The sequence below is a fragment of the Paenibacillus foliorum genome, assembly GCF_013141765.1.
In the GTDB taxonomy this organism is placed as follows: domain Bacteria; phylum Bacillota; class Bacilli; order Paenibacillales; family NBRC-103111; genus Paenibacillus_S; species Paenibacillus_S foliorum.
In genome coordinates, this window is record NZ_WHOD01000130.1 from 1 (window position 1) to 41,416 (window position 41,416).

Consider the following 41,416-nt stretch of genomic DNA (forward strand, 5'->3'; position numbering starts at 1 on the left):
TGTCTGTTTGACGTCCAAGTGATAATATGAGTTTAAATACATGTCATATGAGTTGGTGGATTTATGAAAGAGCTGGCAAGCACGAGGGTTTTGAACGAGCTAACAAAGCGGATAGAACAGGAGGATTGGAAGCCGGGACAGAAGCTGCCTTCATTAGCCGGGCTAGCCAAAGAATATGAAGTAGGGGTTTCTACGGTAAGGGAAGCGCTTCGAATTTTGGAAAACAGAGGCTACCTGATTATTGAGCATGGTCGTGGAATGTATGTGCGCAGCCGGAATTATTGGAGCCATGATTCGGCTGTCGAGCTGACAATGCTCCCAGTGGGTGATTTATTTTCACTATTGGAGTTTCGTGGAGTACTTGAGCCTGAGATGGCGGCTATGGCAGCTGAACGGGGGTCACCGGGTCAAATTAACGATATCAAAAGGGCAGCTGCTGTCATGATCGATGATTTGGAGAAAGGCAGTGATTATTTTTCAGCTGATATTGCTTTCCATGAGTATATTGCTGAGGCTTGTTCCAATGCAGTGATGGCAAAGGTTATGAAGGGCATTTCGGACCTGCTGCTGGAGAGCCGCAGACAAACTAGTCGAATCCCAGGCAGTGCAGAGAAAGCGTCCCATTTCCACATGCTTATTGCACTGGCGATTGAACAGCGGAACGCTTCGCTTGCCAAGGAGATGATGAAGGCTCATCTGGAAGATGTGAAGCAGGACAGTATGATGCTGAAGGAAACTTGAAGGAAGCTTGAAGGAAGCTTGAAGGAAGCTTGAAGGAAAACTTAAAGGAAGCGCTAAGGAAGAACTTAGGAAGTATTAGCTGGAGGGTAGTAGTGAAACCGAATGTCCAATGATTGTGCAGAGGAATGCAGCGGAATTATTCTGGACATACCGTATGGAGAGGGTGAGCTGACACTATGGCAACGATCAATAATCCAATCAATTCCTATCGTGGAAATGTGCAAGGCAAGGCGAATGAACCGATCACTGTTGCAGGCTTGCTGGACAGAGCATGGCGCGAGCTTGGCGGTCAGTATGAAGGAGGGGGCCCCGATTGGACCCTGGATCAGATCTATGACCGGCTGGAGCTTAACGCGCCCAGGATTGCTATTATTGGAGGTTCAACGGATCACCCTGCACATATTCTGGATCATGAAACGGTATTTAAAGCTGCGTTGAAAATTTGGCTGGAAGGCGGTGTACCGTTCTATTTCAGTACACCCGTGCTCTGTGATGGAACCGCCCAGAATAATATGGGCATGTCCTATTCCCTGCAGAGCCGCAATGCCATAGCGGAGATTGTTGTCAATCAAATGGAAGCGCATTCATATCATGGGGCATTCGTTATCCAGGGCTGTGACAAGCAGCCGCTTGGGGTGCTGAGCGGTCTGGCGCATCTTGACCGAGTTCGGAGATATCGCGGTGAGCATCCGGTGTTTGCGACCTTCAGTCCTTCCCATGTGCTTAAGGGCGGAACGATTCCTGATGATCTGAAGCAAGAGTTGATACTTTTGGCTAGTCAAGCCAGCACCCAAGGGCTCCATGATATTGCCGCAGATATTGAAGAGGCGGTCAGCTACATTCTGCAATGCTCCTCCAACACAGCGTTTCAAGGTGTGTTTCAGAGGGCGGTAGAATGCGGCTTGCTTAATGAGGAGCAGCATAAATATTTGGAGAAAAGGCTGGCAGTAAACACCTGTGACTCCAAAGGCGGAATATGTGCTTTTCATGGCACAGGGAACAGCTCGCGGGATGTAACAGCCGGATTTGGCGTTGTTTGCCCAGAGCTGGAGCTGCTTACGGAGCCTCCAACTCAGGAGCAGGTCAATAAGGCTATTGAAGGTTTGTTCGCTATTATATCTAGACCTGAATGCAGTGTTAGTGAGCTTGTTAGAGCTAATATCGCTAATACCATTCGAATTCACAGTGCGGGCGGCGGTTCTACCAATCTGATGATGCACATCGTCGGAGCTATGCTTTATGCAGGCTATGATTTTTCATTAGAGGATTTGGAGCAAATCGCAAACAAATATCCGATTCCTGATTTGTTTGATTACAGCCTGACAGAGGGCAGAGATATCTATGTGCTAGCGCAGCAGTGCTGTTCCGGGGACATACGCGGTATGGAAACATTAATGTATGAGCTGAATCGTAATGGAGTGCCGATGGATCTCGATGCGCCCACGGTGACAGGCCAGACTTGGAGGGAACGGTTGTCGGATACCAGAGGACTTAGCGCGGACGGTGTGAAAGACAATCCGATTATATTGAGCAAGCCGAGACGCAGCTTTAGTGGTGTGGATGTACTGAGGGGCAATTTTTTCAACAATGCGGTTGTCAAAATCAGCGGTATGCCAACCAAGCAGCTGGACCAGTTCGATGATAAGGTTGCATTCGTGCTTTATTACGAGAATGAAGAAGAAGCCAATCATCAGCTGTTGGATGTCGGCCTGTTGGAGGGCTTAAAGGCAAGAAAGCTATTTAAGCTGGAGCAGATGAAACAGATGGCTGTATATAACGCCTCCATATCCTTGGATGAGCTGGCAGGATTGAGCTATGAGGAGCTGTTCGACCGGATGATCTCGGAAGAATGGATAAGGCTGGCGTTAATTATTGCGGGGCAAGGGCCAGAATCGTTCGGGATGCCGGAGATGTTTACGCCGATGCAGCATATTAATGCTCACCGCCAGCTGAAACGTCTCACGACTCTAATAAGCGATGGCCGCTATTCAGGTGTGACCTATGGGGCGGCTGTGGGCCATGTGACGCCGGAAGCTTTTCACGAAGGAGGCCTCCTATATATTGAGGAAGGTGACCTGCTGCTTTTGCAGTTCCGCAATAAGCGCATCGATATACTGGACGCTGTGCAGTTCGAATCCGGCATAGTGCTTCCTTATGCCGGTGATCTTCGGGCGCAGCGCAGCGAGCTGGGCGCGCTTCGGCTGCAGAAGCTGCGCAATCGGCAAAGGCAGGTTGCCGCATCGAATCGGTTGCGCGATTGTACGGATGCTGCGCGAGGTGTTGTGCCAATGGCTGTCGCCTTGGAAGCAGACTTGCCATGGCGTATGCAGCGAGATCAGCAGGGGCAAGAGCAAGCGTCTGTTGAATGGTCCTAAGCTTGTCCAATGGGTTGTTTCCTGTAAGTTCGGCAGGAGACGATCCTTTAGTATACACAGTTGAGCATTGCATGGATTAACTATCAAAGTAATATTGGAAAAAGGAGCTGCAGCATGGATAAATCGAAAGCTTTGTTAAAATCATTAGGTTTCTTGGACAGGGAGGCCTATGATTTGCCGGATTCCCCAAAGCGGTTTCCGGATGGCGCACAGTATCGCTTGGAAATTCCAAGTGTGGAAGGACCAGGAGCGTTAAAAGCCGTATTTGAGGAAGCAGACAAATATGGACTTACTATTCATCGCGTTTCACAAGGCAGCGGCATCATGCTGCTGACCGATGAGGAGATAACAGAAATGGTAGAGCTCTGCGCAGCCCGCGGGGTTGAGCTGAGCTTATTTGTCGGGCCGCGAGGCACTTGGGACATCAGTGCCTTGCCGTTGACACCTGCTGGCAAGGTTGTCGCTTTGCGCCATGAGGGCATCGATCAGCTCGTTTATGCTATGGAGGATTTGCAGCGGGCCAACCGGCTTGGTGTCCGCGGAGCTCTGGTTGCGGATGAAGGGCTGCTGCTGTTGACCAAGGAAATGAAGAAGCAAGGATTGATTGCGCCTGAGTTTGTTATCAAAGTGTCTGTACAAATGATGGCGGCAAACCCGGTATCGATTAAGCTGATGGAGGATATTGGTGCGGATACGTATAATGTACCTACAGCATTAACGCTGCCTAAGCTTGCTTCGATCCGTCCGGCAATTGATATTCCGATTGATTTGTACGTGGAAGTACCTGACGGTCTCGGCGGATTTATCCGGCACTATGAAATTCCTGAATTTATTCGGATATTGTCTCCGGTATATATTAAGTTTGGCTTACGCAATCACCCGGATGTATATCCTAGCGGCATTCATCTGGAGCAGGTTAACATTAATTTGTGCCGGGAGCGTGTAAGAAGGGCCTATATGGGGATGCAGCTGCTGAAGCAATATGCTCCTGAGATGATAACCTCCGAGCTTGGAGCGCCGGGCTTAGGAGTTCCTGTACCGCAGAAATAGCCGGATTTCCGCTTTGATAGACTTCACCAACGCCCTTACTGCCTCAAGTATATCAGAGGAAGAAGGGCGTTGGTTTGTAATACGGATATATATTAGTTAACGCAGGTATCCGATAGAGTGAGCGTATTGGAAGCTGTACACGGCTCATGTTATAGTTTCTGAATATTCAAAAAAATTAATTTAGTAAGAAGGAATATCCAGTTTTTTCTAGAATAGTTATTTCACATATGAACTTAGTTTTTCGATTGGAAAAAGTAAGCAGTGAATGGGGTTTATCAAATTGTCGAGAAGAAAAGATGCCGCACGAACCGGAAGCCAACAGCTTATTAAAGAAATCAATCAGGTGCTGATCTTTAGGGCAATCCGCGAGAGAGGACCCATCTCCCGTTCTCAATTGGCGAAGGAGCTTAGATTAAGCCCCACTACCGTTACCGTGATTATAGATTATTTTATGGAAAATGGATTTCTGATTGAAACCGGCAAAGGGGACTCAAGCGGGGGAAGGAAGCCGATTTTGGTAAAGCTTGCCCCTAACGCAGGGGTTGTCATCGCTGTGGATCTGGAGCAAAACAGAGTAGCGGTATTGAATATGGAAGCCGATATTTTACAAGAGAAGAAGCTGGTGATATTTGATAATAAGGAATTGCTAACTTCGCTCATTGCGGTCATAAATGAGTTGATTGCTGAATACCGGGATCGCCACAAAATGCGCCCTCTCGGGATCGGCATAGCCGTTCCAGGTATTATCGATTTGCAGAAGGGTACGGTGTTCACAGCCTCCAAACTGAACTTTAATCATTTGTCGCTGAAGGAGGAACTGCAGGAACACTTTCAAGTACCGGTCCTACTTGAAAACGATGCGAATGCGGCCGCTTATGGGGAATTTCTTTATGGGCGTGCCCAGCAGGTACCGAACTTTCTCTATCTTCATATAGGCAGAGCGGTAGGAGCCGGATTTTTCCTGTCAGGAAACCTATTCACCGGTGGAGCCGGCGGGGCTGGGGAATTTGGCCATATTTCGGTGGATGAATCGGGCCCCCTGTGTCATTGCGGTAACATAGGGTGCCTCGAGAAGCTGATCAGCGAACATTCTCTATTGGAGAAATGGCGTGAGTGGGCTGGGGCTGAGGAAGCGACAGGGATTCCTGCCCTGGCGGAAATGGTTGAATTAAGTAACAATGGGGGGGGGACTGCCGGGCGGTTGATGGATTATGCTGGTGAGATGCTCGGAAAAGGAGTTGTCACATTAGTGCATTTATTCAATCCTACCTTAATTTTGTTAGGAGGTGAGCTGGCTCTAAACAACTTGCGCTTGCTGGATCAAGTAAAGAAGCAAGTCGACCGGAGAAGCATGCCGGTATTCTTGAAGCATGTGAAGATTGAAGAAAGCTTGACGAAGCTGAACGCTGGTATTATTGGGGCGGGATCGCTTGCCTTGCACCATTTTTTTGAAAACTTACATATTGATGCGGTAACCAACCGTTAGGAGGGCTTGAGATGTTTACGATTGGATTGATCGGCGCTGGAACCATGGGAAATACTCACAGCCGGTCGTACCGGCAAATAGCAGGTGCCCGGATTGTGGCGGTCTGCGACATCGACGGGGAAAAGGCGAATCAGCTTGCTTCCGCGTGGGGTGCGACTATATTCACATCAATGGAAGATATGCTTAAGAGTGAACAGTTCGATGCGGTGGATATTTGTTTGCCGACAGACTTGCACAGGCAAGCTGTGGAACTTGCAGCCTCCTATGGCAAACATGTTTTTTGCGAAAAACCGATTGCACTGACCGTTGAGGATTCTGAAGCTATGATCGAGGCCTGTAAAAAGGCGGGAGTGACTCTGATGGTGGGGCATGTTGTTCGATTCTTTCCGGAATATCGCGCAGCAAGGGAGCAATTGCTTTCCGGGAGATTGGGAGATCCGGCCGTTGTACGGACTATCCGGTCTGGAGCCTTTCCGTCATGGTCCGGCTGGTTTAAGGACGATAGCCGAAGCGGCGGCCCGCTGCTTGATTTGGCCATCCACGATTTCGACTATTTACGTTGGTGCTTTGGCCCGGTTCGGCGTGTATTCAGCCGCACCTTAACAACTAAACGGGAAGGAATGGAACATACGCTCACACTTCTAAGATTTGAAAGCGGTGTCATGGCTCACGTTGAGGCCAGTTGGGCTTATCCGCAGGGAGCGCCATTTCAGACCTCGCTTGAAATTACCGGAACCAAAGGGCTTGCCCTGTTTGAGAAAGACAAATCCAACTCGATCGTCAAATTCGGTGGGCCGCTGAATCAACAGGGAGTGCCGGACAGCCCTCTCTCTAAAAGCCCATACGCGTTGGAATTGGAACATTTTATCGAATGTGTTAAGCATAAGAAAGAGCCGATAACCTCGGGTGAAGAAGCTTTAGCTTCCCTGAAAATCGGCATCGCTGCTTTTCGGTCAGCTCAAACCAATCTGCCAGTTGAAATGGAGGGGATTCTGCAGTGAAACCGATACGAATCGGAATGATCAGCCTTGCCCATAAGTCGCATGCCTATAGCTATGCAAAAGGTTTGTCGGAGCTGCCCGGGGTCATCATTACCGGCATTTTTGATGAGGAAGAAGAGAGAGGGCGAACGGCTGCAGAACGGTTTCAAACTCAATTGTATGCCGACTTGAATCCACTATTGGACGATGTAGACGGCGTGGTCATCTCCTCGGATAACCAAAAGCATTTTCTGTATGCCAAGGCCGCCGCAGAAGCGAAGGTGCATATCCTGGTGGAAAAACCGATTACCACAGTAGGTGAAGAGGCCCGCGAGCTAATCGAGTTATGTGAAAGAAACCATGTAGTGCTTCAAACCGCTTTCCCAGTAAGATTTAATTCCTCTGTGCAAAAAGTCAAACAGCAGATCGATAATGGTGAAGTCGGCGAAATTATAGCCATCGCTGCTACAAATCACGGTAAAATGCCCGGAGGGTGGTTTATAGATCCTACATTATCAGGTGGAGGCGCCGTTCTGGATCACACTGTCCATGTGGTGGACATCATGAGATGGTTCTTAAACAGTGAAGTGAAGGAAGTGTATGCCGAAGTCGACACATTGCTGCATGACATAGAAGTGGATGATTGCGGCTTGCTGTCCATGCAGTTTGAAAATGGGGTTATTGCCACACTGGACACAAGCTGGTCAAGACCGCGCTCCTTCTCCACTTGGGGGGACGTTACACTCCGCATCGTGGGCACCGAAGGTGTAATTCATCTGGATGCCTTCGCGCAGGCCGGAAACTTGTGGGAGAACAACGCTGAACTTTCCCATCGGATGCTTCCTTGGGCGGATAACTCCAACGAAGCGCTGGTTGCGGAGTTTGTGGCTAGTATTCGGGAAGAACGCCCAAGCGCCATTACCGGATTGGACGGCTTGAGGGCTGCTGAAGCGGCTTGGGCTGCTTACGAGTCGGCAGCCCTGATTAAACCGATTCAAGTGAAGCATTACTAACATTCATTCGGTATACATTCATGCAACTTCAGAGAGGAGGTGAAAACCTTTGGAGCAAGTATCCGTTCAGAAACAAGCTAAAATGAAAATGTATGCTGTACGGCGCCGAAGTTTTTTGAAATCCTTCCTTAAAAACTGGGAGCTATACGTGATCATTTCCCCTGTTATTGCCTTCTATATTATTTTTGAGTACATTCCAATGTACGGTGTGCAGATTGCGTTTAAAAACTTCGTTGCTACAAAGGGCATCTGGGGAAGCTCATGGGTAGGTTTCGATCATTTTGAACGTTTCTTCAACAGTTATTTCTTCTGGCGGTTAATTAAAAATACGTTAGGTCTAAGCTTGCTGCAGTTGGCTTTTGGCTTCCCTATCCCGATTCTTCTAGCACTTATGATAAACGAGGTCAGGCTGAAGTTATTTAAAAGATTTGTGCAAACGGTTACATACGCGCCGCATTTTCTTTCCACTGTTGTGCTCGTAGGGATGATCGTGATTTTCGTTTCACCGCAAAGCGGTATTGTGAACCAGATCATCGTTCTCTTCGGAGGTGAACCGATCTCGTTTATGACACAGCCGGAATGGTTTAAATCGATGTATGTCGCCTCAGGTGTCTGGCAGCAAATGGGGTGGAGCTCCATCATTTACCTGGCGGCTCTTGCCGGAATCGACCCCCAATTGCATGAAGCGGCGAAAGTCGATGGCGCCAGCCGGTTGCAGCGCATCTGGAATGTCAACCTGCCCGGCATTATGCCGACGATTGTGATTCTACTGATTCTGAACATGGGATCTATAATGAGCATCGGCTTTGAGAAAGTTTATCTTATGCAGAATGACCTTAACATGGACAGCTCCGACGTCATTTCAACGTATGTATACCGTACCGGTATTATTCAAGCCCAGTACAGCTTCTCCGCAGCTGTAGGCCTGTTCAATTCGGTGATCAATATGATTCTGTTGGTAGTGGTTAACTTAATAGCCAAACGCTTAAACGAAACCAGTCTATGGTAAGGAGGGGGTTCCCAAGATGACCCGGAGTTTCGAGGATAAAATATTTGATTCTATCAACATGCTGCTGCTCGTTTTGATTACGATCATTGTCTTATATCCACTTGTGTTCGTAATTAGTGCTTCGGTTAGCGACCCCTCCATCGTAGTCAGGGGCGGTCTGTGGCTTTGGCCCAAAGGACTTAATTTTACAGCCTACGAGAGGGTTTTTGCGAACAAAGAGATCTTGAGCGGTTATGGCAATACGATTATGTATACAGTGGTTGGTACCGCAATTAATTTGGTTATGACCATTTGTGCCGCTTACCCGCTATCCCGGAAAGATTTCCGGGGAAGGCACATCATCACCGCGCTAATCGTGTTTACCCTATTTTTCAGTGGAGGGCTGATCCCTACTTATTTACTGGTGAAAAAACTGGGAATGCTCGGTACCATTTGGGCGCTTGTGATACCGAATGCTGTTGCTGTATGGAATATCATCATCATGCGAACTTTTTTTCAGAACAGCATCCCTTTCGAAATCCAGGAATCCGCTGCCATAGACGGGTGCAACAATTTCCGGATCTTGTATTCGATAATTCTCCCTTTATCCATGCCGATTGTCGCCGTTATGATACTGCTTTATGCGGTTGGACATTGGAATGCATTCTTTAACGCACTGATTTACTTGTCGGATCGGAGCCAATACCCGCTGCAGCTGATTTTGAGAGAAATCCTGATACAAGGTCAGATGCAGTCTATGTTGGATATGGCGGATGATTCGCTTGCCAAAAAACTGATGGAGGTGGAAGGAATCAAGTACGCGGTCGTGGTTATCGCGAATTTGCCGGTACTGATGCTTTATCCGTTCTTGCAGAAGTATTTCGTACAGGGAATCATGATTGGGGCTTTGAAAGGATAAAAGTGACAATCCAAGGGAGGTTCAACGAATGAATAATTCTAAGAAATGGGCATCCGTAATACTCACTGCAGCAATGACCACCACTATGATCGCAGGGTGCAGCGGCGGAGAGAAAGCCCCGGCAGCCGGAGGCAAGGAAAGCTCGAAAGGTGCGGAAGCTAAGGTGAATGCGACTGGCTTTCCGATCGTGAATGAACCCGTTAACTTGACCTTTTTAGCTGCAAAAGCACCCACAACCGCCAACAATTGGAATGAAACAATGATCTGGCAGGAATATGCCAAGATGACGAATATTAAAGTTAACTTTCAGCTGATTGGATTTGATGCATTTACGGAAAAACGTAACTTGGCACTGACGAGCGGCGACTACCCGGATGCCATCTATTTGGCTCGAATGTCCACTGATGATCTAATGAAATACGGGAGTCAGGGGGTGCTGATTAAGCTGAACGATCTGATTGATAAGCATGCTCCTAATTTCAAAAAGCTGATGGAGCAGTATCCCGAGGTCAAAAAGGCGATCACGATGGCGGACGGTAACATCTACAGCTTCCCGAATATGCTGTCTCCTGACTTCACCTCCGTCCGAATGGGAGGCAAGCTGTGGATCAAAAAGGAATGGCTTGAGGCTCTGAAGATGGAGGAACCTAAAACAACCGAGGATTTTTACAACTATTTGAAGGCCGTTAAATCTACGGACTTGAACAAGAATGGCAAAGCGGATGAAATTCCGCTTGGCGCCACCAAATTGAAGGATTTGGTCAGTCATTTCAAAGGCTTCTTTGGGCTTGGTACCCGCGGTTCGTCCCATCAGATGGTTGACATGGATCCTAACACAAACGGGCTTCGTTTCGTTCCGACTGACGAGCGATACAAAGAACTGCTCACGTATTTCAATAAGCTTTACTCCGAAGGGCTGATCGACAAGGATATCCTCCCTAACGAGAAAGACCAGAATAAGTTTTTTGCCAAAGGCGCCGAAGGGGTATATGGTGCGGTTAGAATGACCAGTCCCTTTACTCTTATGAAACAAACGGGCTTTATTGGTACCAATGCATTGCAAGGACCGAAAGGCGATAAGCTTTATTCCGAGTACCGTCCGGCCGTATCAGGTCCGGGTGCTTTCGTTATCACCAACAAGAACAAGAATCCGGAAGCGACCGTCCGTTGGATGGATTATTTCTTTAGTGAAGAAGGCAACAAGATGTTCTTTATGGGCTTCAAGGACAAGAGCTATGTCGAGAAGCCGGACGGCAACGTAGATTATACGGATGAGATTCTTAAAAACCCGCAAGGATTGACGATGGAGCAAGCTGTCGTTAAGTATGTCACCTGGCCGGGCGGAGGTTATCCGGGTATTGTAAGACAAAAATATTTCAAGGGCGCAGAGAGCATGCAGGAGTCACTTGACACGGCTAAGAAGGTCGAAGCGAACCTGCCGAAAGAAATTTGGCCGGCGTTCAGCTTTACGGAAAAGGAAAACGAAAGGTATCTCGCACTTAATAATGACTTCACGACCTATATGGATGAAATGACGGCCAAGTTCATTACCGGCGCAGCGCCGCTTTCTGATTGGGATAAATATGTTGCGACGATCAAGAAGATGGGTCTCGATGAGTACATGAAAATTTATCAAGCCGCCTACGAACGATATAAAAAGTAAATGTATCCGGGTATGGCGATTGGTTGATAATGCTACGATTTCAACCTTTAGATAATAAGACGGCGTTTTGGGATCGAATTTGAATATCAACGTGACTGACATGAATAGATTAGCCAAACATTAGGCCTCTCGAAAGTATGGGGGGCTTTTTGCCAATTTCACATGATAACAATAAAGCTAAAAAAGTCATATCAAAGTAATTTAGCGTAATGTCTGATCGATTGATATATTGTATGATGTATACAGTCTTACCTGAGAGGTGATGTTGTTGTACAAAGTATTAGTTGTAGATGATGAGAAAATTGAACGTGAGGGCATCAAATTTTTGATCCGTCATTACGCGTTTCCTATTGAAATATTCGAAGCAGAGAATGGCCTTAAAGCATTGGAGGTTTTGAAAACTCAGAAGGTCGATATTCTATTTACCGACATTCGAATGCCGTTCATGGATGGACTGCAGCTGATAGCGGAGGCAAGGCCTGTTCAGCCTGACTTGAGAACGATTATTTTAAGTGCTTATGGAGAGTTTGAATTTGCCAAAGAAGCGATTCGGCTTCAAGTTACTCATTACTTGCTTAAACCTGTTGAAACCGATGAGTTTCATACGGTGTTTTCCAGCGCCCTTGGTTTAAAAGGAACACCTGATGTGGAGCAGCTATTGGATGTGTTGCCTAACAGTAATAATGGAAGCGCTTCCCGCAGGGTGATCGAGGAAGTGCAGCAGCTGATACATAATCATTATCAGGGTTCTATTGGGTTGGACTGGATTGCAGAGCAGGTTTATTTAACCCCCAGTTATTTGAGCTATTTATTTAAGAAGGAGATGGGCGTTACTATAGTTAAATATATTGTTTCTTACCGGTTTGAGAAGGCGGCTAGTCTCCTTTGCGGAACTAATATGAAAATTATCGATATTTCAGTCGAGGTGGGTTACGAAAACTATCCCTATTTTTGCTCTCAATTCAAAAGTTATTTCGGAACAACGCCAGCGAAATACCGGGAAGGACAACGGAAATGAAGCCGTGGAAGCACTCTTTTAAAAATTTGCGATTTAGGCAAAAGCTCATCTTATCTTATATGGTGGTTGTGTTGGTTCCACTGCTGCTGCTTGGCCTTTACTCCTATTATCAATCTCTAGAGCTATTGCAGAAGCAGGCAATTCAGGGAGCTAGAGAAACGGCTGCCACTGTAGCGGGCGGAATTAATGACAATATGGTCCGTTATGAAAGGATCTTCGATTCCATTGTGTTAAACCCGGAGGTTCAGCGTTTTTTTGGGAGAAGCTATACCGATCTAACTGAGCTATCGAGTGATTTGAAAAAAAATGTGGATCCTTTTTTTACAATGGTTACCCATTTAAACAAAGACGTAAGTCAGGTTACCGTTTTCACTAAGAGTGGGATTCCGGAGTATGGGAATACGATCCAATCCTTCGATAAAGCGCTACAAGCCGTATGGTATGAGCAAGCAAGCAGGCAAAAGAAAACATTCTGGTATTATCGCCAGGGGGAATTTGCTGCGGTAAAAAAGTTTCCTAATATTTATGTTCATGAGGATACAGCTTTACTATATTTGAAATTAGATCCTTCGCATTTGCTGGATACGACAACCATAGGAAACGCGGAACATTATGGGTTCGTTCTGTCAGACCATAATCAAAACATGATATTGGAAAAAGCGATGCCAAACGCAGCCCAAAGTGGAATTACCCCTCAAGAATTGATTCGGCAAAAGGATGGTTTTTTTAGTAAAGACGGGGTTTCATACATTGTGCTCACGCAAAATATCCCCATTCCGGACTGGACTCTCCATTACTACATACCGGCGAAGCAGCTCTCCGTTGACGCTACAAGCATCATTAAGGCAACGATCGTAGTGGTGGCTGTCTGTACCTTTATTTTATTCGTGCTGATTTGGCTATTCTCTCGAACACTTCTTTATCGGATTCAATTATTACATAGATGGGCTAAGCAGGTGGAGCTCGGAGACCTTCGTGTCTCTGCAGTAAGTGATGACCATAGGGATGAAATTGGGGAATTGACTCGACGTTTTGGTAAAATGCTTCAGCGGATCAATGAACTCATCGATGAAACCTACAAAAGCAAAATTACTCAGAAGGAATTGCAGCTGAAAGCCTTGCAGTCTCAAATTAACCCGCATTTTTTATACAACTCTTTGTCCATTATCAATTGGAAATCTGTGGAAATCGGAGCGCGGGACATTAGCCATTTTGTAACTACGTTATCCAAATTTTATAGAACTGCACTGAATAGAGGAGAAAGTCTGACTTCAATCCGCGATGAAATCACGAATACACAATCCTATATACAGATTCAATCCGTTATGCATGACTATGAGTTCGATATTATTTATGAGATCGATGAAACCATACTGCCTTATTCTACGGTTAATTTAACGCTGCAGCCTCTTGTGGAGAATGCCATTATACATGGAATTGATATGAAGACGGAGGGAAAGGCAGAGCTTATCATCCGTGGGAAAAGGAACAATGGGGATATCGAATTTTCGGTCGAAGATAATGGGCCGGGAATTGATGAGGAGTTGCAGAAAGAGCTGTTATCAAGGCCTTCTAAAGGCTACGGCTTGAAAAATGTACATGAACGTATTCAAATTACATTCGGTGAGCAGTATGGAATACAAATATTTAGCGAGAAGGGTAGAGGAACCGTTATGAAGCTAGTTATTCCAATCAGAGCGTACGAATAGAGGAATCTTGAGGTTGTTCGCAAGACTGCCTTTCGATCACGAGGTCTGACAGGGAGCATATTGCATAAAAAAACGAAATATTTCCAAAAAAACTGAAGATTTAGTTTGAGTTAGGCTGTGCTATAGTGAATCTAATGAAATGAATGCGCATTCATTTTGGTTTCATAGAGGGAGGGTATGGGCTTTGAATACCTCGCTAGCTGGTAAAATAGCCACTTCAGCTAAGCTGCGGCTTAGAAGAAAAAAGTTTTATGAATACAAGGCATTATATTGGATGATGCTTCCGGGAATTTTGTATTTTATAGTTTTTCACTACATTCCGATGTACGGCGTAGTCTTGGCATTCAAAAATTTCTTTATATTGAAAGGAATAATGGCCAGCCCATGGGTCGGATTGGATCATTTCCGCAAAGCGTTTGCTGATCCCTATTTCTTTAATGTCTTAAAGAACACACTTGTTATCAGCTTCTACAAGCTGCTGTTCGGCTTTCCGATTCCCATTGTGTTTGCTTTACTCTTAAGTGAAGTCACTCACATGCGCTTTAAGAAGCTGGTACAGACGGTATCTTATTTACCTCACTTCATATCATGGGTTGTATTGTCAGGAATTTTCATCAGCCTGTTTTCGATGGAAGGGCCGGTCAATTTGCTTATGAATCTGTTTGGGATGGAGCCTACCGTTTATATGGCAGATCGAAGGTATTTCAGAATTATTTTGATCGTAACGGATATTTTCCAAAGCTTTGGATGGGGCTCGATTATTTATTTTGCCGCCATCGCTGGCATAGATCCTCAGCTTTACGAAGCAGCCATAATAGACGGCGCGGGCAGGTTCAAGCGGATCTTGCATATTACTATTCCAATGCTGGTTCCCGTCATTTCCATCCTGCTCATTCTGAAGATGGCTCATATTCTTGACGCTGGCTTTGATCAAGTATTCAATATGTACAATCCGATGGTTTACGAAGTGTCAGATATTATCGATACCTATGTATATCGGAAAGGGCTAGTCGAAGCCAATTACAGCTACTCTACGGCGGTAGGATTATTCAAATCTGTTATAGCACTTATTCTGATAGTGGTTGTTAACAAAGCAGTTAAAACGATGGGCGGTAAAGAGCACACTTTATGGTAAAGCTTCAAGCAGTTGGAGGTTAACGGACATGAATCATATTAAGGCATCCATGGGTGAGAAAGGGGCACAAGCAGCACTATACTTACTTATGGGCTCCATTGTGCTAGTTACAGTTTTTCCCTTCTGGAATCAATTGGTCGTATCATTAAGCACGAGTTCTTCTCACGCTGTTTACTCCACGGGGACCTTGCTTTTTCCATCCGGGTTTACATTAGACAGCTACAAGTTCGCCTTTCATTATGACAGCCTATGGAAGGGCTACGGGAATACACTGCTCAGAGTGATCCTCGGTGTTGTATTAAGCCTTATATTTACCTCATTGCTGGCGTATCCGCTGTCCAAAGCTGATCTGCCTGGCAATCGAATCGTTACAGCGCTGATCCTATTTACGATGCTGTTCAGCGGTGGATTGATTCCTAATTATTTGCTGATCAAAAAGCTGGGTCTGTTTAACAGTGTGTGGGCGCTCGTTCTTCCCAACATGATTGGAGCCTTTAATGTGCTGATCATGAGGAATTTTTTCAAGTCCATTCCCGATAGCTTGCAAGAGTCGGCTAAGGTAGATGGCGCAGGTTACTTTCTTATTTTTCGCAAGATTGTGATACCGCTTTCAAAGCCTGTGTTGGCTACGGTTGCCTTGTGGGTGGCAGTAGGTCATTGGAACGCTTGGTTCGATAGTCTGATCTATATTACGGATTCGAACAAGCAGGTACTGCAGGTCGTGTTGAGGAAAATAATTGTCGATAACAATATGGATGAAATCAATGCCATGCTCTATCAAAGTAAACAATTTGATGCATTCTCCAGCCGACAGCTGCAGTCCACCATGATTATGCTCTCTGTCATTCCGATGCTGGTAGCTTATCCGTTTGCGCAAAAATATTTTGTGAAGGGCATCATGCTTGGAGCCGTCAAAGAATGACAGATTACTTAAAAGAGAGTAGGGGAAACAATGAGCAAAAAAAAGCGAGTGGTATCGGTTGTATTAGGCTCGGCGCTTTTAACAGGTATTGCGTCAGGCTGCGGCCAAGGCAGCAGTGAGGGCGATTCTTCGAGTGGGCCTAAGGAACAACGTACATACAAAATGACTTATTTGAACCAGAACTATGATAAAACGGTTAAAGACAGCTATGCGATAAAAGTTGTAGAGGACAAATTTCATGTTAAAATCGAACAAGTTCCGCGTTCTAAGGATAATTTCAAGGAAGAACTCTTAGTCAAGGTTGCATCGGGCGAAATCCCTGACGTATGGGTGGACCTGCCATTTCCAGAATACGATAAGCTTGTAGAACAAGGGGCGGTTGCTGAAATACCGAAGGATTTACTGGAAAAATATGCTCCTAAATATATGTCTTGGCTGAAGAAACATTTGGGCGACAACCCTCTGCAATTTACGATGAGAAACGGGAAAAATTATTCGATGCCTATTATCTGGACTCTAGGACCTACATCCAAGGTTGTTGGAATCCGTGAAGACTGGCTGCAAAAGGCGGGCATTAATAAAATGCCGGAAACACTGGAAGAGCTGGAAGCTGCCATGAGAAAATTCCGGAATGACGACCCAGACGGTAATGGAAAGAAGGATACCTACGGTTGGACGGGAACCGGAGGGAAAACAGAAGAAATGTTCTCTCCTGTATTCGGAGCTTTCGGTGTGTTCCCTGGGATTTTTACCGAGGACAAAGGAAATATCGTAAGGGGTGAAATATTGCCAGGCGCTAAGGACGCGCTTACTGTGTTAAACCGTTGGTATAAGGATGAATTAATTGATCCCGAATTTATAGTTAATAAAAGTAAAAACGTTGACGACAAAGTTATTTCCGAGAAGTCTGGGGTTGTTGTTGCCTCATGGTGGAAATTTATACCGAAAGAGGCGTTTATCGGCGGAGAGTATTATGCGATGAAGAACAAAAATCCTGATGTTAAGTGGGCGAGCTTCGCGGGTCCCAAGGGTCCTGAAGGGAAGCAGGGAACCATCCAAGGGAGTCCGATTCCAAGCTCTGGCGCACAATTCGGTCTTCATATGGAAAAAGACCGCGATAAGATGATCAAATATATCGAAATCGCAGAATCTACTGCTTTTGATCGGGATGTGTTCGAAAAAATCGTATACGGGGAACTTGGCAAGACCTATCGTAAAACGGATGACGGCGGCTTCGAGTATCTTCCTCCATATGACAAGGAAGAGGAGCAAATCAAATTTGGAATCGGCCAACAGTATACCTTTGTCGGCAAATCCTTTAATGATTACGAATTTCAAACGCCATATATGACCAAAAACAGTCTCGTCTCGGTACGTCAAAAAGCGGAAACGACTGGAAAAGGCAAGTATGATGTAATGAAGACGATTCAGCTTCCCCAATATAACCAGATTAGTGACAAGCTGGAGCAGCTGACGATCAAAAATTATGTCGACTTTATAACGGGCCGCAGGCCGCTCAGCGAGTTCGATAAATTCGTAGATGAATGGAAGAAGACAGGCGGAGAGCAAGCGATTCAGGAAGCCCAAAAGAAATACGATGAAAATTTTAAAAAGAAGTAATGTGACAAAAGGTAGGAGTTCAAAAGGTGCTTTTTGACAACCTCTAAGAGGAGTGGGTTAAGCTGAAGGCTATTATAGTTGGACTAGGAAACAAAGGTTACTCGTGGTACAAGCGGATTCGTCGGGATCACCCTGATATTCAATTAGCGGTAGTCGAAGTAAATTTAGAGCTGCAAGCACGGTTAGCCGGGGAACTGGTTCCGTTCTATACGTCCGTGGCGGAGGCCGTTGTTAAGGAACAGCCGGACATTCTTATTAATGTGACGCCGCCCGCGTTTCATTCCGTCGTGAATGAACTGGCGTTTGAGCATCGTATTCCCGTGTTTTGTGAGAAGCCGATTTCAAATAACTACATGGAATCGCTTCGAATCGTAGAACTGGCAAGGCTAGGGAACATCCCCTTTATGGTGGCGGAAAATTATCGTTGCTTTCCATTCATTCGTCATATGAAAATGCTGCTTGATCAAGGTGTAATAGGAAATATCGCAACCATTCAAATTGATTTTTGCCGCTACCATCCAACAGATATTCCTTATTTCCTTGCTCTTGAGAATCCGCTGCTGGAGGATGTGACCATACATCATTTTGATCTTATTCGATATTTGACCGGGCGGGAGGGGAAAAGCATATATGCTTTCAATTATTGCCCGGTAGGAAGCTGGCTGAAGGCTAATGTTAATCTGAATTTCTGCCTTGAAATGGAGGACAGCATTGTTGTCAATTACATAGGCAGTATGACAGAGAAAGGACGCCAAACAGGCTGGAGCGGCGACTGGCGTATAGAAGGTACCGAAGGTGCATTGCTGCTAATCGACGATCAGTTGTTTCTTAATAAAGGGGAAGGAAACATTCCGATCGATAGTAGTGGGATTGCTGATCTGTCTTGCTTCCATCATTTTCTGGTAGCCTTAAAAGAAGGCAGAGATGCGGAAACCTGCGGGGAGGACTACATCAAATCAGAAGCTCTTGTTTATTTTGCCAACCAATCGCATAATCTTCAGCAAAGAGTGCCAATTATTTCGTGAACCAGTGAACTATGATACAGCAGATGGTCATATAAAAAGGAGGGAATGTACATGTTCATTCGTAATTTTTTGGAGGCAGAATTAGTCACGGAGCAGTGCCATCGAGGGATAGGCACAATCAACCACACGAGTATTTATAAGAAAGAAGACTTTGACACGAAAATTCAGTTTATTAATTACGTTGAAATTCCACCGGATGCGTCTATCGGCTTTCATCGACATCGTGAAGATGAGGAAGTTTATATAATACTTGAGGGCAACGGCATTATGAAAGTAAATGATGAGCAAACAAGAGTGAAGCCGGGGGATATTCTGCTAAACAAGCCCCACTGGGGACATGAATTATTTAACGACTCGAATGAGATGCTAAGGGCCGTTGTATTTGAAGTGTTGAAATAGATATAGACATAGAAATGGGTTGTGGAAAAGGGAAGAACAGGGTTAAGCATTGCTACTATAATCAATCTTGAAAAGGACATGCCGAATGAATTCATCATTCGTCTGTCCTTTTAGCTGTTGATCTGATTATTCGATCGCGAACATTCCTTTGCAGGTTTCACGTATTTTTTCAAGTCCCAGGCTACCGCTGTATTTATTTTGCTGTTAGTCTATAAACCAAGTTATTGCAAGCCCGTTATTGCAGTAAAAGCAAGATAGTCGGCAATACAAGGAAGGAAGCAAGAGTGGTCCACAGAATACTCTTGGATACAAACTGCGGAGCCGCATTGAACTGCTCCGCCAACAGAACAGCGTTAACGGCTGCCGGCATGGAAGCCAGTACAAGAATGACTGAGAACAAGATGCCTTCGACACCTAAACAAGACAAAGTAATATATGCGAGAACTGGCGCTGCTAGTAATCTCAGTAAGATACCAGCCCAAAAAGCTTTTTTATAGCTTATGGGTAGTACGGTGCTTTTAACACTTACCATTTGCGCTCCTAGTATCGCAAGAACGACAGGGGAATATGAATCCGCCATCAGGGTGAATCCTTTATAAAGGGCATCTGGGATTTGCAGCTCCAGTGTTTTGGCAAGGGTTGCCAATACCGCCGCATAAATAGATGGCATTTTAAATATAGATAATACCGCATTTTTTACAGAAAATTGGGAACGTGCCGCGAAATAGACGCCCAAGGTATTGACGATAATCATTTGAACAATGACATATAAGGAGGCTTTATCCAAGCCGGCTTGTCCGAAAGCCAATAAAACCAACGGAAGACCATAGTTCACACTGTTAGTGAAGGTCGAGACCATAGTTAGTCCCGCGCGTTCAGCAGCTGGCAGGGCAAACATTTTACTGATCAAGAGAGCGATTGCCCACAGCATCAAAATATTAATGATCGAAAATAATATCGTATTGGTAATGTCATCCCATGATATCTGCGCATTGAACAAGGCAACAAATATAAGTGCTGGACTCAAAACATATAAGGCAAGCATGGATATCGGCTTCGTATCCATCCCGCGGAAGCGCCGAAGCAGAGCACCACCGATCACAGGCAGAGAGATAGGAAGAAATACATGATAGATGGTAGAGAGGAAGGTTTGCAGAAGCATCATGAGCAGGAGTTTCCTTTCAATCCGTCCATAGTGCTACTTACTAAGTCCCTTCAAGTAGTGGATCACTTCATTCATCTCGTGAGCATCTGTATCTTCAATGGAAACATCAACGAAAGGCTTGTACTCATTAAGCTTGTGCAGGAAACCAGCTGTGTCGAACACACCTGTACCAGGTTTTACGGATTTTGGACGACCGTCGCTTTCTTTGAAAGGAGTCACCACATCCTTCAGATGAGCCAGTACGATTCGGTCTCCGAACAGCTCGAAGGATTCGTTAACAACCTGATCACGACGCTCAAAGTTCGTACGATCGAACAAATTGCACGGATCCAGCACAACTCCGATATGGCTGGAAGGGACTTCCTCTATGATGCGCTTCATTTTCTGAGGTGAGGTAAGAGTGTGAGTGCAGACCGGTTCAAGTCCTACATACGCGCCCCATTTCTCTGCTTCCTCAGCTAATTCCTCAACCGTACTGCGCAGGATGGACCATCCGATCTCTTCATACCTCTCAGCATCCTGATGACGGTAGGTTGTAAGATCTCCTGTTTCTGTAGCAACAATGGTTGTGCCAAACTCACGGGCAAACCGCAGATGCTCCTTGAAACGGTCGATTTCGTACCTTCTTTGTACAGGGTCGGGATGAACCGGATTGATGTAGCAGCCCAGCACCCCGATACGGATGCCTTGCTTGTCAAACTGTTCAGCAATATGATTGGCCAAGCCAGGGCTTAATTTACCTAAAGAAGTATCGATATCACCAATGGCCTTCGACAAAGCCAACTGTACGAAATCAATATCAAGTTCACCTAATTTTTGTGTCAATTGAAGAAGCGGCAGTGTGCCGACTTTGTGAGCCAATGTTCCAAATGCCATGGTAGTGTTCTCCTCGCTTTATCTAATGTAGTTGTATTTCCATCATACTATTTTCCGAGATAGTAGTCGATCCTATCCTTTACGCGTTGGCCCCTCGTTGCATTCCTTTTTCATTGAAGATTAGCCATAAGATACCGATGGTGCAAGCTAAGGCAATCCAGGCATTGTAATAAAAAATGTTTTTCATACCAAAGGCATCACTCGCAATTCCCCCGCCAAAGCTGCCTATAATACGGGCAATGCCTGCGCTAAGCAGCGCGTTTAACGTCTGGCCGCTGGCCTTCAATTCCTTTGGAACCTCTTGATTTATATACATAGCCATCGTTACCGACAGCACGATAAAGATCAATCCATGCAAAACTTGTGCGGGGAGGACCCAATAGGGATTGTCGGATAAAGAAAAGGCAAACCAGCGCAGCGCAGTGGCGATACTGGCAACAAGCAGAATATGGGTGATTCGAACACGCTTCATAATTCGTCCTGAATAGAGCAGAAAAGGAATTTCGCTTAAGGCGGAAATGACCATCGACCAGCCTAACAGAAAGCTGTTCCCGCCCATATTATGAAAATAGACAGGGAAGAACGTATAGTAATAGCCCAACGTAATTTGTAATACGAGATTAATGCCCATGTAGATCATGAGCTTGCGATTTCGAAATAAGATTCCGATATTCATCTTTTTGCCTGACGATTGGTAGCCTGTTGCAGCGGGGAATTTGGAAAGCAGAATAACACTGATGAACATAATAATGGCGTAGGTGACAAATAAAGAATTAATATGGCTTTTGGCGATCCAACCGAAAAGTAGAGACATAATAGCGAATCCGATAGTTCCGCCCAACCGGATTGGACCGAATGACCAGCGTTTCTGTTTGTCGAGCTCCTCTAGGGTGATGGCATCGCTTAAAGGGGCGATTGAAGTTTGGAAGAAGGTAAACAAGCAAACCATAATTAACAAATAAACATAATGGGTCGATAACGGAAAGAGCAGAATAACTACTCCGGTGCCAATGATAAGTACGCGAAGCACGGAATTTTTGGTTCGAGCCCGATCTCCAATTGAACCCCAAACAGGTTGTGCCAAGACAGCGACCAGAGGTCCCAGACTTAGCAGCAGCCCTATTTGTGTGGAAGTTGCGCCAATGGATTGGAAGTAGACTGGAATGAAGGTTCCATAAACCGCATTCGCCATATAAATAACCACGTAAAAAAGTAAGAATGGGAGCATACCTTTCAAAGCAACCGCTTCTTTCATTATTTAATGTGAAGTATGGTGCTAATTATCACATTAATCCGGCTTGGCGTAAACAATAAAAAGCAGCTTTTAATGGAAATATTCCCCATCCTCAGGAATGCAGACCTGGTCCTGAAGCTGATGCATCTCGACAAATGCTCTTAGCTCGGGACGTTTCAAAAAGCAATGATTCCAAGTCTCCATATGAGCAACCACAACACGAGTATTGGGGCTGTGCAAGCATACCTGCCGAATGTCCTCTGAGGTCATTGTTATGGGGCCGCCTTGCAGAAACTCGGCTCCCCCCGCGAATACGACAGTAACATCGGGTTGATACTTGGTGAGAGCTTGCGCTACATCCTCACACCAAATCGTATCGCCGGCTATATATAATGTCGGCTCGTTTGGGGCCTGAAGAACGTAGCCAGAAACGGGCCCCATTAGCCTTCCGATTTCGCCGATGCCGTGCTGACCGGTAGTTCGTGTAATACGGATGCCATTCCATTCAAACTCATACTCAATGGGAGTAACCTGTTGAAAGCCCTGCGAGCGTATCTTCTCCACATCCTGCGGCTGACAGAGGAAAGCAATATCTTTACGTAAGAGCTCCGCTGCAACACCATCGAAATGATCTCTGTGCGTATGAGTCAAGAGTATGGCATCAGCCTCGAGCAATTCTGTAATGTTAATCTTCAAATTGACGAGAGGGTTGGAAAGTGTATTGGCTGTGTTTGGAACAGCAGCCATCGCCCCGGCTGGGCTGAGCATAGGATCGACTAGTAGTTTTTGCCCAGCATATTGAATGAATAAGGTGCTGTGACGCACGAGTTGAATGTTCATAGTTTTGATCTCCTTCGAAAGCATGATTATCTACTTATTGTAGCTTCCTCTGGAGATGAAAAAAAGCTGTTGATGAAAGGGAAAATAGCCACAAGCTTTCACGATGAAAGAGTTTGTAAGTTAAATGATTTTACCAAGGGATAAATTGATTCTATAGTTTGCGTATTGAAGTATTTTATCAAGAAAATCATTGAGCTCTTCTTGGTTTGCAGTGCGTACTTTCAGCGAGTAGCAGCCTTCGCCAGTGATCCGATGGGCTTCTGTAACAGAAATCTGAGTTTCAAGAAAGCTGCGAAATTCGTTGTGGTTATTGCTTTTCATAAATATAGTTACAATCGCAAGTAAAGGTTTTCCTATTTTAGCTTCATCCACCTCAAGGGTGTAAGCTTGAATAACTCCGGATTCCTCCAAGCGTTTGATTCTATTGCCTACCGCTTGCCCGGTTAGAAATACTTGTTCCCCAAGATCCCGCCATTGAATCCGGGAGTTCTTCTTCAGAATTTCAATAATTTCCCGGTCGGTTTGATCTAATTCCATCATTCAGCGCATCCTTTATCTGTATTGTAAAGTAGTGAGTCAAAGAAATTATAAGCTTTGTGCCGCATCCGATACAACACGTAAACATATAATTGCCTTGGTTTCGTGATGCAGCCAATTCGGGTAAAAAAGCACATCCATCCGAAGGGGGCTTTTGCTATGGATCTCTATTACATTACGGTAAAGCTGGCTACCGCAATGGTTGGCCTATGGCTTATTACGAAACTATTAGGAAAAAAAGAAATTTCACAGCTAACCGCATTTGATTTCGTTTCCTCCTTGATGTTAAGCGAAATTGTTGGCAATACGATCTATGATAAAGATGTTCATCTAGTTCAGCTTCTGTATGCTCTGGTGCTGGGATGAGCATAAGGGGATATATTGCCAAATGAAAAAGTAAGATCACCCCAAACACTGCTTCTTCCATTGAAATCGATTTCATGTATAATGATGAAAAATGGCTTAGGGGGAGAACGTTGGATGTACAAGCTTGTTATCGTTGATGACGAACCAACCGTTCGTTATGGTCTGCGTAATTATTTCGACTGGAGTGATTTTAATATTGATTTCGTAGGCGAGGCTGATGACGGTGACGTAGGTTTGGAGCTGATTGAACGAATCCAGCCTGATTTGGTGCTGACAGATGTGCGTATGATCAATATGGATGGGATACGCATGTCTGCGCAGATTCGAGAGCGCTACCCTCATATCAAAATTGTTTTTGTAAGCGGTCACGATGATGCGGATTATCTAAAGTCTGCGCTTCAGGTCAACGCAGTTGATTATATATTTAAGCCTGTCAATATGCAGGAGCTAAGGATGGTTGTTGAGCGTGTCGTCGGAGAATTACAGAACGAAGCGAAGGAAAAAATGCTGATTGCGGATATGCAGGTCAAGCTGACCCAAAGCATGCCGTTACTTCGCGAAAAGTTTCTCATGTCACTGATCCGTGACGGAATCAACCAGCCTGGCGGCGCGCGGAAGCGGATGGAGTTTCTACAGCTGGAGCTGCCAGCAGACGCATCTTATTGGGTTATTGTAGTTACAATTGACGACAATGCGGAGGTAGTCGAGCCTCGCTCGGAGAGGGACAAGCAGTTGCTGTCCTATGCTGTACTTAACGTGTGTCAGGAGCTGATTGATCGCCACATGGGCGGGTATGCATTCGAGAATAGAAGCAGCGAATATGTCGGCATACTCCGTGTGTGCAGTAACAGTGATGGAGATGGCGGCGGTACTGGAGATGAGGAGAAGCCGCAGGAGGATCTGCTATTCAGCTTAGCTGAAGAGATCCGGGAAAATTTGCAGCGTTGGCTCTCCATCACGGTGACCATCGGGGTCGGCGAGCATGTATCCAAGCTTCAGGCATTGCCATGGTCATATATACAAGCACGCGAAGCGGCGGATCAAAAGTGGTACCTGGGCAAAAACCGCGTCATTTCTATGGACAGCCTCGAGCACGAGGAGCATAGTATGTACAGATTTGATCAAGTACAAAGCGAACGTTTCTTGTCTGTTATGAAAGCAGCGGAGCCTAATCAGCTGTCGATGGAGCTCAACGATTTGTTCGAATGGTTAGCCAGAAATCGCCGTGAAGGGTTGAAGTACAGCCGCAACGTGTGTCTGCAGTTGATCCTGCTGTCCAACCGTTTATTGCTGGAGCTGAACATACAAAGCCGCGATTTGGAAGAAAAGGAGCTTAGCTTGTGGGAACGTGTGTTTAAGCAGGAGACGATCACGGACCTGAGATTTACATTGGAATCCTATCTCGTAGAGGTTTGCTCACGCATTCAAGAGAAGCGCAGCGGGAAATCGAGTAACGTCATTGAACGTATACGACAAGTCATTGAAGAACGGTTAGCAGATAGCTTGACGGTTTCGGATATAGCGGAAAGCGTTTATTTAAGCCCCACCTATGTCAGCTTGCTCTACAAGCAGGAAACAGGAGATACGGTCTATGAATATTTGACCAAGGTCCGGATTGAGAAAGCTAAGGAGCTGCTGCGCGACACAACGGTCAAATTATACGAGGTTTGCTATGCTGTCGGGTATTCGGATCCCAGCCACTTCAGCAAGCTGTTTAAAAAGGTTACCGGCTTTACGCCGAGCGCCTACCGTGAACAAGTGCTATAAGGAGGGGAGTTCTTCTGATGAAATCCATGCTCCATAAGGGTGCTCGTTATTCGTTATTACTGTTAAAAGAGTTGGCAGCCGCCAGAACCTGGCTGCTATGTTATGTTCTATTGATTTTGCTGCCAGCCTCTTTCCTGCTGTACTTTTATTACGAGCGTTCCTCAGTAATATTGGAAAAGGAAGTAACCCGCTCCATGCTTCAGACTATGAAACAAACAGGGATCAATCTGACCTATCAATTTGAACGTGTGCGCGATACGTCCAATTCCCTCTTTATGAATCCTAATCTATATAAGTATTTAGACCAATCGGAGGCGACCGCTCCTATTGGACAACAATTGGTTGTGTTGAAGGATTTGCGTTATATGATGGATACGGCTGAGACGAATGGCAACGTGTTTCGCGTCAGGCTGTTTGTGGATAAGTCCAGAATTTATGCTGGAGAGTTGATCAATTTCTTTCCAATGGACAGCTTGAAAAGTCGGCCTTGGTACAATAGTGTCATTGAAGCCGGGGGTTCAATCGTCTGGATAGGAGCTTATGAGGAGAAATATATCGACAAGGGCAGTGCTTATGTGCTGTCCACGGCTCGTATGATTCGCGATGCTAAGAAATTCGACCAGATGACGGGCATGCTTGTCATTGATATGACAGAGCAGACCGTAAGAAACATACTTGATGCTGTAGATTTATCCAAACAGCAGGTTATTTATATGGTTGACTCCACTGGAATCGCTGTATCGCATGCGGATCAATCTTTGCTTGGCAAGCCGGTCCTGAGCGCTGATCTGAAGAAATCGATTACAGAAGCAGACGAGGGCATAATTAAAATAGCAGAAGGTGACGATGCGAAATATGCGGTTTTTACAACCATACAATCAACAGGCTGGAAGCTGGTGGCCGAGGTGCCGGCATCAGAAATATCGCGTCAGGCGGTTACGCTGAACCGGTTTTCCAGTGTTGCTACATTGCTTGGAGTATCAATCATGTTCCTCTTGCTGGTGTTCGTTCTGTTGGCTTTTATCATACGTGGGATGAACCGACGCGTTCAGCTTGTCATTCGAACTATTCACAAGGAAGGCCTGGAAAGCTTGGATGACCGCAATGCAGCATCCGATGGTCATATCAACGTTCTGGAACGGAGTGTCGATCATTTAATAGATAAGGTTAGAAATCTGATGGAAGAGACATACAAGACGAAGGTGCTGGAACGGGAAGCCCAGCTTCGTGCCCTACAGGCGCAAATTAATCCGCATTTTCTATACAATACACTCGATACGATCAATTGGATTGCCATAGGGCGTAATGCGCATGATATCAGCCAAATGATCGATGCGCTGGCCAAATACTTCAGGCTAAGCTTAAACAAAGGCAGGGACAACGTTAGTGTAGAGGATGAATTGAACTTAGCCAAAGTTTATTTGGAAATCCAGCAAAGCCGGTTTCCGCAGAGCTTTGAATTTACGGTTGAGTCAGACCCCGCTATACATAAACATTATATGCCCAAGCTGACCCTTCAGCCTATTGTGGAGAATGCGCTGCTGCATGGAATTCGTAAATCCAAAGGCAAAAGCGGCCATATCCGAATTACTGCCCATCAGGATGGCGAGGAGCTGGTGCTGTCCGTTTCCGATGACGGAGCCGGCATGGAAGAAGAGACTGCAGGGAAGCTGCTTAGCGAGCCACGGCCAGAAAGCTCCTTCGATAGCTCTGGCAGCTCTTACGGGCTGTACAATGTTAACGAACGTATCAAGCTATACTCGGGAGAGGGCTATGGACTGTCCATACGATCCGCACCAGAACAAGGAACGACGGTAACCGTTCGCTTGCGGAGTATCCGTGAGGAGCTGGTAAAATAATTGATGGATTCTCATAGCTAGTTAGCCCGCCAGATTGCATTTTTCAGAAAGATCATTTTATAAGAAAATGGCGCTCTTAACCCCGCTTGAAATCGGGAATGGGAGGGCCATTTGTTGTCTATTATCCGTTATTAACCGTACTTATTCGACAAAAGGCAGTAGGATTAAACCAGAAATCATAGCTTTACCCTCTACTGAGCTTTTTACAAACCCGATATAATCACATTACAAGCACAGGAGGTGACAACAATCATGAATACAACAACTACAGCAAACTTAGATAGTAAAGAGATTAGCCCTGAGCTTGACGTCAAACGGGACAGCCGGTGGAAGCTGTTTCGCAACAATTTGGACATGTACATTTTGTTGGTGCCGGGACTTCTTTTCCTTCTACTATTCAAGTACACACCCATGTATGGAATTGTGATAGCCTTTCAAGACTTCAATATTTTTGATGGAATAGCGGGCAGTAAATGGGTAGGGCTGGAGCAATTCCAGAAGCTGGTTCATTCCGATGAATTCATCCAAGTGTTTGTCAACACATTATTGATTAGCTTTTACAAAATTGTTCTGTTGTTTCCCATCCCGATCGCAGTCGCCTTGCTATTAAATGAGGTACGCAGGATGTTTTTCAAACGAACCATACAAACCATCATCTATTTGCCCCATTTCTTGTCCTGGGTGATTATTTCGGGCTTATTCATCAACATTTTGTCTCCTTCAGGCGGTTTGCTCAATCAACTCATACGATCGTTTGGGGCCGAGCCGATTTCCTTCCTGCTGGATAATGGATTTTTCAGAAGTGTTGTCGTCTTCACAGCAGGGTGGAAGGAAGTTGGCTGGAACGCTATCATCTTTATTGCAGCGATTGCGGGTATCGAGCAGGAGCAATATGAAGCGGCAGCCATTGATGGAGCGGGGCGAATTAAGCAGATGTTTTACATCACGCTGCCGGGTATATTGCCTACCATCGTATTAATGTTCATTTTGCGTATAGGCCATCTGCTGGATGCTGGAACCGAACAAATACTGACTCTGTACAATCCGGTGGTTTATCAGACGGGGGACGTTATTGGGACCTATGTATACCGCATGGGGCTTGGCAAAATGGATTACAGCTTCAGCACAGCGGTAGGATTATTTAACTCAGTGGTTGGTTTCCTGCTCATTATTTTCGGCAACATGCTTAGTAAAAAATTGCTCAATCGAAGTATATGGTAAAAGGAGGCAGGAACGATGCGTAGAAAATCAATAGCTGACTTGAGCTTGGATGTATGTGCTTATACATTTCTCCTTCTTATGGCTGCGTCCACACTGCTTCCGTTTGCCAATGTGCTTTCGAAATCGATCAGTGAAGAATGGGCAGTAGTTTCAGGTAAGGTTGGTATTTTTCCAGTAGGCTTTCAGCTGCACACGATGGAGTATGTAGTCACATCCGCTCAATTTATTCGCTCTTTTATGGTTTCAGTTGGTATAACGGTGGTAGGGACGCTTATATCGATCCTTTTGACAGCGGTTACGGCTTACCCTTTGTCGAAAAGACATTTGCCGGGAATCAGCTTCATTATGGTGCTTTTCGTTTTCACGATGATGTTTAATGGGGGCATTATTCCGAATTATTTGCTGATGCGCAACTTGAATTTGATCAACAGCTTATGGTCGCTTATTTTACCTGCTATGATCAGTGTCTTCAATCTCTTAGTTATTAAAAGCTACTACGAGAGCTTGCCGGAAGCGCTTGAGGACTCAGCCAAAATGGACGGTGCCAAAACCTACACCATCTTGTTCCGAATCATTCTTCCGCTTAGCGGACCGGTACTGGCTACGATTGGATTGTTCTACGCGGTTTATTTCTGGAATGATTTTTTCAATCCGATGCTCTATATAAGCGATGCGTCATTAAAGCCTTTACAGCTGTATTTGCGGGATATCGTCATGGATGCGGATTCCTCTTCGGCTCTGAACAAAAGCGTAGACGATTTAATGAATGTTTCACCTGAAGGTGTACGTGCAGCCACGGTTATCGCTTCCACGATTCCTATTTTGCTGGTGTATCCGTTCCTGCAGAAATATTTTATAAAAGGCGTTCTCATAGGTTCCGTGAAAGGCTAAGCAAGCATTCAATCCCTGGTATTGAGGGGTTAATGATACAGAGATTGTAAATTAAACTAGGAGGGTTTTCTATGAACAAAAAGAAATGGCTCCTCATTACATTGGCTGCAATGACCCTGACTTCTGCTGCTTGCTCATCCAAAGGGGGAGATACCTCAGCGACGGCTCCCGCCCCATCCGGATCCACACCTGCTCCCGCTGCCAAGAATGAAGTGAAACCGACATTGAAATCGCTGCAAATTTGGCAAAAGGACGACTATAACACGTATCCGGTAGCTAAAGTACTGGAAGACAAAACCGGTTATAAAGTGCAGTATGAAATGCTTCCTCAGGATAAACCTCAAGACAAGCTTAATTTGTTGATTGCATCTGCAGAACCGTATGATGCTATTACGACCAATGGCGGCAGTGAATTTAAAGCGCTTTATTCCGATTATGCGAAAAAAGGGGCTTTAGTTGATTTAACGCCTCTGATCGATAAGTTTGGTCCGAACATTAAAGCATCCGTGTCACAGGAAACATTCGATGCTGCCAAAGTGGACGGGAAAATTTACGCTATTCCTACCAAGGCCATTAACTTTTCAAGCACAGGCTTGATGATTCGCCAGGACTGGTTGGATAAGTTAGGTCTGAAAATGCCAACTACGCTGGAGGAACTGACGACCGTTCTGAAGGCATTCAAAGAGAAGGACCCAGGCGGTAACGGCGATAAAAACGTTGCATTAACACTAAAGGGAGACGATCCATTCCTGCAAAATGTGGTCGGTGCGTTCGGGATGCCTAACTTTTGGAATCCGGTTGATGGCAAGCTGACTCCGCGTACATTGGACCCAGCCTTTAAAGAATATGTGGGGTTCATGGGCGATCTGTTCAAGCAAGGGCTACTGGATAAAGAATTTGGTGTAAATAAAGATGCTACGATGAAAGAAAAATTCACTAGCGGCCGTGCCGGCGTTATCCCGCTTAACTGGTCCGATGTTCCTACCATTGCGGATGCACTGAAAAAAAATCAACCTGATGCCAAAATGGTTTTTGCCCCGGCTTTGAAGGGCCCAAGCGGCAAAATGGGCTTCTCCGCCTCCTCAGGTTTTGACCGGATCACCTTCATCCCTAAATCCTCCAAACATATTGAGGACACGATTAAATGGATGAATGCCAAGCTGGAGAAGGATACTTTCAGAACGATGGCGATAGGTGAGGAAGGAAAACACTTTACATTTAAAGACGGTGCGTATAACCCGATTTTGCCGATATTCACCGATGAACGGAATCAGGCCAATAATTACTTGATGGGCGTTGACGAGAAAAATTATCCGATCTACTGGCAAGCACGTGTACGTAAAGATCCTCGTTTATTTGAAGCTTGGGAGTTTCTGAATGTGAAGCAGCCTACAGAAGTAAGGATTATCGACCCGTTGGGAATGGCACCGTTTATGCCTGAGTATTCGAAAAATTTCCAACAGCTCAACACGATGGTTAATGATTACACTGTGAAATTGATTTTTGGCGCAGAGTCTATCACGGGATTGGAAGCTTTCCAACAAAAGTATAAAGCAGCCGGCAGCGATGCGAGCTATAAAGAAGTTAACGATTGGTACACTACTTTGAAAAAATAACAGGTAGCAAATAGAAAGCAGCTTATCTTTTAAAGTACCTGTTCAAAAAGTTAACTTTTCAGCACCGAAAAGGTTGCAAGAACCTGAAAAAGGAGGAGCGAAGTTTAGGGAAACCTAAATGAGCACCGGACTTCGAAGGTGAATGCAAGATTCGATGTCGAATAAGCTTCCTGAGATACTTCGTGATCAAAAGGGGACTTTTTGAACGACCTCTTAAAAGCGGCTGTTTTCTGTTTGCTTACGATTTTTCATCATAAATTTGAGGAGGAAATCAAATGACCATCAAATTGTCTACTGTCACCATCCCGCAGCAGGAGCTTACCGTATCCTATACACCGGATGTTGTAGTCATCGGCGGAGGAGCTACAGGCATTGCTGCGGCAATTGCAGCTGCTAGGAATGGCGCGGATACGCTGCTAATAGAGCAGCGAGGTTACATGGGCGGTATGGGGACCGCAGCGCTCGTTCCCGCATTCTGCCCTTATACCGATGGGGAGAAACCGGTCATAAGAGGTATCGGGTTGGATCTCATGGAGAAGATGAAGCAAGCCTCTGGCGATATCTATATGAGCATGCATAAAGACAGGCTGGACTGGGTTCCGATTGATGTGGAAGTATTGAAACGCATCTATGACCTTGAAGTGACTCAAAGTGGAGCTAAGGTGCTGTTCCATACATTTGTTGATCAAGTGCTTTCAGAAGGTGAGCAGATTCAAGGAATAGTGATCAGCAACAAAAGCGGCCGTTCGGTTGTTCAAGCGAAGCTGTACATCGATGCTACGGGTGATGCGGATATGGCAGCATTGGCCGGAGTACCCTTTCACATCGGTGGAGAGGAAGGGGAGCTTCAGCCGGGCACGATGTGCTTTATCTTATCCGGTTTGGACAAGGATAAATTTGATAAATTTATCCAGGAAACAGGTCAAGGCGGCCAGTTGCCGGATACGGTCACGCAAGCGCAGCAAAACGGCGATTTGCCGGAGGGACGTAAGCGAATCTCCGGCACTGCTTGGCTCTCGAAGTCAGTGGCCGGTTTTAATTTCGGCCATGTATTTGGCATTGATGGTACGAAAGCAGAGGATTTAACCTACGCTGCTATAGAAGGCAGGAAATTGATCGAGACGCAGCTTCGCTTCTTGCACAAGTATGTGCCCGGCTTCGAGAACGCGCATCTGGTCCATTCAGGCGATCAAATCGGAATCCGTGAAACGCGTCGAATTGTAGGAGACTACACGTTGGTGGTAGATGACTTTCTCCAAATGCGCACCTTTGAAGATGATATCGCGCGTAATTCCTATTTCATCGATATTCATCTGGCTAACGCGCAGAGCACTATGGCCATCAAGCATTTGCCGAAGGGACAATCGCATGGCGTTCCATACCGCTGCATGCTGCCCCAGGGCAAGGAGAACCTGATTGTGGCCGGGCGCTCGGTGTCTTCGGATCGTCCCGTACAAGGCTCCCTGAGAGTGATGCCGAACTGCTTTGCAATGGGGCAGGCGGCAGGAACCGCTGCTGCCATGGCCGCGGAATCCAATACCGGATTCCGCGGAGTCGACATTCGGGCGCTGCAGATTACGTTGATTGAGCAGGGAGCATGGCTGGGCGACCGTGAGGAAGCGGTATTTGAAGTCGTGGCGGCTGGCATGAGCCCGACAGCTGAAGTTAAATATGATGAAGAAGCTTGAGGGTTGGCTTGAAGCGGGCCCATGGAATCACGAAGCCAATCGATGGCGAGGTAAGAGCTGGGGGACGCTTGGTGACAGCATTACAGAGGCAAACGGCTATCAGCCGCTTGTATCCAGCGGGCTTGGTTTGAGCCAGGTAATGAATTACGGCAAAAGCGGCTGCACCATGACGGCTGGTGGTGACAGAGATTATGGTGCAACCGTGAATGTCGGTCGGAATATCGACCCAACGCTCGATTGTGTGACTATTTTTGCTGGAGTGAACGATTTTCGCTTGGATAAACCGTTAGGAGAACCTGACAGCTATGATATATTGACCTTCTATGGAGCCTATCGAACGTTAATCGAGCATATTTTAACGAATAATCCCTGCTGCCGGTTGAATCTGTGGACTCCATTGCCAAGAGATAAGGATGGATATGACATATTCAGTACGAATACGGTAGGGCGCCGATTAGTTGATTATGTTGATGCTATACGGATGATAGGAATTAACTATTCTTTGCCTTTGTTGGATTTGTATGCGGTGAGTGGATTTAACAAGTTAACGATGCATTACTATACATCGGATGGGCTTCATCCGAACGAGAACGGACATCAGCGCATAGCTGATTTGGCTGTTTCGTTTCTCTCGAGGCTGTAGATAGAGCAGTAACGACGGAGCGGCGGAAGTGAGGAGAGTAAGCTCTTATTTAGTACAACCAAGACTCCATTACCAACGTTGAGTGGTGATGGAGTCTTGGTTGTGCTTGTGATGGAATATTCTGATAGCAATTGCTGAGCCAGGGGGGGCGTGGGTTGAGAACCAAGTTAGTGGAAGTGCTCGTTCCGTTATTTCTAGAAAAGCATATAAAATAGGGGGATAGCGGAACTAGAAGTTCCGCTATCTCTTGGTTTATGCGTAAATTGGCCGCATTCCCCCAAATAACGGAATTGAGGCTTCCGCTATTGTGTTCAATTTGTCATGGCGGGTTGAATAACGGAACTTCTGGTTCCGCTAAGGTATAGTTCTGAGCAGCATTAATATATTCCCATAATTTAACAAAATTGTTTGACAGGCAAACAAGCTTCCATTCCCACTTTGATAGGGGTCATAGAAGCTTGTTGGTTTAAATTTGTTGAGGGGTTCGTTCAGTAAGCTTTTGGGATAGTCCTGCAGTCCCTTGCTCGTCCCGTACCATCCCCGCACACGTCTTGCACTTGATCTTGCACTTGCTCTTGCACTTGCTCTTGCACTTGCTCTTGCACTTGCACTTGCACTTGTACTTGATCTTGCACTTGTACTTGATCTTGTACTTGCACTTGCACTTGTACTTGTACTTGATCTTGCACTTGTACTTGATCTTGTACTTGCACTTGCACTTGCACTTGCACTTGTACTTGATCTTGTACTTGATCTTGCACTTGATCTTGCACTTGCCCCTGCTCTTGAAACAATGATTAGAACATCTTTGTCGTCCAGGATTCACAGTTCCATACTTCTGTAACGACATCACGATAAAATTCGGGTTCGTGAGAAATCAGAAGAATACTGCCTTTGTACGCCTTGAGGGCGCGCTTCAGCTCGTCCTTAGCATCCACATCCAAATGGTTGGTCGGCTCATCGAGTACGAGTAGGTTCGTTTCGCGGTTGATCAGCTTGCATAAGCGAACCTTTGCCTTTTCGCCACCGCTTAAGACTGTAATCTTACTCTCGATATGTTTAGTTGTGAGCCCGCACTTGGCCAGTGCCGCTCGAACCTCGAATTGTGAGTAAGAAGGGAATTCTTTCCATACTTCTTCTATGCATGTATTGTAATTGGCATCTTTTGCTTCCTGCTCAAAGTAACCGATACTCAAGTGTTCCCCAAGCTGAACGGAGCCGGATAGCGCTTTAATTTCGCCTAAGATACTCCGCAGCAATGTCGTTTTACCGATACCATTTGAACCCACAAGCGCTATCTTCTGTCCGCGTTCCATCCGGAGGTCGAGCGCCCTTGATAAAGGCTCATCATAACCGATGACAAGATTTTTAGCTTCAAAAATCAGCTTGCCTGACGTTCTTGCATCCTTGAAGTTGAATTGAGGCTTCGGTTTCTCTTTAGCTAGCTCGATGACATCCATCTTATCCAGCTTCTTCTGTCTGGACATCGCCATATTCCGAGTCGCGACACTAGCTTTATTCCGGGCTACGAAGTCTTTCAAATCAGCGATTTCCTGCTGTTGGCGCTTGTAGGCTGATTCCAACTGCTGCTTTTTCATCCCGTGGACCTGCTGGAAGTAATCGTAATCGCCAACATACCGGTTGAGCTCTTGATTTTCCATATGATAAATCAGGTTAATGACACTGTTAAGGAACGGAATGTCATGTGAAATTAGTATGAATGCATTCTCATACTCGTTAAGGTAGCGCTTCAGCCATTCGATATGCTGCTCATCGAGATAGTTCGTCGGCTCATCGAGGAGCAGGATGTCCGGCTTTTCGAGCAGCAGCTTTGCTAGCAGCACCTTAGTCCGCTGTCCGCCGCTAAGATCATTAACATCTTTATCCAGGCCTATATCGGTAAGTCCTAGTCCGCGGGCGGTTTCTTCGATCTTGGCATCGATTAAGTAAAAATCTTGATTCGTCAATGTATCCTGAATCGTTCCGACATCCTCTAGCAACCGCTCAAGCTCTTCCGGAGATACATCGCCCATCTTAAGGTACATGTCGTTCATCTCTTGTTCCATATCGAACAAATATTGGAAGGCTCCCTTCAGGACATCGCGCATCGTCATGCCCTTGTTGAGCACTGCGTGCTGATCGAGATACCCAACGCGCATCCGTTTGGACCACTCTACCTTACCTTCGTCCGGCTGGAGCTTGCCTGTAATAATGTTCATGAAGGTGGACTTACCTTCACCGTTGGCACCAATGAGTCCGATATGCTCACCTTTGAGCAGGCGGAAGGATACATCCTTGAAGATCGCGCGATCTCCAAATCCGTGGCTTAGTCTTTCTACATTTAATATGCTCATGAATGACACCTTTTCTTTTAAACTTTTTTCTCATTGTTTATTATAAGCGTTAAGGGGCGGTCAACTCAATATGGGAGCCTATACAAAAATTTTGTGCAGCTTGCTGGTGGTCGGTAAGCTGTAGGTAACAAGGCTGATTTTTGTAAGAAAAATTGCATTATAGCGACCTTCTTAAGAGCTGAAGCAACAATTTCCAATGTTAAAGTTACTATACTTAAGGTTACTTATTGAAGCGGAGTTCAGTCCTTATGAAATTTTAAGAAATCAGCTATGATTAGAAAAGCTTCTAGAATTGGAAGCTGTTGGTGGAAAATACGTCTATAGAACGGAAACGAAGGTGACTGCATGAAAGCGCGAACAAATGAAAAAGAACAACCTTCCGAAGCGGATGAACAGATGGATGCTCCAGAGGCAGCCTTAGCCGATCCCAATGATCGTCAAGCAATCCGTAAAATTATTTTGAAGCTAGCTGGCCCATCCTTGGTGGAGATGCTGCTAATTAATTTTATGCAAATGCTTAGCATGATTTTGGTAGGGCGGGTAGGACCTGAAGCAGTGGCGACGGTTGGGCTAACCAGCCAGCCTTATTTTCTATTACTAGCTATTTTTATGACTTTAAATGTAGGTACCACTGTAATTGTGGCAAGATCAGTCGGCTCCGGTAAGATTATGGAAGCCAATCGAGCGGCGAGTCAGGCTTTTGCATTAAACATTGTACTTTCTGTGCTAGTCGTTGCACTTGGATACTTCTTTGCAGCTGACTTGCTCCGTATGATGGGAGCCGGGGAGGACGTAGTTGCACATGGATTGCAATATGCAGAAATTATTTTCTTGTCTGTCGGCTTTAATACGATTTCAATGGCATTGACTGCAATTTTACGCGGAGCTGGCGATACTCGTACCCCAATGAAAATAAACGTATTATCGAATGTGCTCATTGTTATTATCGGATTTCCATTGATTTATGGAGTCTATGGTTTGCCGAAGATGGGCGTTACTGGCGCAGCGGTTGCCACTATCGTATCGCAGCTGGTTTCCATGGTTTGGGTCATTGCTGTAATGTTCAGCGGCAAGTATACCATCCGTTTAACTGCGCGCGGCCTATTTCAAATAGACCGTGTGATGATTGGACGTATTCTCAAAATTGGGCTTCCTACGGCTATTGAGCAGATCGTGATGCGTCTCGGGATGCTTGTATTCGTCAAAGTTGCAGCCAGCCTTGGAACCGTAGCGTTGGCAGCGACTCAAATAGCGTTTAACGTGTTTGGGCTGACCTTTATGCCGGGTATGGCTTTTTCCATTGCTGCTTCTACTCTGGTAGGTCAGGCACTTGGAGCCAACAATCCGGACTTAGCTGAAAAGTATGGATGGCAGGTACGTAAAATCGGAATGGTCGTAGCAGGCGCTATGGGTGTGGTTTTTATCTGCTTCGCCTCCTATATTATGATGCTGTATACGCCAGACCAAGCTGTAATCGAACAAGGAGCTGTTGGCATAAGAATTATGGGCTTTATTCAAGTATCACAGGCAACCCAATTTATTTTAGGTGGCGCATTGAGAGGAGCAGGGGATACGAAGTACCCATTGTATTCGACTTTAATCGGTGTATGGGGCTTTCGGGTTGCTTTGAGTCTCTTGTTTGTTTTTGGATTGAAATGGGGTACGGCGGGTATTTGGACTGCAGCTGCTGCGGATCAATTCGTACGTTCAGTGCTTATATACGGACGGTTTAAGAAGGGGATTTGGAAAACAGCCCGAGTGTAGCTTTACAGCTCAAGATATGTTCATTTGAAACGGTCCTAAATTTGTATTTTATTATAAATAGAAGGGTTGGGGAAATGTATGAAACACAGAAGATTGGGAAGAACAGGATTGAAAGTATCGGAGGTCAGCTTGGGGACAATGGCTTTTGGCCGTTGGATTGATGAGGCACAGTCTCGCAACGTATTCGACGCAGCATTGGATGCAGGAATCACATTGTATGATACAGCAGACGTTTACGGAAAAGGAATGGATCGGGATAATCCGCTTGAATCCGGAGAATCTGAAGAAATTCTGGGAAGAATCATGCAAGGCCGTCGTGATCAAATCATTTTAGCGACTAAGGTGCACGGTAAAGTCGGACTAGGTCCAAACGATTCAGGCCAAAGCCGATACCATATATTCCGTGCAGTGGAAGCGAGCTTGAAACGGCTGCAAACGGATCATATCGATTTGTATCAGGTGCATCGGTTTGACTCTCAAACCCCTTTGGATGAAACACTTCGCGCACTCGATGACTTGGTAAAATCGGGTAAAGTCCGCTATATCGGATGCTCGAACTTTGCCGCTTGGCAAATTGCCAAAGCCCATGGTGTCAGCGCCTTGAATCATCTTCACCGGTTTGAAAGCGTGCAGCCTGAATACAGCATCATATCCAGAGGCATCGAGGATGAGCTGCTCCCGTTCGTTGAATCGGAAGGGGTTGGGGTTATTGTATATAGTCCTTTGGGTAGAGGGCTGCTGACAGGTAAATACAGGCAGGGTGAAGCATCTCCGGAAGGATCTCGCGGTGCTGCAGGAGAAAAAAGGCTTCATTCATTGCTAGGAGTAGACCGGAATTTTGACATTGTAGAGTCGATCAAGCCGTTGGCAGCTCAGAGGGGATGGACATTGGCTCAATTCGCGTTGGCATGGGTGCTTAGCAATAAGAATATCACTTCTGCTATATTGGGGGCTTCCCGTCCTGAACAAATAAAAGATGCATTACTGCACCTCGGAGAAAACTTGACGGCCGAAGAATTAGCTGAAGTGGACCGTGTATCGAAACTACGATGAGCTCTGACAAATCAGCTAAGTCCACCTACGTATATGTATCCTTTTATTATGCGCTTATGTTTATGGCATTAGGGGCTTTCTCTTCCTATATTAGTTTGTATTATAACAAAATTAATTTGGATCTTTTTACAATAGGGCTGCTTACCTCAGTGGGATCCATTATTGCTTTGTTCATCCAGCCCTTGTGGGGATTGGCGGCAGACCGGGCCAAATCGAAAAATGGCATTTTATTATTAAGTCTGCTGCTGACAGCAGCTACGATATGGCTAGTTCCGTTATCGGGTAACCATCTCTGGCTGCTGCTGCTTTCGACAACCTTGTTTTCGGTGGTTCAGTGTGTGGTAAATCCGCTTAGCGATACGATTGCCTTGGAGCTTGCCAACAAATCGAAGTTTAATTTCTCACGGGTCAGGACGGCAGGCTCAGTTGGTTACGCTGCGATGTCGGCGGTTGCAGGCTGGATATTGGAGAAGAATATCGATTACATGTTCCCGGTATTTTCGATTATGATGTTTATCGCATTTTTATTTGCGTGCGGTATTCCGAGAGTAGAAGGTCATCAGCGCAAAGTGAAGGTAAAGCTGAAGGAGATTTTTAAAAACAAGCCGTTAATGTTAATTTATATTTATACGTTTACGATTGAGTCTACGTTGGGCTTCTTTTTCACCTTTCATGCAGTCTATAGTCAGGAGCAGGGAATCACCACCAGCTTGATCGGTATTGGAATTATGATTGGCTCTATCAGCCAGTTTCCTTTTATGATTTTCTTCGATCGGTTGTACAGAAGGTTCGGCATTTATAATATATTGATGTTTTCAGGCTTCATTCATATTCTTAGATGGGTGCTGTATGCGATTGCTGTTACGAAATTCACGGTCATACTGTCATGGGTGCTGCACGGAGGAACGTTTATTTTATTTTACCTATGCCTTGCAGAATACGTGAACCGGAATGTTCAGAAGGAATTGAAAGCGAGTGGTCAAATGATGAATTCCATCATGCTGCTGGGAGGAAGCCGAATTTTTGGCGGATTGGCAGGTGGAGCCTATGCGAGCTGGTTCGGTATGGGTTCGGGGTTTGTTGTTTGTGCAATCGTGTGTATTCTCACTATGATTTATTTTAGTTTATTCGTAAAAAAGTATTTGCAACCGCAAGAGGAGCAGACCCAGATAGGAATTTCATCTTAATTACACAAAACGGAATGCTCTTATCATAAAAAGTTAGAAGAAGGCTGCCAACAGGAATAGTTGGCCAGCCTTCTTTGCTTTTCTGGAGGCATGAGAAACTGCTACCCGCAAGTTCAGCTGTTTCGACTAACTAATCCACAATAAAGCCGCAGGTCAGGTTGGCCACAGTGCCCGTCATGGCGCCGGCTTGATCCGAAGCTATGAAAGCTGCTGTGTTTGCGACCTCAGCAAGCTTCGGAAGACGCTTCAACAGAGTACCACCCGCCGCGCCAGCCAGCATCTCTTCCAGGGTAATTCCGGCTCGTTCGGCATTGAGGCTGAAGAGCTCGCGGCTGTGGGAGCACATCATCGTGGCCTCAGGAATCATATGGGACCTGAGGCAGATAACGCGGATTCCATTAGGTCCGAGCTCACCTGCCAGATGGCGGGAGAATGCTTCGATACCTGCACACGCAACGCTGTGTCCCATGAACCCTGGTCCCGGCATTTGCGACACGGGCGTAGAAAGTGTAAGGATCACGCCTGATTCTTTCTTCACCATGTGCCGGGCCACGGCCTTTGCCGTGATGTAATTAGTCCGTATGTAACCGGCGATTGGGTATTCGAAGTCCTCGAGAGACAGTTCCGCGAAAGGTGTACCCTGAACGTGAAAGATCCCGACTGCGTTTAATGCAATATCGATACCGCCAGCCTTTGATGCCACAGCATCGGCATGCTTCTCGACTGACTGCTCGTCAAGAGCATTGACTTGAGCGGTCTCAACCACTCCCCCTGCGGCAGAAATCTCCTCTGCAACCGCGTCGAGCTTGGTAAGCGTGCGACCGGCGAGGAAGACACGCGCCCCTTCTCGGGCGAAAGCACGGGCAACCGCACTGCCGATTGCTCCTCCCCCTCCGTAAATCACGGCGTTCTTGTTCTCAAGCAGCATATTCAGAACAACCTCCTTTTTTTCCATTATCATAGCATGTAACGGATGTTGAGATTTCTTCTAGATTGCTATTTTTGTTGAACCTATGGAGGGTTTGATCTTTGACGGAGAAGCTCCTGGAAAGGGAGGGGATACATGAACAGATAGGGCTGGGGGGACCAGGGATCAATTGTTTTATTAGGAGTTGTGATCTATCTAAACTAATGGAGCATGAAGGGTACCATGACTTGAAGATGATACCGTTAAGGGATAACCGAATGTTGAACACATGAGGTTAATCGAATCGTATTCCGCTTTCGCAGTGTTCCTACAAATGGGCAGTGGAAGGAACACGGATGCGCTATTTTAAAATGCACACGTGATCATACAAGTGGAAGGGAACTA

At 45.8% G+C, this 41,416-nt stretch carries 35 protein-coding genes; 28 read left to right on the top strand and 7 right to left on the bottom strand.

Annotated elements, in window-relative coordinates; all coding sequences use genetic code 11:
- Window positions 1-90 precede the first annotated feature (90 nt).
- The 16 genes from GC093_RS34555 to GC093_RS34630 all read left to right on the top strand — a co-directional run bounded on the left by GC093_RS34555 (window position 91) and on the right by GC093_RS34630 (window position 19,043).
- A complete protein-coding gene (locus GC093_RS34555; protein ID WP_171656509.1) occupies window positions 91-741 on the top strand; it encodes a FadR/GntR family transcriptional regulator in 651 nt (216 codons plus the stop codon).
- Between the two features lie 176 nt (window positions 742-917).
- On the top strand, window positions 918-3,116 hold the full coding sequence (locus tag GC093_RS34560) for a dihydroxy-acid dehydratase domain-containing protein (protein ID WP_171656510.1): 2,199 nt from the start codon (window positions 918-920) through the stop codon (window positions 3,114-3,116).
- A gap of 114 nt (window positions 3,117-3,230) precedes the next feature.
- On the top strand, window positions 3,231-4,166 hold the full coding sequence (locus GC093_RS34565) for a U32 family peptidase (protein WP_171656511.1): 936 nt from the start codon (window positions 3,231-3,233) through the stop codon (window positions 4,164-4,166).
- Between the two features lie 280 nt (window positions 4,167-4,446).
- On the top strand, window positions 4,447-5,652 hold the full coding sequence (locus GC093_RS34570; RefSeq protein ID WP_171656512.1) for an ROK family transcriptional regulator: 1,206 nt from the start codon (window positions 4,447-4,449) through the stop codon (window positions 5,650-5,652).
- Window positions 5,653-5,663: 11 nt separating this feature from the next.
- Window positions 5,664-6,653, top strand: a complete 990-nt coding sequence (locus GC093_RS34575; RefSeq protein WP_171656513.1) for a Gfo/Idh/MocA family protein — start codon at window positions 5,664-5,666, stop codon at window positions 6,651-6,653.
- Entirely contained in the window at window positions 6,650-7,645 is a 996-nt protein-coding gene (locus tag GC093_RS34580; protein ID WP_312886694.1) for a Gfo/Idh/MocA family protein, read from the top strand. Before GC093_RS34575 ends, GC093_RS34580 begins: the two co-directional genes overlap by 4 nt.
- Window positions 7,646-7,727: 82 nt before the next feature.
- Window positions 7,728-8,654 (top strand): ABC transporter permease, encoded by a 927-nt coding sequence (locus GC093_RS34585; RefSeq protein WP_171656536.1) that lies wholly within the window; start codon window positions 7,728-7,730, stop codon window positions 8,652-8,654.
- 16 nt (window positions 8,655-8,670) lie between these two features.
- The gene (locus GC093_RS34590) at window positions 8,671-9,552 is read left to right on the top strand and encodes a carbohydrate ABC transporter permease (protein WP_171656514.1); all 882 of its coding nucleotides are present in this window, start codon (window positions 8,671-8,673) and stop codon (window positions 9,550-9,552) included.
- 28 nt (window positions 9,553-9,580) lie between these two features.
- The gene (locus tag GC093_RS34595) at window positions 9,581-11,215 is read left to right on the top strand and encodes an extracellular solute-binding protein (RefSeq protein ID WP_171656515.1); all 1,635 of its coding nucleotides are present in this window, start codon (window positions 9,581-9,583) and stop codon (window positions 11,213-11,215) included.
- Between the two features lie 268 nt (window positions 11,216-11,483).
- Complete coding sequence (locus tag GC093_RS34600) at window positions 11,484-12,233, top strand: response regulator transcription factor (protein WP_171656516.1); 750 nt, start codon at window positions 11,484-11,486, stop codon at window positions 12,231-12,233.
- The gene (locus GC093_RS34605; RefSeq protein ID WP_171656517.1) at window positions 12,230-13,942 is read left to right on the top strand and encodes a cache domain-containing sensor histidine kinase; all 1,713 of its coding nucleotides are present in this window, start codon (window positions 12,230-12,232) and stop codon (window positions 13,940-13,942) included. Before GC093_RS34600 ends, GC093_RS34605 begins: the two co-directional genes overlap by 4 nt.
- 184 nt (window positions 13,943-14,126) lie before the next feature.
- A complete protein-coding gene (locus GC093_RS34610; RefSeq protein ID WP_246315829.1) occupies window positions 14,127-15,077 on the top strand; it encodes an ABC transporter permease in 951 nt (316 codons plus the stop codon).
- A 28-nt stretch (window positions 15,078-15,105) separates the two neighbouring features.
- A complete protein-coding gene (locus GC093_RS34615) occupies window positions 15,106-15,999 on the top strand; it encodes a carbohydrate ABC transporter permease (protein ID WP_171656519.1) in 894 nt (297 codons plus the stop codon).
- A gap of 30 nt (window positions 16,000-16,029) precedes the next feature.
- Window positions 16,030-17,619, top strand: coding sequence for a type 2 periplasmic-binding domain-containing protein (locus tag GC093_RS34620; protein WP_171656520.1), 1,590 nt, complete (start codon window positions 16,030-16,032; stop codon window positions 17,617-17,619).
- Window positions 17,620-17,693: 74 nt separating this feature from the next.
- The gene (locus GC093_RS34625; RefSeq protein WP_312886696.1) at window positions 17,694-18,644 is read left to right on the top strand and encodes a Gfo/Idh/MocA family protein; all 951 of its coding nucleotides are present in this window, start codon (window positions 17,694-17,696) and stop codon (window positions 18,642-18,644) included.
- Between the two features lie 51 nt (window positions 18,645-18,695).
- Window positions 18,696-19,043 carry a cupin domain-containing protein gene (locus tag GC093_RS34630; protein ID WP_171656521.1) on the top strand — a complete coding sequence of 116 codons (348 nt, stop codon included), beginning with the start codon at window positions 18,696-18,698 and terminating at the stop codon, window positions 19,041-19,043.
- A 235-nt stretch (window positions 19,044-19,278) separates the two neighbouring features.
- On the opposite strand, the gene GC093_RS34635 is transcribed toward GC093_RS34630, so the two are convergent.
- The 5 genes from GC093_RS34635 to GC093_RS34655 form a co-directional block, all read right to left on the bottom strand.
- On the bottom strand, window positions 19,279-20,208 hold the full coding sequence (locus GC093_RS34635) for an AEC family transporter (protein WP_246315831.1): 930 nt from the start codon (window positions 20,206-20,208) through the stop codon (window positions 19,279-19,281).
- 33 nt (window positions 20,209-20,241) lie between these two features.
- Window positions 20,242-21,084 (bottom strand): sugar phosphate isomerase/epimerase family protein, encoded by an 843-nt coding sequence (locus GC093_RS34640; RefSeq protein WP_171656522.1) that lies wholly within the window; start codon window positions 21,082-21,084, stop codon window positions 20,242-20,244.
- Between the two features lie 79 nt (window positions 21,085-21,163).
- Window positions 21,164-22,339, bottom strand: a complete 1,176-nt coding sequence (locus tag GC093_RS34645; RefSeq protein ID WP_246315832.1) for an MFS transporter — start codon at window positions 22,337-22,339, stop codon at window positions 21,164-21,166.
- Between the two features lie 69 nt (window positions 22,340-22,408).
- Complete coding sequence (locus GC093_RS34650; protein ID WP_171656523.1) at window positions 22,409-23,158, bottom strand: MBL fold metallo-hydrolase; 750 nt, start codon at window positions 23,156-23,158, stop codon at window positions 22,409-22,411.
- A 120-nt stretch (window positions 23,159-23,278) separates the two neighbouring features.
- Window positions 23,279-23,695, bottom strand: coding sequence for an Lrp/AsnC family transcriptional regulator (locus GC093_RS34655; protein WP_171656540.1), 417 nt, complete (start codon window positions 23,693-23,695; stop codon window positions 23,279-23,281).
- Between the two features lie 159 nt (window positions 23,696-23,854).
- Here GC093_RS34655 and GC093_RS34660 point away from each other — a divergent pair, with 159 nt between their 5' ends.
- The 9 genes from GC093_RS34660 to GC093_RS35630 all read left to right on the top strand — a co-directional run bounded on the left by GC093_RS34660 (window position 23,855) and on the right by GC093_RS35630 (window position 34,590).
- Complete coding sequence (locus tag GC093_RS34660) at window positions 23,855-24,061, top strand: DUF421 domain-containing protein (protein WP_246315833.1); 207 nt, start codon at window positions 23,855-23,857, stop codon at window positions 24,059-24,061.
- Window positions 24,062-24,175: 114 nt separating this feature from the next.
- Entirely contained in the window at window positions 24,176-25,828 is a 1,653-nt protein-coding gene (locus GC093_RS34665) for a response regulator (protein ID WP_171656524.1), read from the top strand.
- 17 nt (window positions 25,829-25,845) lie between these two features.
- On the top strand, window positions 25,846-27,687 hold the full coding sequence (locus tag GC093_RS34670) for a sensor histidine kinase (RefSeq protein WP_171656525.1): 1,842 nt from the start codon (window positions 25,846-25,848) through the stop codon (window positions 27,685-27,687).
- Between the two features lie 252 nt (window positions 27,688-27,939).
- Entirely contained in the window at window positions 27,940-28,908 is a 969-nt protein-coding gene (locus tag GC093_RS34675; RefSeq protein ID WP_171656526.1) for an ABC transporter permease, read from the top strand.
- A 15-nt stretch (window positions 28,909-28,923) separates the two neighbouring features.
- A complete protein-coding gene (locus tag GC093_RS34680) occupies window positions 28,924-29,799 on the top strand; it encodes a carbohydrate ABC transporter permease (RefSeq protein ID WP_171656527.1) in 876 nt (291 codons plus the stop codon).
- A gap of 71 nt (window positions 29,800-29,870) precedes the next feature.
- Window positions 29,871-31,415, top strand: a complete 1,545-nt coding sequence (locus tag GC093_RS34685; protein WP_171656528.1) for an extracellular solute-binding protein — start codon at window positions 29,871-29,873, stop codon at window positions 31,413-31,415.
- A 275-nt stretch (window positions 31,416-31,690) separates the two neighbouring features.
- Complete coding sequence (locus GC093_RS34690) at window positions 31,691-33,103, top strand: FAD-dependent oxidoreductase (protein WP_171656529.1); 1,413 nt, start codon at window positions 31,691-31,693, stop codon at window positions 33,101-33,103.
- Window positions 33,087-33,746, top strand: a complete 660-nt coding sequence (locus GC093_RS34695; RefSeq protein ID WP_216625008.1) for an SGNH/GDSL hydrolase family protein — start codon at window positions 33,087-33,089, stop codon at window positions 33,744-33,746. Before GC093_RS34690 ends, GC093_RS34695 begins: the two co-directional genes overlap by 17 nt.
- Window positions 33,747-34,266: 520 nt before the next feature.
- Window positions 34,267-34,590, top strand: a complete 324-nt coding sequence (locus tag GC093_RS35630; RefSeq protein WP_216625009.1) for a hypothetical protein — start codon at window positions 34,267-34,269, stop codon at window positions 34,588-34,590.
- Here the strand turns inward: GC093_RS35630 and GC093_RS34705 are convergent.
- Complete coding sequence (locus tag GC093_RS34705) at window positions 34,544-36,100, bottom strand: ABC-F family ATP-binding cassette domain-containing protein (RefSeq protein ID WP_171656531.1); 1,557 nt, start codon at window positions 36,098-36,100, stop codon at window positions 34,544-34,546. The genes GC093_RS35630 and GC093_RS34705 overlap by 47 nt on opposite strands.
- A gap of 345 nt (window positions 36,101-36,445) precedes the next feature.
- Here GC093_RS34705 and GC093_RS34710 point away from each other — a divergent pair, with 345 nt between their 5' ends.
- From GC093_RS34710 to GC093_RS34720, 3 genes are all read left to right on the top strand, one after another.
- Window positions 36,446-37,864 (top strand): MATE family efflux transporter, encoded by a 1,419-nt coding sequence (locus tag GC093_RS34710; RefSeq protein WP_171656532.1) that lies wholly within the window; start codon window positions 36,446-36,448, stop codon window positions 37,862-37,864.
- Between the two features lie 78 nt (window positions 37,865-37,942).
- A complete protein-coding gene (locus tag GC093_RS34715; protein WP_171656533.1) occupies window positions 37,943-38,917 on the top strand; it encodes an aldo/keto reductase in 975 nt (324 codons plus the stop codon).
- The gene (locus GC093_RS34720; RefSeq protein ID WP_171656534.1) at window positions 38,914-40,104 is read left to right on the top strand and encodes an MFS transporter; all 1,191 of its coding nucleotides are present in this window, start codon (window positions 38,914-38,916) and stop codon (window positions 40,102-40,104) included. The genes GC093_RS34715 and GC093_RS34720 overlap by 4 nt, the downstream gene beginning before the upstream one ends.
- Before the next feature lie 130 nt (window positions 40,105-40,234).
- Here the strand turns inward: GC093_RS34720 and GC093_RS34725 are convergent, their stop codons facing one another.
- The gene (locus GC093_RS34725; protein WP_246315834.1) at window positions 40,235-41,059 is read right to left on the bottom strand and encodes an SDR family NAD(P)-dependent oxidoreductase; all 825 of its coding nucleotides are present in this window, start codon (window positions 41,057-41,059) and stop codon (window positions 40,235-40,237) included.
- Between the last annotated feature and the right edge of the window lie 357 nt (window positions 41,060-41,416).

What these genes read in the sequence shown, in the direction of transcription:
- GC093_RS34660 (WP_246315833.1), top strand. Translation starts at nt 23,855, where the DNA reads ATGGATCTCTATTACATTACGGTAAAGCTGGCTACCGCAATGGTTGGC.
- GC093_RS34645 (WP_246315832.1), bottom strand. Translation starts at nt 22,339, where the DNA reads ATGAAAGAAGCGGTTGCTTTGAAAGGTATGCTCCCATTCTTACTTTTT.
- GC093_RS34565 (WP_171656511.1), top strand. Translation starts at nt 3,231, where the DNA reads ATGGATAAATCGAAAGCTTTGTTAAAATCATTAGGTTTCTTGGACAGG.
- GC093_RS34695 (WP_216625008.1), top strand. Translation starts at nt 33,087, where the DNA reads ATGATGAAGAAGCTTGAGGGTTGGCTTGAAGCGGGCCCATGGAATCAC.
- GC093_RS34725 (WP_246315834.1), bottom strand. Translation starts at nt 41,059, where the DNA reads ATGGAAAAAAAGGAGGTTGTTCTGAATATGCTGCTTGAGAACAAGAAC.
- GC093_RS34560 (WP_171656510.1), top strand. Translation starts at nt 918, where the DNA reads ATGGCAACGATCAATAATCCAATCAATTCCTATCGTGGAAATGTGCAA.
- GC093_RS34690 (WP_171656529.1), top strand. Translation starts at nt 31,691, where the DNA reads ATGACCATCAAATTGTCTACTGTCACCATCCCGCAGCAGGAGCTTACC.
- GC093_RS34715 (WP_171656533.1), top strand. Translation starts at nt 37,943, where the DNA reads ATGAAACACAGAAGATTGGGAAGAACAGGATTGAAAGTATCGGAGGTC.
- GC093_RS34680 (WP_171656527.1), top strand. Translation starts at nt 28,924, where the DNA reads ATGCGTAGAAAATCAATAGCTGACTTGAGCTTGGATGTATGTGCTTAT.
- GC093_RS34670 (WP_171656525.1), top strand. Translation starts at nt 25,846, where the DNA reads ATGAAATCCATGCTCCATAAGGGTGCTCGTTATTCGTTATTACTGTTA.
- GC093_RS34585 (WP_171656536.1), top strand. Translation starts at nt 7,728, where the DNA reads ATGAAAATGTATGCTGTACGGCGCCGAAGTTTTTTGAAATCCTTCCTT.
- GC093_RS34635 (WP_246315831.1), bottom strand. Translation starts at nt 20,208, where the DNA reads ATGATGCTTCTGCAAACCTTCCTCTCTACCATCTATCATGTATTTCTT.
- GC093_RS34640 (WP_171656522.1), bottom strand. Translation starts at nt 21,084, where the DNA reads ATGGCATTTGGAACATTGGCTCACAAAGTCGGCACACTGCCGCTTCTT.
- GC093_RS34630 (WP_171656521.1), top strand. Translation starts at nt 18,696, where the DNA reads ATGTTCATTCGTAATTTTTTGGAGGCAGAATTAGTCACGGAGCAGTGC.
- GC093_RS34705 (WP_171656531.1), bottom strand. Translation starts at nt 36,100, where the DNA reads ATGAGCATATTAAATGTAGAAAGACTAAGCCACGGATTTGGAGATCGC.
- GC093_RS34575 (WP_171656513.1), top strand. Translation starts at nt 5,664, where the DNA reads ATGTTTACGATTGGATTGATCGGCGCTGGAACCATGGGAAATACTCAC.
- GC093_RS34650 (WP_171656523.1), bottom strand. Translation starts at nt 23,158, where the DNA reads ATGAACATTCAACTCGTGCGTCACAGCACCTTATTCATTCAATATGCT.
- GC093_RS34685 (WP_171656528.1), top strand. Translation starts at nt 29,871, where the DNA reads ATGAACAAAAAGAAATGGCTCCTCATTACATTGGCTGCAATGACCCTG.
- GC093_RS34665 (WP_171656524.1), top strand. Translation starts at nt 24,176, where the DNA reads ATGTACAAGCTTGTTATCGTTGATGACGAACCAACCGTTCGTTATGGT.
- GC093_RS34620 (WP_171656520.1), top strand. Translation starts at nt 16,030, where the DNA reads ATGAGCAAAAAAAAGCGAGTGGTATCGGTTGTATTAGGCTCGGCGCTT.
- GC093_RS34710 (WP_171656532.1), top strand. Translation starts at nt 36,446, where the DNA reads ATGAAAGCGCGAACAAATGAAAAAGAACAACCTTCCGAAGCGGATGAA.
- GC093_RS34590 (WP_171656514.1), top strand. Translation starts at nt 8,671, where the DNA reads ATGACCCGGAGTTTCGAGGATAAAATATTTGATTCTATCAACATGCTG.
- GC093_RS34720 (WP_171656534.1), top strand. Translation starts at nt 38,914, where the DNA reads ATGAGCTCTGACAAATCAGCTAAGTCCACCTACGTATATGTATCCTTT.
- GC093_RS34595 (WP_171656515.1), top strand. Translation starts at nt 9,581, where the DNA reads ATGAATAATTCTAAGAAATGGGCATCCGTAATACTCACTGCAGCAATG.
- GC093_RS34615 (WP_171656519.1), top strand. Translation starts at nt 15,106, where the DNA reads ATGAATCATATTAAGGCATCCATGGGTGAGAAAGGGGCACAAGCAGCA.
- GC093_RS34605 (WP_171656517.1), top strand. Translation starts at nt 12,230, where the DNA reads ATGAAGCCGTGGAAGCACTCTTTTAAAAATTTGCGATTTAGGCAAAAG.
- GC093_RS34655 (WP_171656540.1), bottom strand. Translation starts at nt 23,695, where the DNA reads ATGGAATTAGATCAAACCGACCGGGAAATTATTGAAATTCTGAAGAAG.
- GC093_RS34675 (WP_171656526.1), top strand. Translation starts at nt 27,940, where the DNA reads ATGAATACAACAACTACAGCAAACTTAGATAGTAAAGAGATTAGCCCT.